The sequence below is a fragment of the Streptomyces sp. SD31 genome, from assembly GCF_052068475.1.
GTDB lineage: Bacteria > Actinomycetota > Actinomycetes > Streptomycetales > Streptomycetaceae > Streptomyces.
In genome coordinates this window covers 57,672-113,202 of sequence record NZ_JBQHCX010000008.1, presented here as the reverse complement: position 1 = coordinate 113,202, position 55,531 = coordinate 57,672, and the positions used below count along the sequence as shown (strand labels likewise).

Sequence of the window (55,531 nt, the reverse complement as noted above, 5' to 3'; positions counted from 1 at the left end):
GCGCTCGGCCAGGGCCTGCCACTCCTGGGCGTCGGGCCGCCCCGAGGTGTCCACCTCGGCGTGCCGCTCGATACCCGCGAATCCGCCCGTGCGCCGTACCTGAATACGCATGGGTTCCTGTCTAGTACGGACTCAGAGGATCCGCACCCCGACCTGCTCCCATGCCTTCGCCACGGCCTGGAACTCGTCCCCGCCGTCGCCGAAGCGCTCCCGCGCGGCCTTGACGGTGAGCCCCGCGAAGTCGGTGAACAGGGCGCGGTCGCTCAGCTCGCCGCCGGTCAGGACGTCGTACCAGATCTGCCCCGCCTTCTCCCAGGCGTGGCCGCCGAGGGCGGTGGCGGCCAGGTAGAAGGCGTGGTTGGGGATGCCGGAGTTGATGTGGACGCCGCCGTTGTCGCGGCCGGTGCGGACGTAGTCGTCCATGGTCGCGGGCTGCGGGTCCTTGCCGAGGACGTCGTCGTCGTAGGCGGTGCCCGGCTCCTTCATGGAGCGCAGGGCCTTGCCGGAGACGCTGGGGGCGAGGAGCCCCGCGCCGATCAGCCAGTCGGCCTCGGCGGTGGTCTGGCCGAGCGTGTACTGCTTGATGAGGGCACCGAAGACGTCCGACATCGACTCGTTCAGGGCGCCGGGCTGGCCGTAGTACGTGAGGTTCGCCGTGTACTGGGTGACGCCGTGGGTGAGCTCGTGGCCGATGACGTCGATCGGGATGGTGAAGTCGACGAAGATCTCGCCGTCACCGTCGCCGAACACCATCTGCTCGCCGTTCCAGAAGGCGTTGTTGTAGTTCTCGTCGTAGTGGACGGTGGCGTCCAGGGGCAGGCCGTCGCCGTCGATGGAGTGGCGGGCGTAGGCCTTGAGGAAGAGGTCGAAGGTGGCTCCGAGGCCGGCGTAGGCGCGGTTGACCGTGGCGTCCTGGCCGGGGTCGGTGCCCTCGCCGCGGACCTTGGTGCCGGGCAGTGCGGTGCCGTGCTCGGCGTCGTAGATGGTGCGCAGCGGCTGGTCCGACGGTGCCTTTGCCTGCGGCGCCTGGGCGAGGGCGAACTCGGTGGTCACCCGGCGCTTGCCGCGCAGCTCGCTGTCGCGCATGAGGGTCCGGCGGGCCGGGCCGGAGAGTGCGGGGTCGTCGTTGCGGGCCAGCTTGTCCAGGACGTGTGGCGGAACGACGGTGCAGAAGACGGGCTCGAAGCCCCCGTGTGTCGTCATGCCGGGCACCATCGCACTGCGTGAGGTCGGTGTCACTAGGGGCAACCATGATTGGTGAAATATGCGGACAGCAAGCTGCACTCTCCGTGACGAAGTGATATGGCGCACCTTTTGCCCCATTTGTTCGGCGGGTCCCGCATACTGATACGGCACCCCGCATCCGGAAGGGGCTCGGCTAGCATGCTGCGCATCATGCGTTTCGGGCTGCTTCTTCTTAGCTGCCGCGGCGAGGGCCTGTAGTCCAGGTCGACTCCCTCCCCGCGGAGCTTCGCGTTGCGTGTCGGCCGTCCATTCGGACACCAAGAGGAGCCCCGCAATCATGGCGAACCGCCAGCAGCCCAGCCGCATGCCGATCCACAAGTACGGTCAGTACGAGCAGGTCGACATCCCCGACCGCACCTGGCCGAACAACCGGATCACCGCCGCCCCCCGCTGGCTCTCCACCGACCTGCGCGACGGCAACCAGGCCCTGATCGACCCGATGTCGCCCGAGCGCAAGCGCCGGATGTTCGATCAGCTGGTCAAGATGGGCTACAAGGAGATCGAGGTCGGCTTCCCGGCGTCGGGGCAGACGGACTTCGACTTCGTACGGTCGATCATCGAAGAGCCGGGCGCGATCCCCGATGACGTCACCATCTCCGTACTGACCCAGGCCCGCGAGGACCTGATCGAGCGCACGGTGGAGTCCCTGAAGGGCGCCAAGCGCGCGACCGTGCACCTGTACAACGCCACGGCCCCCGTCTTCCGCCGGGTGGTCTTCCGCGGCTCCAAGGACGACATCAAGCAGATCGCCGTCGACGGCACCCGCCTGGTGATGGAGTACGCCGAGAAGCTGCTGGGTCCGGAGACGGAGTTCGGCTACCAGTACAGCCCCGAGATCTTCACCGACACCGAGCTGGACTTCGCGCTGGAGGTCTGCGAGGCGGTCATGGACGTCTACCAGCCGGGTCCGGGCCGCGAGATCATCCTCAACCTGCCCGCCACCGTGGAGCGTTCGACGCCGTCCACGCACGCGGACCGCTTCGAGTGGATGAGCCGCAACCTGTCGCGCCGCGAGTACGTCTGCGTCTCCGTCCACCCGCACAACGACCGCGGTACCGCCGTCGCCGCCGCCGAGCTGGCGCTGATGGCCGGCGCCGACCGCGTCGAGGGCTGTCTGTTCGGGCAGGGCGAGCGCACCGGCAACGTCGACCTGGTCACCCTGGGCATGAACCTGTTCTCCCAGGGTGTCGACCCGCAGATCGACTTCTCCGACATCGACGAGATCCGTCGCACGTGGGAGTACTGCAACCAGATGGAGGTCCACCCGCGTCACCCGTACGTGGGCGACCTGGTCTACACGTCCTTCTCCGGCTCCCACCAGGACGCCATCAAGAAGGGCTTCGACGCCATGGAGGCCGACGCGGCCGCGAAGGGTGTCACGGTCGACGACATCGAGTGGGCCGTGCCCTACCTGCCGATCGACCCGAAGGACGTCGGGCGGTCGTACGAGGCGGTCATTCGCGTCAACTCGCAGTCCGGCAAGGGCGGTATCGCCTACGTCCTGAAGAACGACCACAAGCTGGACCTGCCGCGCCGGATGCAGATCGAGTTCTCCAAGCTCATCCAGGCGAAGACGGACGCCGAGGGCGGCGAGGTCACCGGCTCCGACATCTGGTCGGTCTTCCAGGACGAGTACCTGCCGAACCCGGAGAACCCCTGGGGTCGTATCCAGGTCAAGAACAACCAGTCGACCACCGACACCGACGGCGTGGACACGCTGAAGGTGGAGGCCACGGTGGATGGTCAGGACACCGTCCTGACCGGCTCCGGCAACGGTCCGATCTCGGCCTTTTTCGACGCGCTGCAGGCCATCGGGATCGACGTACGGCTGCTGGACTACCAGGAGCACACGATGAGCGAGGGCGCGTCCGCGCAGGCCGCGTCGTATATCGAGTGTGCGATCGACGGCAAGGTTCTGTGGGGGATCGGTATCGATGCGAACACGACGCGGGCTTCGCTGAAGGCGGTCGTCTCCGCCGTCAACCGGGCGGCTCGTTGACGGTCAGCTCTCGCCGTAGGTCCACTGGAGAGTGGGTGCGTGCGGGTTCGTCGTGGCTTGTCGCGCCCATGCGGCGGAGCCCCATATGTCACCGCCCCGCGCCCCTTTAGGGCGTTGTCGTGCCCCGTGTTCAGACGCCCCGTCCGCCGTATCTCGGCGGGCGGGGTCCGTCTGTTTCCGGCCATTGGACTGTGCAGGTCACGGGAAGGTCTCGTCCAGGGTGCTGACTCCGCGTCCGTGATGTGGCTAACATCACGCAAGCGCGGCGATGTTGCCGCGGCGTTACGGAGGTGCGACGTGCTGCCAGGACGGGGACGAGACGGCCGTGCCGCCAGGCTTGCGCGCATCCTGGGCACCCGCACCGCGTGGTCGGCCGTCGGGGACGGCGAGTTCTTCTGCCCGGGGTGCGGGGGCGACCGCAACTACCAGCGGCTGAGCGGGCATCGCCGCTTCACCTTCCTCGGCGTGCCGGTCCTGCCGCGCGGCGAGACCGGTCCCGTCGTGGAGTGCGCGGCCTGCCGCCGTCACTTCGGCACCGACGTCCTGGACCACCCGACCACCACCCGCTTCTCCGCGATGCTCCGCGACGCCGTCCACACCGTCGCCCTCGCGGTACTGGCGGCGGGCGGCACCTGCGCCCGTCCCTCCCTGGAGGCCGCGGCGGCCACGGTGCGCGCGGCCGGCTTCGACGACTGCACGGAGGAACAGCTGGGCGCCCTGGTCGAGGCGCTGGCGGCCGACACCGGGCGGGTCTTCTCCGAGCCCTGCGGTGCCGGGCTGGCCATAGAGCTCCACGAGGCGCTGGACCCGCTGGCCCCGCACCTCGCACCGGCCGGGCGGGAATCGATCCTGCTCCAAGGGGCGCGTATCGCCCTGGCCGACGGCCCCTACACACCCGCCGAACGGGATGTCCTGTCGACGGTCGGCACGGCCCTCACCATCTGCGGCGAGGACGTGACCCGGCTGCTGGCGGCGGCGGCACGCACACCGTCGTAGGCCTGGGCAGCGCGCTCGGCGTCGAACCGCGTGCCGATGACGGCGAGGACCACCACGGCCATGCCGACGAGCACCCGCAGGCAGGCGCTGACGACGGCACGCAGGCGGTACGGCAGCGCGGCGGTCAGCAGCACGAGGCGGCCGGCGATGCCCACGCCCGAGCAGGAAGGCCGCGACGACCCCGACGACATCGGCGACGAGCAGCCCGACGGCCAGGGCGATGTCCCCGGCGACGGGCAGCCACCGGCGTTCGGTCCGCGGTACTCCCGGGGGAGTAATCCCGTCGTTCCGTCGCCCTGGGCGGTACTCCCGAACTCGCCCTCCCGCCCGACGATCCGGCCCCTGTCCGCCGGGAGTCTGGAGACCGACCCAGACACCCGATCCGGAGGGGGGCCCGTCTCATGGGGGCCGCAAGGACAAGTGCACGGCGACGACGGGCCGTGCCCTGGCTCGTGCTCGGGCTGTGGATCGCGGTGCTCGCGATCGCGTCGCCGTTCGCGTCGAAGCTGGCGGACGTCCAGCGCGACCGTGCCGTCGACTACCTGCCGGCGAGCGCCGATTCCACGCAAGTGGCCAGGATCCAGGACCGGTTGCCCGGGGGTGAGGCCACCGAGATGGTCGTCGTCTACCACCGGGACGGCGGGCTGACCGCCGCCGACAGGGCGACGGCGGCCGAGCAGATCGACCGAATCGCCGGCCGGCACCAGCTGACCGGCGCACCGCAGAGCATCCCGTCGAAGGACGGCACCACCCTGATGTACCCGGTGGCCAGCACCGAGCCCGGCCAGGACGAGGACAAGCGCGACGCCCTCGTCAACGACGTCCGGGAGGTGGCCAAGGGCGGCGACGGGCTCAGCGTCGACGTCGGCGGCGAGGGCGCGCTCGCCACCGACGCGAGCGAGGTCTACAACTCGCTCGACGGACCGCTGCTGTACACCACCGCCGCCGTGGTCGCGCTGCTGCTGATCCTCATCTACCGCAGCCCCTTCCTGTGGCTCGTGCCGCTCGCCGTCGCGGGCATCGCCGACTACCTGTCGATGGGCGTCGCCTACGGCCTCAACCAGGGGTTCGGGACATCCGTCTCGGGCCAGAGCTCCGGCATCATGACGATCCTCGTGTTCGGCGCGGGCACCGACTACGCCCTGCTGCTCGTCTCCCGCTACCGCGAGGAGCTACGACGCATCGAGCGGCCGTACGACGCCATGGCCGCCGCGCTCAAGGGCTGCGGGCCCGCCGTCCTCGCCTCCTCCGGCACCGTCGCCGCGGGGCTGCTGTGCCTGCTCGCCGCCGACCTCAACTCCAGCCGGGGCATGGGCCCGCTCGGCACGGTCGGCGTGCTGTGCGCGCTCGTCGCCATGCTGACGCTGCTGCCCGCGATCCTCGTCCTGCTCGGGCGGCGCGTGTTCTGGCCGCTCGTCCCCCGCTACGGCAGCACGCCCAAGGCCCGCCGGTCCCTGTTCACCGCGATGGGCAGCTCCGCCGGCCGCCGGCCGCTGACCGTCCTCGCGGGCGGCGCCGTCCTGCTCGGTGCGCTGGCCCTCGGTGCCCTGAACCTGCCCGGCAGCCTCAAGCAGCAGGATTCCTTCACCAGTAAGCCCGACGCGGTCGCCGCCATGGAGACGCTCGCCGCGGCCTACCCCGAGCGCGGCACCCAGCCCATCACCGTCCTCGCGCCGCAAGGCCGTGCCGACGAGGCCCTCGCGTCGATCCGCGGCACCCGGGGCGTCGACAGCGCGAGGGAAGGCCGTACCGGAGACGGCTGGACCGAGATCTCCGTCCTCGCCACCTCCCCGCCCCAGTCCGCCGGGGAGACCGCCACCATTGAGGCCCTGCGCGACAAGCTCGACGGCTCCTATGTCGGCGGGCCGAGCGCCGAGCAGCTCGACCTGAAGGACACCAACGCCCGGGACCGTCTGGTCGTCGTACCGATCGTGCTGCTGTCCGTGCTGCTGATCCTCGTCGCCCTGCTGCGCTCGCTCGTCGCGCCGCTGATCCTGGTGGCGGCCGTGGTCGCGGTGTGGGGCGCGGCGCTCGGCATCGGCGGACTGGTCTTCGGGCCGGTCTTCGGCTTCGAGGGCACGGATCCGGGGCTGGGGCTGCTCTCCTTCGTGTTCCTGGTGGCGCTCGGCGTCGACTACGGCATCTTCCTGATGCACCGGATGCGCGAGGAGTGCCTCAACGGTGCCGAACCGGCGTCGGCCGCACTGACCGCGCTGCGGACCACGGGCGGTGTCATCGCCTCCGCCGGGCTCGTCCTCGCCGCCACCTTCGCGGTGCTCACCAACATGCCGCTGGTGCCCCTCGTCGAGCTGGGCTTCGTCATCGCGGTGGGCGTGCTGCTGGACACCTTCCTCGTCCGCACCTACCTGGTCACCAGCGCGAGCGTGGCGCTGGGGCGCAGGGTGTGGTGGCCGGGCCGGCTCTCCCGCGAACCCGACGGGTCCCGGCCGCCCGTACCGCCGAAGGAACCGGAGCCCGTGCCCGTCTCCGTCTCCTGACCGACCGGCGCCCCTCCCTCCCGGAGGGGCGCCCCCGTCCCGGAAGATGAACCCCGTGCAGCCGACCACCACAGCGCCGCGACCCCGCATCGGCGAGCGGGTCATGGCCGCGATCAACCGCGACCCCCTGACCGCGCCGCACCGCACACGCAACGACGCCCTGCTGGCCGTGGCATGGGCTGCCGTGGCCACGGTCATGGCCCTGTTGGGCGACCAGGGGATGCGGCCCGACGCGCTGGGCTGGATCCTGCTGCTCGCTGCCCATGTGCCCCTGGTGTGGCGGCGTCACCGCCCGCTGCCGGCCCTGCTCGTGGTGATGGTCTGCATCACCCCGTACCACGCCCTGGAGAACAACCACGCCGCGCCCATCCTCGCCACCCTGGTGGTGCTGTACACGGTCGCGGCGACCGGCACGGTGCGCCGCACGCTGCTCACCGGCGCCGGCGTCCTCGGCGTGACACTGCTCCTCAACGCCCTCACCAACCCCGACGGGACCATGGAGATCCTGCGGATCTCCGGCTGGGTCGTCGCGTTCCTCTTCTGCGGCATCGACGTCCGCTACTACCGCCAGTACGTCGCCTCCATCGTCGAACGCGCCGAGCGCGCCGAGCGCACCCGTGAGGAGGAGGCCCGCCGCCGGGTCGCGGAGGAGCGCCTGCGGATCGCCCGCGACCTGCACGACCTGCTCGCCCACAGCATCACGCTCATCGGGGTCCAGACCTCCGTCGCCGCGCACGTCCTGGCCGCCGACCCCGAGCGGCTGGATCGCCGGACGATCGCGAAGGCCCTCGACGACATCGCCGACACCTGCCGCACGGCCCGCGGTGAGGTACGCACGACGCTGGAGCTGCTGCGCGAACAGGGCGTGGCGGGCGAGGCCCGCGGCCCGCTGCCCGGCCTCGACGGGGTGGCGGACCTGGTGGAGACGGCGCGGCTGGCGGGGGCGCGGGTCGAGTCGGCGGTACGGGTACGGCAGGCGCCGCCCGCCGTGGGCGCGGCCGCCTACCGCATCGTCCAGGAGGCGCTGACGAACGTGGTCCGGCACGCGGGGCCCGACCCGGCCGTACGCGTCGAGCTGTACGAGGAGCAGGGCGCCCTGCGTGTGTCGGTCACCGACGACGGCGCCTGCCCCGCCGCCACCCCGCACCACCCCGGCTACGGCCTCGTCGGCATGCGGGAGCGGGCCCGCAGCGTGGGTGGCACACTCGACGCCGGACCGGGCGACGAGGGGGGTTTCCAGGTGAGGGCCGTACTGCCGATCGGGAACGAGCGGGGAGGAGAGCGATGATCCGCGTCCTGCTCGCGGACGACCAGACGCTCGTGCGGGAGGCGTTCGCCATGCTGGTCGAGTCCGCTCCCGACATGGAGGTCGTCGGCCAGGCGGCCACCGGCCGGGAGGCCGCGGAACTGGCCTGCGGCTCGCGCCCCGACCTCGTCGTGATGGACATCCGCATGCCCGACCTCGACGGCATCGAGGCGACCCGCCTGATCGCGGCGGACGAGGACCTGGCCGGCGTACGGGTACTGGTCCTCACCACCTACGACACCGACGAGAACATCGTGGACGCGCTGCGCGCCGGCGCCTCCGGATTCCTCGTCAAGGACACCCGCCCGGCCGAACTCCTGGACGCCATCCGCACGGTGGCGGCAGGCGAGTCCCTGCTGTCGCCGGGCCCGACGGCACGGCTGATCGAGCGGTTCCTGCGCAGTCCGTCCCCACCCACGGCAGGCGGGCCCGAATGCCTGTCCGAACGCGAGCGCGAGGTGCTGACGCTGGTCGCGCGCGGGCTCAACAACACGGAAATCGCCGATGCGTTGGGGCTGAGCCCGCTCACGGCGAAGACCCACGTCAGCCGCATCATGGGGAAGCTGGGGGCGCGGGACCGGGCGCAGTTGGTCATCGTGGCGTACGAGTCGGGGATGGTGGCTCCGGGAACCCTGTGACGGACAGGTCAATGTCTGACACTCCGTCAAGGGAGCTCGATGACCCTCCTGAGCCGCACACTCATTCTCACCACGGTCCTCCTGGCCGCCCCACTCACGACGACCGGCACCGCCTCGGCGGACACCGGCTGCACGTCCTCCGTCCCGTACGTCTCGGGCGAGGGCGGCTACGACACGTACCGCATCCCCGCGACGATCACGACCCCGCGCGGCACGGTCCTGGCCTTCGCCGAGGGCCGGCACGACGGTGCGGGCGACACCGGCGACATCGATGTCGTCCTCAGACGGTCCCGCGACGGCGGCTGCACCTGGGGGCCGGTGACGGTGGTCGCCGCCGGGGAGGGGGACACGCGGGGCAATCCGGCGCCGGTGGTGGATCCGGTCACCGGTGCGGTGGTGCTGGTCACGTCCTACAACAGCGGGGATGTGACGGAGGCGCAGATAATGCGCGGCGAGGCGACGCCGGCGGAGAGCCGCCGGGTGTTCGTCCAGCGGAGCCTGGACGACGGGCGCCGCTTCACGGCTCCGCGCGACATCACGACGCAGGTGAAGCCGGCGAACTGGCGCTGGTACGCGACGGGGCCGGGCCACGCGGTCGCGCTCCGGCGAGGGCCGCACGCGGGGCGGCTGGTGGTGCCGTCGAACCACTCGGTGGCGCCTGCGCCCGGGTCCGCCGACACCGGGCAGGAGCCGAAGTACTACGGCGCCCACGCCATCTACAGTGACGACGGCGGGCGGACCTGGCAGCTGGGGTTCGTGGACGACTCGTACGACGGTGTCAGCAATGCCAACGAGTCCACGGCCGCCGAACTCGCCGACGGGAGGCTGTACTTCAACTCCCGTGACCAGCACGGTACGAGTACGGGCAACCGTCTCGACAGCCACTCCGGCGACGGCGGGGAGACCCTGGAGCGTCCGTACACCGTCCAGCCCACTCTGAACTCCGTCCCGGTGGTGGAGGGCAGTGTCCTCCAACTCCCCGGCGCGGGCGCCCCGTTGCTCTTCTCGGGCCCGTCCGTTCCGACCGCCCGCCAGTCGATGGCCGTGTGGCGCAGTACGGACGGGGGAGCGACCTTCACGAAGGCGCTGACGCTGTCTCGGCGGTGGGCGGCGTATTCCGATCTGGTGCGGGTCGGGCGGGGGACGGTCGGGATCCTGTACGAGACGGGGGAGTCGGGGCCGTACGAGACGATCGAGTTCCGGCGGCTGCCGGTGGCTGACCTGACCTAGTTCCTCGCCCCCGCCGCCCCTACCCGTCCCATCCCAGGGGGCTCTGCCCCCTGGACCCCCGCTCCTCAAACGCCGGAGGGGCTGGATTCAGCCCGTCCGGCGTTTGAGGACGAGGCCCGTTCAGGGCCGAAGCGGGGGTCTGGGGGCGGCAGCCCCCAGGGGACGGGAATGGGTAGGGGCGGCGGGGGCGAAGAACCCTCTACAGCAACCCGGCCCCCGCCAAGAACTTCCCCACCCGCTCCACCTCCTCCGCCGACAACGGCACCTGAGGCTCCGCCGTCGCCGCGCAGTCGATGACCCCCCGCAGCTGCAGCGCCGCCTTGAACGCACCCAGTGCCGACGAACTCCCGCCCATCCGCCCCGGATCCCCGACGGTCACCATGCCGAAGAGAGCACACAGACGTTCCTGCTCGACCCGGGCCCGCTCCCAGTCCCCGGCCCGGCACAGGCGGTCGAGACGGACGTAGCCGTGAGGATCGACGTTGGCCAGCCCCGGCACCGCCCCGTCCGCCCCGACCGAGAGCGCCGCATCGAGGATGAGCTCCGAGCCCGTGAGCACGCTGAAGCCCGTGACGTCGGGGCGGGTGCGGGCGCCGATCACGACCTCGCGGAATCCGGCGAGGTCACCGCTGGAGTCCTTCAGACCGGCCAGCGTGCCCTCGGCGGCGAGGTCCAGGATCACGTCGGCGGGGAGTTTGGTGTGGACGGCGGACGGGAGGTCGTAGGCGACGACCGGGACCGGGCACGCCGCCGCGATCAGGCGGTAGTGGCGGGCGATCTCGGCGGGGTGGGTGCGGGCGTAGAAGGGGGCCGTCGCCACCACCGCGTCCGCCCCCGCCTCCGTGACCTCCCGGACGTGGTCCAACACCCTCGGCGTCGTCATGTCGATCACACCCGCCAGCACGGGCAGCCGGCCCTCCACATGCCCGGTCACCGCTTCCACCACCAGCCGCCGCTGCCGGTCCGTCAGATACGCCGCCTCCGACGTCGAACCGAGCACGAACAGGCCGTGCACCCCGCCCTCCATCAGGTGGTCGACCAGCCTGAGCAGTGACGGGACGTCCACCTCGCGGTCCGGTGTCAGGGGCGTGCAGACGGGCGGGACGACACCGGTGAGCGGGGTGGGGATGGTCATCAAGGCTCCTTGGCAAGGTTGCTCTGTCGTACGAGGTCGCGGGTGGCCTCGCCCTCCTCCACCGGATGGTGGCACCTGTAACGGTGCTCCGGGCTCGACGCGGCCGAGAAGTCCGGCATCACCTCGCCGCACACCCCGTCCGCCTTCCAGCACCGCGTCCGGAAGGGGCACCCGCTCGGCGGCCGTGTCGCCGACGGCACCGGGCCGACCAGCGGGATCGGTTCGATGGGGTCCAGCAGACCGGGCGTCGCGGAGAAGAGGGCGCGGGTGTACGGGTGCCGGGAGCCGTCGGTGACGTCGGCCGCCGGGGACTCCTCGACGATCCGGCCCAGGTACATCGTGATCACGCGGTCACTCATCCGCCGTACCGTCTGGATGTCGTGGGAGACGAAGACCAGGGCCAGGCCCAGCCGCTCCTTCAGGTCCAGCAGGAGGTTCAGGATCTGGGCCCGGACCGACACGTCCAGCGCGCTCGTCGGCTCGTCCGCCACCACCAGGTCGGGGTCCAGGGCCAACGCCCGGGCGATCGCGACGCGTTGGCGCTGACCGCCCGACAGCTGGCCGGGCAGGGCGTCGGTGAGGGCGCGGGGCAGGCCCACGAGGGACATCAACTCCCTCACCCTCTCCTCGCGTTGACGTTTCGTCCCCCGGTCGTGCACGTCCAGTGGGTCCCGCAGGATCTGCCGGACCGTCAGGCGACGGTTCAACGCGGTCGACGGGTCCTGGAAGATCATGCCCGTGCCCGCGCCGACCGTTGTCCTGCGCTCGGCCGGCGACATCGCCCACAGGTCCCGGCCCCGCAAGGCCACCGTTCCCGACGTCGGCCGCTGCACCCCGACCAGCACCTTCGCCAGCGTCGACTTGCCGCACCCCGACTCACCGACCACGCCCACCGTCTCACCGGGCGCGATGGTGAGATCGGCGCCGGTCAAGGCGTACACCTTGTCCCGCGTGAACAGCCCGCCGCTGCGCGCCCTGTGCACGACGTGCGCGTCCGACAGCTCCATCAGCGCGTTCACCGGACCACCCCGCCTGTTCACTGGACGACCCCGCTTTCCGGGCGATCCGTCGGTGCCGGCACCACCGCCGGGTGATGGCAGGCCGCCGTGTGCGTCACCGTGCCCACCAGATCCGGCGCCGTCGTCCGGCACACCTCGCTCGCCAGCGGGCACCGGTCCGCGAAACGGCAGCCCGCCGGGAAGTCGGCGGGGGAGGGGACCACGCCCTTGATCTGCGTCATCCGCTCCTGGGCCGACTCCAGCGAGAGCACACTCCCGAGCAGGCCGCGCGTGTAGTGGTGCGCCGGGGCCTCCACCAGGTCGGCCGTCACTCCCGTCTCGACGATCTGCCCGCCGTACATCACGACCACCCGGTCGGTGACGTCCGCGACCAGCGCCAGGTCGTGCGAGACCAGGATCAGGGCGAAGCCCAGCTCCTCCCGCAGCCTCAGCAGCAGCTCTATGACCTGCGCCTGCACGGTGACGTCCAGCGCGGTCGTCGGCTCGTCGGCGACGATCAGCTTCGGGTCGCGGGACAGGGCCATGGCGATCAGGACGCGCTGGCGCTGGCCGCCGGAGAGTTCGTGCGGGTAGCTGCGCAGGGTGCGGTCCGGGTCCAGGCCGACCATCGTCAGCAGGTCGTGGGGGCTACGGCGGCCTCCGCGGCGTACGACCTGCTTGAGCTGGGCGCGGATCGTCATCGCCGGGTTCAGGGACGACAGGGCGTCCTGGTAGATCATCGCCATCTCGTGGCCCAGGAGCCGTCGCCGTACGCGCATCGGCTCGCCCACCAACTGCCGCTGGTTGAAACGGACATGGCCGCGGACCCGGGCACCCTTGGGCTCCAGGCCCATCACCGCGAGTGCGGTGAGCGACTTGCCGCAGCCCGACTCGCCGACCAGGCCGAGCACCTCACCGGGCTGCACCTCGAAGCTGATGCCGTCGACGATGTCCACGCCGGCATGACGACCCTCGAAGCCGATCGCCAGGTTCTCCACGGCCAGTACCGGTTGCCGCCCCTGGGGCAAGGGGCGGGCACGTGACCGCAGGCGCGCCGCCGCCTCCTCCAGCCCCGGCAGCTGGAGCACCTCACCGCTGCCCGGCTCCGGTGCCTCAAGGTGGTCGTCGGTGTCCCGTACGTCGACCTCGCGCGCCGACGGTGCCGCCCAGGCGTCCGACACGCCCTCGGAGAGGATGTTCAGCGAGAGCACCGTCAGCAGCATCAGCAGGCCGGGGAAGACGGTCGCCCACCAGCCGCCGGTCAGCACCATGTTCTTGCCGTCCGCGATGACACTGCCCCAGGAGGGGTCCGGCGGTCGTACGCCCGCGCCGATGAAGGACAGCGACGCCTCGAAGACGATCGCCTCCGCCACCTGCACCGTGCAGAACACCAGCACCGGGGCAGCGCAGTTGATCGCCACGTGCTTGATGACGATGTGCGCGGTGCGGGCGCCGATGACCCGTTCCGCCGTCACGTAGTCCTCGCCGTACTGGTCCAGGACGTTCGCCCGGACGACCCTGGCCACCGGCGGCGTGAACAGGAACGCGATCGCGCAGATCAGGACCGTGATTCCGCCGCCGAAGACCGCGACGAGCACGGCGGCCAGCGCGATGCCCGGGAACGCCATCACCACGTCCAGGCAGCGCATCAGCGTCTCGTCGACCGCCTTGCGGGAGGTCGCCGCGACAGCCCCGATCAGGGCGCCGACGACGAGCGCGAGCCCGGTCGCGCCGAGCCCGATCGCCAGCGACCAGCGGGCGCCGTACATCAGCCGGCTGAGGATGTCCCGGCCGAGGCTGTCCTGGCCCATCCAGTGGCCGGCGGACGGATGGCCGGTGCCGTCGATCGGTGGCTGCTGGTCGAGCGGGTCGTGCGGTGCGAGGACCGGGGCGAGCAGCGCCATCAGGACCACGACCGCGAGGAAGCAGACGGCGACCTTCGACAGCAGCGGCAGCCGGCGCCAGCCGCGCAGCCGGATGCCGGGCCGGGACAGCGCCTCGGCGAGGCGCTTGCGATTGAACGTCATGTCGCCTCCCGCAGGCGCGGGTTGACCAGCAGATACAGGATGTCGATGACGAGGTTGACGACCACGAAGCCGGTGGCTGTCGTGAGGACGACGCCCTGGACGACCGCCGGGTCACCGTTCTTCACGGCGTCGATCATCAGCTTCCCCATCCCCGGGAGGGAGAAGATCGTCTCGATGACGACCGCGCCGCCGAGCAGATAGCCGACGCGCAGGCCGAGGACGGTCAACGGGTTGATGAGGGCGTTGCGCAGGACGTTCCGCCCGACCACGACCACCGGCGGCAGGCCGCTGCCGATCGCTGTCCGGACGTAGTCCTTGTCGAGCTCCTCCACCACCGCCGTCCGCACGATCCGCGTCAGCTGTGCCGCCACCGGCAGCGACAGCGCGAAGGCAGGCAGGGTCATCGTCTTCAGCCAGCCGGTGAGGGAGTCCGCCGGGTTGATGTAGCCGCCGGTCGGGAACCAGCCGAGGTCGACGGCGAGGTACTGGATCATCAGCAGCGCCAGCCAGAAGCCGGGCGCGGCCACACCCGTGAGGGACACGACCCGGATGATCTGGTCGGGGAGACGGTCGCGGTAGATGGCCGCCGTCACGCCGCCGAGCAGCGACAGTACGACCGCGATGCCGAGGCCCAGGAAGGTGAGCTGGAGGGTGAGCGGCAGCGCGGTCATGACCTGGTCGACGACCGGCGCCCGGGTCAGGGCGCTGGTGCCCATGTCGCCGTGGAGCAGGTCGCCGATGAAGGCGACGTAGCGGACGGGGAGGGGATCGAGCAGGCCGTTCTCCTCGCGGAAGTCGTGCAGCTGCTGGGCGGTGGGGTTGGCGCCCTGGAAGAACGCGGACGCCGGGTCGACGTCCGAGAACCGCATGACCAGGAACACGAACAGCACGATGCCGAGCATCAGCGGCACGAGCAGGGCGACGCGGCGGGCCAGGATCCTGACGACGGTGATCACGGCCGGACTCCCGTCGTGACTAGGCCCACTTGGCCTGGAGGAGGTTGATGCCGGGGTACGGCTGTGCCCTTATGCCGGTGAGCTGCTTCGGGTTCCAGGCCGTCATCAGCTCGTTGTGGACGACCGGGTAGAGCACGGCCTGTTCGGCGACGACGTCGATGTAGTCCTGGATCATCGTCTTCTTCTTCTCGGCGTCCGACTCCTGGGTCGCCCGGTCCATGTCCTTGAACAGCGCCTTGGCGACGGAGTTGTCGGCCCACCGCGTGTACTGCATCCACAGGTTCTCGGGGCCGTAGTTGTAATGCATGATCAGGTCGGCGTCGAGGCCGAACTGGTTGGGGTTCGAGGCGGCGGCGACCACCTGGTAGTCCTGCTTCTGGTCCATCTTGGTGAAGACGGCCGTCGTCTCCTGCGGGGAGAGGGTGGTCTTGACGCCGATCGCGTCCCAGGACGCCTTGATGGTCGGCAGACAGTCCACGATCCAGCTCACGTTGACGGCCAGGATCTCGATCTCCAGCCCGCTGACCCCGGCCTCCTCCAGCAGCGCCTTCGCCTTGTCGGGGTCGTGGTCGTAGACGGTCTTGGCGCGCCGGTAGCTGGGGTTGGCCTCGTTGAGGAAGGAGGACGAGGGCTTCCCGTGCCCCTTCAGCGCCACCTCGATCATCTTCTCGGTGTCGATGGCGTAGTGCAGGGCCTGGCGGACGCGTACGTCGTCGAAGGGCTTGTGCCGGGTGTTGAACATCAGGAACAAGTTGTTCATCCCGGCGCCGCCCGCGACCGTCAGCCCGCCGCTCTCCAGCTGCTGGATGTTGGCGTACGGGATGTTGTCCGCGATCTGCGCACCGGCGCTGGCGCCCGAGATCCTGGCCACGCGTGGCGCGGCGTCCACGATCGTCAGCCAGTTCATCTTTTTGAAGGCGGGCTTGCGCGGGCCGTTGTAGTCGGCGAACGCCTCGAAGGTGGTGTTGGACTTCGGGTGGTGCGCGGCCTGCCGGTACGGCCCCGAGCCGATCGCCTTGCCCTTGATGGCGTCCTCCCAGGCGCCCGGCCGGGAGAACACGTGCTTCGGCATGATCTTGGCGAGGGTGAGCCGCGAAATCCCGTCCGGGAACGGGAACTTGAGCACCAGCTCGACGTTCTGCGCGTCGACCTTCCGCACTTCCTTCAGCCAGCTCGCGAAGAACCCCTTGGCGAGGGTCTGCGTCTTCGGGTCGAGGATCCGGTCGAAGACGAAGACCACGTCGTCGGCGGTGACCGGCTTGCCGTCGTGGAACTTCGCGCCCGCGCGCAGCGTGAACTTCCAGGTCGTGGCGTTCGGGTCGGCCGGCACCTGGGTGGCGAGGGCGGCGTACGGCTCCCGGGAGATCGGGTCGGTGTCGAGGAGCCCCTCGTAGATGTGGTTGTTGGCGGCCATGCAGAAGGCGGATGCCGTCTGGGTCGGGTCCCAGCTGCCGTCGTTGCCGTAGCCGATGACCGCGGTGAGCGTCCGGTCCTGGCCGCCGCCCCCGCCGGTCTCGTTCGTGGACTCCGGCCCCGACGAACAGGCCGACAGCGACGCGGAGACGGCGGTGGCCGCGCCCAGCGCGCCGGTGTACTTCAGGAACGACCGGCGGTGCAGCGCCGGCACGTCGTGGGTCACGTCGTGGGTCACGTCGCGCACGGGTCCTCCAGCGGTGGGTGGTGTGCTCCGGCGATGGGGGCGATGGGGCGAGGAGAAGCGAGGGATGCGTGCCCCGGTGAGGAGATACGACGTCCTACGTCCTCCCGGTCAGCGCGACCATAGGTGGGGTGGTGGGGGCGGTCAAGGGATCTCACACGAATGGCGCATCTGCCACAGGTCGGACCAATGGCGCTGTGAAATGGCGTGAGTTGATCCCCCGTCAGGGCCGCATCCGGCGGACATGGGATGTGGGACGTCCGGTGCGCGTACCATGCGCCGCATGCCCGGGCAGCCCAGGAACAGTCGTACGTCCGAGGAGTCCAGGAACAGCCGGATCCAGCGTCAGGTCATGCAGCTGATCATCGACCGCAGGCTCCAGGCCGGCGCCCTCCTGCCCACCGAGGCCGAGCTCATGGACGACCTCGGCGTCAGCCGCAACTCCGTTCGCGAGGCGCTCAAGGCGCTTCAGGCTCTCGACATCGTGGAGATCCGGCATGGCTATGGGACGTACGTCGGCCAGGCATCTTTGACGCCGCTGATCGACGGGTTGACCTTTCGCACGCTCGCTCGGCACGACCACGACGACTCGGGTGCGCTTGCCGAGATCCTTCAGGTGCGGGAGGTGCTGGAGGAGGGGTTGATCCGGCGGGTGGCGGCGACGGTGACCGAGGCTGAGCTGGACCGGCTGGAAGCAGTGGTGTCCCGGATGGAGGTGGCGGGGCGGTCGGGGCGGGCCTTTCCCGAGCTGGACCGGGAGTTCCATGAGCTGCTGTACGCCTCGCTCGGCAACGACCTTGTGCCGCAGCTGCTGGCCGCGTTCTGGACGGTGTTCCGGCGTGTGTCCGGGGCTCGGGGGCGGCCGGACGACCCGTCTCCCGATCTCACCGCCCGCTGGCACCGGGACATCGTGACGGCTCTGCGGGCGCGGGATGTGGAGGGGGCGCAGCGGGCGATGTCGGTTCACTTCCGGGGGATCGCCACGAGGGTCGGCTGACGCGGGCTTCCCTCGCCCCCGCCGCCCCTACCCATTCCCGTCCCCTGGGGGCTGCCGCCCCCCAGACCCCCGCTTCGGCCCTGAACGGGCCTCGTCCTCAAACGCCGGACGGGCTGAGTCAGCCCCTCCGGCGTTTGAGGAGCGGGGGTCCAGGGGGCGGAGCCCTCTTGGGATGGGACGGGTAGGGGCGGCGGGGGCGAAGAACCGCGCGGGGCTGCCGGCGCACGTCAGGAATCGAGAAGCGCCGCCCCACCGCCGCCGCTAGCGTGACGGGCATGGACATCTCGATTCACGCCAGCTTTCTCCCGCATGACGACCCGGAGGCCTCCCTGGCCTTCTACCGCGACGCCCTCGGCTTCGAGGTCCGCACCGACGTCGGCCAGGGCAAGATGCGCTGGATCACGGTCGGCCCCGCCGGTCAGCCGGGTACGTCCATCCTCCTCGCGCCCCCCGCCGCCGACCCCGGCATCACCGAGGACGAGCGCCGCACGATCGCGGAGATGATGGCCAAGGGGACCTATGGATGGATCCTGCTGGCCACCGCCAACGTCGACGACACCTTCGAGAAGGTGCAGGCGAGCGGCGCCGAGGTCGTCCAGGAGCCGACCGACCAGCCGTACGGCATCCGAGACTGCGCGTTCCGCGACCCCGCGGGCAACCTGATCCGAATCCAGGAGCGGGGCTGAGCCCACGTCCGCTCTACCGCCGCTCCAGCTCCGCCCCACTCCCCCCCCGGCGTCCTCACCGGCAACGTTTCCCGACCGAGTTGCAGATGGAGATTTCACGATGACCGAGCCGCACGTTGCCGACAGCCATGATCTGATCCGGGTGCACGGCGCGCGTGAGAACAACCTCAAGGACGTCAGCATCGAGATCCCGAAGCGCCGGCTGACGGTGTTCACCGGAGTCTCCGGCTCGGGCAAGAGCTCGCTCGTCTTCGACACGATCGCCGCCGAGTCGCAGCGCCTGATCAACGAGACGTACAGCGCCTTCCTGCAAGGGTTCATGCCGAACCTGGCGCGGCCCGAGGTCGACGTACTGGACGGGCTGACCACGGCCATCACCGTCGACCAGCAGCGGATGGGGTCCGACCCGCGCTCCACCGTCGGCACCGCCACCGACGCCAACGCCATGCTCCGCATCCTCTTCAGCCGGCTCGGCAAGCCGCACATCGGCCCGCCCGGCGCGTACTCCTTCAACGTCGCCTCGGTCTCCGCGAGCGGCGGCTTCACCGTCGACCGGGGCGCCGACAAGACCAGGACCGAGAAGGTCAGCTTCAGCCGCACCGGCGGCATGTGCACCCACTGCGAGGGCCGGGGCACGGTCTCCGACATCGATCTCACCCAGCTCTTCGACGACTCGAAGTCGCTGTCCGAGGATCCGTTCACCATCCCCACCTACACCGGGGACGGGTGGGTCGTGCGGGTCATCACCGAATCCGGGTTCTTCGACAAGGAGAAGCCGATCCGTGAGTACAGCAAGAAGGAGCGGCACGACTTCCTCTACCGCGAGCCGACCAAGGTGAAGATCAACGGCATCAACCTCACCTACGAGGGGCTGATCCCGAAGATCCAGAAGACCTTCCTCGCCAAGGACCGCGAGTCGATGCAGCCGCACATCCGGGCCTTCGTGGACCGCGCGGTCACCTTCGCCGAGTGTCCCGAGTGCGACGGCACCCGGCTCAGCGAGCTGGCCCGCTCCTCGAAGATCGGCAAGGTCAACATCGCCGACGCCTGCAAGATGGAGATCCGCGACCTGGCGGAGTGGGTCCGCGGGATAGCGGAGCCGTCCGTGGCGCCACTGCTCGCCAAGCTGCAGCACAGCCTGGACTCGTTCGTGGAGATCGGCCTCGGTTATCTGTCGCTCGACCGGGCCTCCGGCACGCTCTCCGGCGGCGAGGCGCAGCGCATCAAGATGATCCGGCACCTCGGGTCGTCGCTCACGGACGTCACGTACGTCTTCGACGAGCCGACCATCGGCCTGCACCCCCATGACATCCAGCGGATGAACAACCTGCTGCTGCGCCTGCGCGACAAGGGCAACACCGTGCTGGTCGTGGAGCACAAGCCGGAGACGATCGCCATCGCCGACCACGTCGTCGACCTCGGCCCCGGCGCCGGCACGGCGGGCGGCACCGTCTGCTTCGAGGGCACCTTGGAGGGGCTGCGGGCGAGTGACACCGTCACCGGTCGTCATCTCGGTGACCGCGCCGCGCTGAAGGACACCGTCCGCAAGGCCACCGGCACGCTCCCGATCCGCGGTGCGACCGCGAACAACCTCCAGAACGTCGACGTCGACATCCCGCTCGGCGTGCTCTGCGTCGTCACCGGCGTCGCCGGCTCCGGCAAGAGCTCGCTCGTGCACGGTTCCATCCCGGCACCGGAGGGCGTGGTCTCGGTCGACCAGACCGCGATCCGCGGCTCCCGACGCAGCAACCCGGCGACGTACACCGGACTGCTCGACCCGATCCGCAAGGCGTTCGCCAAGGCCAACGGCGTGAAGCCGGCCCTGTTCAGCGCCAACTCCGAGGGCGCCTGCCCCACCTGCAACGGCGCCGGCGTCATCTACACCGACCTGGCGATCATGCAGAGCGTCGCCACCACCTGCGAGGAGTGCGAGGGCAAGCGGTTCGACGCCTCGGTGCTGGAGTACCACCTCGGCGGCCGCGACATCAGCGAGGTGCTCGCGATGTCGGTGACCGAGGCCGAGGAGTTCTTCCGCGCGGGCGAGGCGCGGATCCCGGCCGCGCACAAGATCGTCGAGCGGATGGCGGACGTCGGGCTCGGCTACCTCACCCTCGGCCAGCCGCTGACCACGCTGTCCGGCGGTGAGCGGCAGCGGCTGAAGCTGGCCGTGCACATGGGCGACAAGGGCGGGGTGTACGTCCTCGACGAGCCGACGACCGGTCTCCATCTCGCCGACGTCGAGCAGCTGCTCGGCCTGCTGGACCGGCTGGTCGACTCCGGCAAGTCGGTCATCGTCATCGAGCACCACCAGGCCGTCATGGCGCACGCCGACTGGATCATCGACCTCGGCCCCGGCGCCGGCCACGACGGTGGCCGGATCGTCTTCGAGGGCACCCCCGCCGACCTCGTCGCCGAGCGCTCCACCCTCACCGGTGAGCACCTCGCGGCGTACGTCGCCGGCTGACCGGGATGTGTATCGCCTCGGCACCGGTGATGGCCCTTCTCGCCTCCCGCTCGCGTCGGACGCGGGAGTGGACGGGGTGGGAGGCGGCCCGTGAAGATGTGGGGGTGCGATCCAGCCACTCGACGCCTCAGGAACAGCGCCTGCGCACCCTCGTCGCGCTGCGCCGCGTCCGCGACCGGATGGACCGGGAGTACGCGCGGCCGCTGGACGTCGAGGCGCTCGCGCGCGGCGTGCACATGTCGGCCGGGCACCTCAGCCGCGAGTTCAAGATCGCCTACGGCGAGTCGCCGTACGGCTACCTGATGACGCGGCGCATCGAGCGCGCGATGGCGCTGCTGCGCCGGGGCGACCTCAGTGTCACCGAGGTCTGCTTCGAGGTCGGCTGCTCCTCGCTGGGCACCTTCAGTACGCGCTTCACCGAGCTGGTCGGCATGTCGCCCAGCGCGTACCGGCGCCAGGTGACGGACGCGACGGCCGGGATGCCGTCGTGCGTGGCGAAACAGGTGACCCGGCCGATGAGGAACCGGCCGGCGCCGTTCAGCCTGGCGGCCGCGGTGAACGGCGTGGTGCCGGGCGGCGAGCCGCAGCCGTCGTAGCGGCGGGCCGGGGGCGCCGTCCCCTGTGCGGCGCCCCCGGCCCGGTCCGTGCCGCGGATCCCTGTCGTGGCTCGGTGACAGGGCCTGAGCGGCCTCGCGCCCCGTAAGGGGCGCGGGGAACTGCGCGACCAGCCCCCACCGGCCCGCAGCGTCATCACCGCACTTCCGGCGGAGCGCTCAGGGCAGGGTCCGCTGGTAGTACTTGTCCTCGTCGGAGTCGTAGATCAGCTTGCCGTCGGCGTCGTAGCCCTTGATATGCGGCGCGAGGGTGACCTGCTCGTTCAGCACGCCGGACGCCACGAACCAGCCGTGGTCGAAGACGGCTTCGGCACTGCTGTCGCCGTAGGAGACGGTGACCTTGGCCACCGATGGCTTGACCGTGCCGATCAGACCCCAGCGGAAGGGCAGTTTCCAGTTGCCGCGGTCGATGACCGACTGCTGGTAGAGCTTGCCGTTGTTCGGGTCGACGAACACCGGGCCCTCGTCCGGGATGACGTCGGCGTCGTTGCCGGAGCTGGTGTTGAGGCCCACGGCCTCGCCGTCCGAGATCCGGCAGATCAGCCTGGTCTGCTGCGGCTTCCCCTGCACCGCGACGACGTACATGCCGTCGCCCGGAGCGTTGGAGTCACCGGTGCTGTTCATCGCCAGGATGATCCGGTAACTGTCGGCCGTGCCCAGGTCGTTGTCGAACTCGGGTGGGCGCGAGTGCGACTGGTCGTAGGCGAGGCACTTCTCCAGCCCCTCGACGGCCTGCTCGAAGGTGATGCCGTCGAGCAACTGCCCCTTCGTGGCCGGCCGCGCGGGCCCACTCGGTGTCGGAGACGGCGACGGAGCCCGCGTGGCACTCACCGAGGGCGTCGGGGTGGTCGCCACGCCCCTGCCCGCACCCCCACCGTTCAGCGCGTACGCCCCCACCGGCATCGCCGCCAGCGTCACCAGCACCGCCCCGGCCGCCGCCACCCGGCGCCGCCGTTCGACCACACCCCGGCGCCGGATCGCCGGATACGGCGCCGGTGACGGGCGGATCGTGTAGGCGTCCTCGGCGAGCAGCTCCCGCAACTGCTCCTCGAAATCCGGCTCGCTGCGCGCTCCCTCTCGCCGCTCGTCGTCGTTCACCTGCTGCCTCCTTGCCCGGACGGCGTCATCCGGGCGAGCCCCGGATACGTACGCAACTTCGCCAGCCCCTTCGACGCCTGGCTCTTGACCGTGCCGAGGGAGCAGCCGAGCGCGTCGGCCACCTCCGCCTCGGACAGGTCCTCCCAATAGCGCATGACGACCACCGCCCGCTGTTTGGGCGGCAGTTGGGCGAGCGCGCCGAGCAGCGCACCCCGCTCGTCCACACCCGCGTAGCCCGCCTCGCTCCCCGGCGTCTCCGGCGGCGCGGCGGTCAGTGACTCGGCGACGCGCCGCTTGCGGAACCGGTCGCTGTTGCAGCTGACCAGCATCCGCCGGACATACGCCTCCGGATGGTCGGCGCGTGCCACCCGCCGCCATGACCGGTACGCCTTCGCCAGCGCCGTCTGCGTCAGGTCCTCGGCATGGTGCGCATCGCCGGTGAGCAGATACGCGGTCCGCACCAGGTGGGACCACCGCGCCCGCACGAATTCCTGGAACTGGGCCTCTAGTTCGGCCTGCATCAAGCACCCTCCCTCGCCCTCCAGACCACCGGTGCGGCGGATTCGGTTGCCCGGCGCGCGGGGCCGGGTTCGAATAGGCGTGTGGAGAGTGTGGCGGACAGCGAGAAACGCTGGGACGAGCAGGCACCGGGCGTGCTCCGGCTGCCCTCCGGGCGCCTGGTCCGGGGCCGGGGCCTGCGCCGCCCCCTCGAACCGGGGGCCCCGACCCCGTCGTACGGCGTCTACCTCCTCGGCAAGCCACCCCCCGAAGTCCCCTGGGAATCCCACTGGATCCGCTGGCCCGACTTCCGCCTGCCGTCCGACCCTGCGGCCGCCCGCGCAGCCCTCACCGACGCCTGGGAGCGGGCCGCCGACGCACACGAACGTGTCGAGATCGCGTGCGGCGGGGGTCGCGGTCGTACGGGGACGGCGCTGGCGTGTCTGGCGGTGCTGGACGGCGTACCGGCCGAGGAGGCCGTGGCCTTCGTGCGGCGGGGCTACGACCGGCACGCCGTGGAGACGCCTTGGCAGCGGCGGTACGTACGGCGCTTCAGGTGAGGGCTTCCGCCAGGAGCGCGGCGGTCTCGACGATCAGGGCGTGGTCCGGCGCCGCGTCCTGTTCCGGCTTCGTCGTCTGGACCGCCAGGACGAGCGGGGTGCCGTCCTCGGTCCAGGCGATGCCCACGTTGTTGTTGGTGCCGTAGAGGCCGCCGCCGGTCTTGTCGGCGATCGTCCAGGTCTTGGGCAGACCGGCGCGGAAGCGGTTGGCGCTGGTGGTGTTGTTCAGCAGCCAGTGGGTGAGGAGGTCGCGGTCGGGGCGGTTCAGGGCGTTGCCGAGGACGAGGCGGGCGTACGTCCGGCCGATCGCGCGCGGGCTCGTGGTGTCCGTGACGCGCCACGGCTCCGCCGAGTTCAGCTCCGTCTCCCAGCGGTCGAGGCGGGTCACCGGGTCGCCGAGGGAGCGGGCGAACCGGGTGATGGCGGTGGGGCCGCCGAGTTCGCGCAGGAGGAGGTTTCCGGCCGTGTTGTCGCTGAAGCGGATGGCCGCGTCGGCGAGTTCGGCGACGGTCATGCCGGTGGCCAGGTGCTTCTCGGTCTCGGTGGAGTCCGCCACCAGGTCCGCCGCCGTGTAGTGGATGCGCTTGGCGAGGACCTCGCCGTCCCGGTCCAGGTCGCGCAGTACGGCCGCGGCCGCCAGGGTCTTGAAGAGGGAGCAGATCGGGAACCGTTCGTCGGCGCGGTGGCGGACGGTCTGCTTCGTGGCGAGGTTGTGCGCGAACACGCCCAGGCGGGCGCCGTGTTGTTCCTCCAGCGCGCGGAGGCGGGCGGTGACGCCGTCGTCGCCGGGGGTGGCGTGGGCGGGGGCGCCCGTGAACAGGGCGGCCGCGGTGGCGGCGGTGCCGGCTGTCAGCAGCGTGCGTCGGGTCAGCGGGGGCTTGGGGGTGGAAGCGGCGCTTAAGATCTTGCTCTCCTTCGCTAGTGAGCCTTCGACGATCTCTTCAGTGATCGACGCCCTGTCTCATCCCTTGGTTGCGGTGCCGTAGACCTTCGGCGGACGGTGCTGCGGCGCCGCGCTCGCCACAGTGGCCGTATGGAGAAGACCAAGGGGATCAGCAGGGCACGGTTTCTCGCGGGGGCGGCGGCCCTCGGGCTTGCGGGGGCGGTGCTGCCCGCGGGGCAGGCCGTGGCGACCGGGCGAGAGCCGGAACGCCGGGGACTGAAGCACAGGGGTGTCGTCTACACCGTCGGGGCGGGTGAGACGCCCGGCACCGCCTGGAGTGCCGCCCGGATGCGCGAGGACGTCCGGGCGATCCGCGACGAGCTGCACGCCGACACCCTCGACGTCACCGGCGACGGTGTCGAGCGCCTGACCGCCACGGCCGCCGAGGCCGCCGAACGCGGGCTGCACGTCTGGCTCCAGCCGACCCTGGGAGATGTACCGGAGCGGGACATCCTGGAGAGCATCGCCGAGTGCGGCCGGTTCGCGGAGCGGCTGCGGCGGCAGGGCGCGAGCGTCGACTTCAGCGTGGGCTGCGAGTTCTGGCTGTTCGTGCCGGGGATCGTGCCGGGGGAGACGGTCCTGGACCGGGTCGAGAACCTCCTGAAGGGCACGGTCGACATGGAGAAGATGCAGCGCCGCCTCGCTCGCTTCACAGCCAAGGCGGCGACCGTCGGCCGCTCCGTCTTCCACGGCCGCCTCAGCTACGCCGCCGCGCAGGACGAGGAGTTCGAACCGGTCGACTGGAACCTCTTCGACATCGTCGGTATCGACTACTACTCGTCCCATCGCCAACCCGCCGACTACATCCGGGAGTTGCGGCACTACCTGCGCTGGGGCAAGCCCCTGGCCATCACCGAGTTCGGCACGTGCGCGTACGTCGGTGCCCCCGAGGCCGGCGGCATGGGCTGGAACATCGTCGACTACACCAAGGAGCCCAACGAGATCAAGGGCGACCTGGTGCGCAGCGAGCGCACACAGGCCGCCTACATGGTCGATCTGCTGGAGGTCTTCGAGTCGATGGGCCTGTACGCGGCGATGGCGTTCGAGTTCGTCACCCCGGACGCCCCCCACCGCCCCGACAGCCCGCGCTACGACCTCGATCTGGCGAGCTACAGCATCACCAAGACCATCAAGGACCGCCCCGACGATCCGGCCTCGGACTGGCACTGGGAACCGAAGGAGGCCTTCCACGCGCTGGCCCGCCAGTACCGCAGGTGTGCTCAGTCGCAGTAGAGATCCCGGGCCGGCCGTTCCCCGGTCGCCAGGAAGCGGGACACGGTGGCGTCACCGCACGCGTTGCCGTTTTCCAGGTAGGCGCCATGGCCGGTGGAGTTCACGGTGACCATGACGGCCCGCCTGCCGAGGTCTTCGCGCAGCTTCAGGGCGCCGCTCAGCGGCGTGGCCACGTCCCGCTCGTTCTGGACGAGGAGGACGTTGGACGGGCCGTGCTCGGTGGCCCGCACCGGCGCCTCCTTCGGCTGCCACGGCCAGGCGGCGCACATCATCGCGTTCCTCGGCATGCCCGCGGTCAGCGGATACTTCGCCCGGCTCTCGGCGACGCCCTTCTCGTACTCGGCCGCCGACCTGGGCCAGGCACCGTCGTTGCAGATGGTGGCCGAGCCGACCGCGGCGCCGTTCTGCAGCGCGGGCAACGGCGGCAGCTGGGGCGCGGGCGGCACCTCGCCCTTCTGCGCGGCCAGCATCAGCTCGGCCAGGACCGGGTAGTCGTCGGGGTCGTAGAGGCTGTCCAGCATGGTCTGGCGCAGTACGTTGCCGTTCAGCTCCGCCGGGTTGGCGTCGGGCCAGGGGATCGGCTCGCGGTCCAGGCGGGCGGCGAGGCGGAGAAAGAGCGGGCGCACCTCGGCGGCGGTGTGGGCGAGCCGGTACCGGTTGCCGGGCGCCGACGCCCACTTGGCGAACTCGGGGAAGTTGTCCTCGACGCCCACCTCGAACGCCTGCAGCCAGGCGCGCTCCGCCCGCACCGGGTCGGCGTCGCCGTTGCTGTCCAGCACGATGCGGTCGGTGCGGTGCGGGAACAGCTCGAGGTACGCCGCGCCGACGTACGTGCCGTACGAGTCGCCCCACGCCGACAGCTTGCGTTCGCCGAGCGCGGCCCGGATGCGGTCGATGTCGCGGGCGTTGTTCTTGGTGCTGATGTGCTTCATCAGCTCGCCGCCATTGCGGGCGCAGGCGTCCGAGACGCGCCGGGCATAGGCCATGTTCTCGGTGACGGACCCGTCGGGGGCGGGCCACGGGCGCCCCTTCGTCAGGGCGAGGTCGCCCTCCTGGAGGTCGCAACTGACCGGAGCCGAAGGCGCGTTGCCGCGCGGGGCGAACCCGATCACGTCGTAGGCGTCCCGTACCTCCTGCGGCAGCCGCTGCCCCTTGTCCGAGGGGTCGCCGAGGCTCGTCCCCCCGGGCCCACCCGCGATGATCAGCAGCGCGCCCCGGCGGGCCGACGGCTTCTCACTGGGGATACGGGAGACGGCGAGATCGATCTTCGGGCCGGTGGGGTCGGCGTAGTTCATCGGTACGGATACGGTCGCGCACTCCTGCCGTGGATCCAGGCCACCGCCCTCGCACTTGGTCCACTTCAGCGGCGCGGGCACGCCGGTGGCGGACGCGGTGAGGGGGGTGACGAGACCGAAGACGACTCCGGAGGCGGCGGCGATCAGGGCGGTGCTCCTGGTGATCTGCTTCATGCCCAGCAGCCTGCCGGTGATTGACGGAACGTCATATCCTGGTAACTCCCGGGTCTTTGCCGGGGATTGCCTCCCGGGCCTTGCTGGGGATTACCCCCCACCCGCCCCCAGGCCCGTCCCCATCCCCGCTCCCATCCCCAGCCCCAATGTCATGATCAGCCGGTCCTCCCCGGGGCCCAGGTAATCCCCGTGCACTCCTCCCTCGGTCGAGAACCCCAGCGACCGGTACAGCTGGATCGCCGCCGCGTTCGTCGGCTCCACGGTCAGCCGCACCTCATGGACCCGCTCCCGGCGCAGCTGCCGCAGCACTTCCAGCATCAGCCGCTTGCCCAGCCCGCGGCCCCGCTGGTCGGCGCTGACGGCCAGGCTCAGGACCCAACACACGTAGCCGTCCGACGAGTTGACGAAGAGGACATAGCCGTGCAGGCACTCGCCGTCGTCGAGGACGAGGAAGCGGTCGCCGTGCGCGTCGAAGTGCTGGCGCAGCACGAAGTACGGGTACGGCTCCTCGGGGAAGACCTCCCGGTCCACGCGGAGGAGCTCGGGCAGATCCGCCTCGGTGACGCCCCTCATGGTCAGCGGCCGGTCACTGATGTCGGCGAAGAAGGCCTGGTCAGTGGTGCCGCCCGAAAAAGGGAAACGTTCCTCCGGTACAGCCATCAGCCGCCCCCTGTGTGATGGAATGGAGTCACTCGTGTGGGTGAGTACCTGCTGCCTGCCGTTTCAGGTGCTCAGCCGAGGTCCGCCCATCTTGAGGAGCGCGGTCCGGGTCTTCAAGACTGCCCTGCTGGTTATGCCTCGACGCGCTCCCGATGCGCCTGTTTTTGGTACCGTTGGTGGAATGACCCAGAGATCGTCGGGGGGCGTCCAGGTGAAGAATGCCGATGTGCCATGGGACGAGGCATTCGACTCGATCGCCTACCTTGATCACAATTACCGCGACTTACAGGAAGAGGACGCGGAGATCCTGCAGATCATCCGGGATCATTTCGGCGATCATTTCCGGAAGCGGGGCGTCGGGCCGGTTTCCGGTATCGATGTGGGTGCCGGCGTCAATCTCTATCCCGCACTGGCCATGCTGCCGTGGTGCGACGAGATCACCCTCTTCGAGCGCTCCTCCTCGAATGTGGAGTACCTGGACGGCCAGGTCGACTCCTACGGGGAGAACTGGGACAAGTTCTGGACCGCGCTGTGCCGGAAGAAGGCCTACCGCTCCCTTGATGTGGACCCGCGTGAGAAGTTCCGCAAGGTCGTCAAGGTCGAGCAGGGTGACATCTTCGAACTCGAGCGGTACGAGGGGCGGTGGTCCGTGGGGACCATGTTCTTCGTCGCCGAGTCGATGACGACCTCTCCCAGCGAGTTCGCGCTGGGCGTGGAGCGTTTCATGCGGTGCCTCGCCCCCGGTGCCCCGTTCGCCGCCGCTTTCATGGCGCATTCACAGGGTTATCACGCGGGTGAGCATTTCTTCCCCGCGTGTGACGTGGGAGAGTCTGACGTGTACGCGAGCCTGGAGCGGTTTGCGAGGGACTTCAAGGTCAGGCCGCTCAAATCCTCGGCGCGGGTACGCGAGGGGTACAAGGGAATGCTTGTCGCCCACGGTTGGCGGCGTAATTCGGATGTGGACATTCCGGTCAACTGATCGGCGAATCTTCACAAGAGAACAGTGAATTGCTCAACTGATGGCAGGGCGGCCTGTGTGAGGGGCATGGGATGCAGATCAAGCCACGTCAGCATCTGCTGGACATCTGGCAGGCGATCGCTCGGCACTCTTTCGCCGGGGGGGAGTGGGAGTGGGGCGAATGGGGCGGAGTGAGCAGCGTCGCCGACGCCGAGCGGCTGCTCTGCCTGCTGTACCCGGCCACGGAGATCCCCGCGTTCCGGCTGGACGACCCTGACACCACACAGGACGACGTCCAGCAGGCCCTGAAGAAGGCGGGCGGGCGGCTGGACCTCCCGGCCAACATCGTCACGGCCGCGGCCGAGTTCATGCGGACCCACACCGGCGAGGACAAGAGGCCCACCTTCGCCGGGGGTTACTACTTCGGCTCCCGGGACAAGACCAAGGAGCTCACCGAGGAGCAGCGCCAACTCGGCGTGACCGACTCGTTCTCCATGTCGATCACCCTGTGCCTCGCCACGCTCGGCTTCCTCAAGGTCTACGAGACCAGGACCCGGCGCAGCGACATCAAGGAGACGATCGCCGAGCTGCGCCAGGCCACCAGCAACCGGCTCACCGCCGCCATGGTCAGCCTGCTGCGCTCCTTCGTCGTCAACGTCTTCGACACCGACGCCCCCCAGGGCCGTACCCTCTGCGAACTCCTCGGCCAGGGACGGATGTCGCAGCGGCAGGTGCTGAACAAGTTCCAGAACCGCTTCCGTCCGCTGCGCGCGGCGCTCGTCGAGAGCGTCTACCTCGGTATCGACGTCCAGGAAGGCCTCAAGGACGAGAACCAGCTGTTCGAGTGCGGCTGGGCGTGGAGCATGGTCAAGGACGCCCCCGAGGTCGAGACCAGCGAACCCATCGGGCCGCAGCCCGCGGGCGTCGCCAACGCGGTGCCGTATCTGTACTTCACCGTGGTCGCGCTCGACGGTATCCAGGACCTGTTCTCCGACCGCACGCTCACCCTGGGCCTGCTCAACACCGAGCAGCAAAAGCTCGCCGAGGCGCTGCGGCTGCGCTGGGAGCTCACCCAGCAGTACTGGTCCGGCATCGCCCGCTTCGACGCCGACAGCTGGCCCCTGGAGGACATCCCCTGGCGTACGACGGGACAGCGGCTGGAGTCCGAGTACTTCTCCCTCTCCGTCGCCGCCATCCTCGTGCACGACCTGATGCGGCGCCGGGCCACCGACGACGACCTGACCCGCACCGTCGGCGTCATGGAACGCCTCGCCGAACGCGGCCGCATCACCAGCCGGATGACAGTCGACGACCCGATGGTCCACCAGCTGCACAACGTGGGCGTCGCCCTGCCCCTGCAGGGCAGTGAGCGGATCGGCCCGCCCATGACGTGGTCCATGACCGACTTCTCGGCACAGCTGCTGAAGCGGACCGTCCAGCTGTGCACGCTGTCGCGCAACCTCGCCTCGCACGACCGACTGCTCAGACTCGCCGAGGACATCTTCGACCACATGTGGCGGCGCCGCATCCGCGACGGCGAGGGCGTCGGCCTGTGGGACAACATCCACGCCGCCTATCCCGACGCGGAGATCCACAAGCGGCGCGTCCCGGTGTCCTGGAGCATCACCGAGCGGGTCACCGAGGTGATGGTCCAGGCCCACGAGATGTACCGGCAGCCACCGATCCGCAGCCTCGAACTCACCGAGCTGGCAAGGGCGTTGCTCAGCGAGTCCGCCCACCTGCTGGGCAACGAGCAGATGGAACCCGCGCCCACGGACGTCGGCCGGCACGGAATGGAACTCAGGAACATCGAGGTCAAGTTGCGCCGCGCCCGCAGCCTCGTGGACGAACAGCCGGGTACGGCCTACGCGTTGACGCTCGACGTGCTGGGACAGCTCGACTCGCTCGCCCGTGCCCGCGAAGCCGCGGACCGGGGAGTGTGAACCGTGCTGATCTTCGCCGCCTCCGACAAGGGAGGCACGGGCCGCTCCGTGACCAGTGCCAACCTCGCCTACCACCGGGCGCTGGCCGGGGACGACGTCTGCTACCTGGACTTCGACTTCGGCTCGCCCACCGCGGTGGCCGTCTTCGACGTGGCCGACGCCCGTGAGGACACCGAGGACCGCGGCCTGCACGCCTATCTGATAGGCGAGGTCAGCGAGCCGGAGCGGATCGACGTCTGGGCCAAGACCGAGCACCAGGTGCTGCGCGACCCGCCGGCCGGCTGCGGCCGGCTGGTGCTGATGCCCGGCGACGTCAGCGGCGGCGAGTTCGCCACCACCGACGACAACCTGCGCCGGTGCGTCGACCTGCTCATGAAGCTGTACTACGAGTTCGACCTGGTCATCGTCGACCTCAGCGCCGGCCGCTCCTACGCCGTCGACATGGCCCTGGAGGCCACCGCACAGCCCGAGATGAGCGAGGTCACCGCCCGCTGGCTGGTCTTCCACCGCTGGACCCGCCAGCATGTGGCGGCCGCCGCGAGCCTGGTCTTCGGCAGGCGCGGCATCGTCGCCGGCGGCGTCGACCGCGGCCACGACGAGGATGCGCTGCGGGGTGCCATCCGTTTCGTACGGAGCGCCGTACCCGACCCCGAGTCGGCGCTGTGGTCCCAGGTCTCGCCCACCCAGTCGGCGTGGATGCGCAAGACCGACGGCGACCTCAAGCAGCTCGCCTCCACCGCCGGTATCGGCTACAGCCAGCTCCTCGGCTCCGTACCCCTCGAACCGGTCCTGCAGTGGCGGGAGCAGCTCATCACGGACGTGGACGTGCTCGACAGCAAGATCGCCAACCAGGAGACCTGGACGGCGCTGAGCCGGCTCGCCGCACGGCTGACGGACGACGAGGCCTGGGAGGAGGCATGACCGAAACCGTCTTCCGGGAGACCACCGCCGAGCCCGTCACCAAGTCCGTGCCGCTGTCCCATCTCTCCCTGGAGCTGGGCCACCTCTACATGGAGGACTTCGAGGCCGGGCCCGACCGGCTGCGCGAGCACTTCGCCGAGGTGCGGATCTGGGTGGACGCGGTGCGCGCCTCCGCCGCCCGCCGCAGCAAGCGCCCGCGCATCAGCACCTGCTTCCTCATCGACGACTACTTCACCCGCTTTTCCACCCCGGCCGAGCTGATCCCGATGGTGCTGAAGGAGGCCGAGAAGGCCGGCCTCGTCATCGACTACCTCGCCCGTGAGTCGGCCTGCGCGGTCGCCGACCGCATCGAGCTCGCCGAATCGGTCATGCACCGCCTCGTCGAGTCGCCGCCGCCGGGCAGCTACGGCTCCCGCCCGCCCGTCAGTCAGACCGGCTGGCTCGCCAACGGCCAGCGCACGCCCACGATGTCCCGCAGCGCCCTGGGCGAGGTCAAGGGCTGGCAGCCGCCCCAGGAGACCGCGGCCCGCAACCACTCCGTCTTCATGGACGTGGAGCTGTGGTCCGAGAAGGACGGCAAGCGCCTGTGGTCCTGCCCTTTCCTGGCCGCCGTATGGCAACTGGCCCGGCTGGGGCTGTTACGGCACCTCGGTGAGCCCGTGCTGGAGCCGCAGGCCTGGACGGGCGAGGAGTTCCCGCACGACTGGGACCGGCTGCCACCGCTGATCAAGCTCACCGACACGACAGCGGCCTTCAGTGCCTACCGCACCTGCACGCTCATGCCGAACCGGTTCCTCGCCGTCGAGGACGCCGTGCGGCTCATCCTGGACCAGATAGACGTCGACGCCGGGGCGCTGAAACAGGTCGCCGACCGGTCCGGCGGCGAGGGGATGGCGGTACCGGCCGCCGTCGCACAGCGCGCCACCTACGTCTTCTACGAGGAGCCCGGCGACTCCTCCGAGGCTGAGGGGACCTGAGATGACGGCGGCCCGGGGACAGTCGGCGCGTTCCGTCCTCGCCTGCGGTGAGGTGCGTACCTGTCTGCTGCCGTCCTTCCAGGCGCTGGACGGCCGGGCCGCCGCCCAGCTGCTCCGGCTGCGCGCCGACGAACCCGTCCGGGTCTCCCTGCGGCCCACCATGTACGCCCTCTCCCCGGAGGTGCTGACCGGGGTGGACTGCCGGCTGCCCACCTCCAACGGCAGCAAGGTCCGGGCCGTCGGTACGGTCGTCGCCCGGGCGGCGCTGACCGAGGGCCGGCTGTTGCAGTCGACCGCGTACTTCAGCGTCCCGGCGGCCGGCCCTGACATCCGGCGCCCCTGGGGGCAGTACCTCGTACGGCCCGGCCTGGTCGAACCGTTCGGAAAACTGCCCCAACAGGCCACCGCCGAGGGCGTGTTGCGCGGCTCCGGACGCGGCGAGCTCGACCTCGGGACGATCGCCGAAGGCCTGCTGGCCCAGCTCCGCCGCCACGCGCTGCTCGACCGCCGGGTGCCCTTCAAGTCCCGGCCCACGCACCTGCGTTGGGTGGCGCGACGGCAGCCCGCAGGCGAGCGCGCGTCCCTGACGAACTTCACCGTGGCCGAGGGCGGGCTGCGCACCATGGAGTTGCGGCTCCCGGAGGACGTCCCGGCCGCCGCCGCGGCCGACCTCTGCGAGGATCTCGCCCTGCACGACTGGCTTTTGACGACTGTTCAGCTCATGCTTGACAACAACCGGATCGGCGCGGCGGACGGGCCCTCGGTCATCGAGGCGCTCCAACCGGTCGTGGTGCACCTACTGCACCTGTGGATGCCGCGCGCACACGTGGACCCCGCGCTGGGTCACCTGTGGGACGTACTGGAAGAGAAACCGGGGTTCTCCCGCCAGTGGGAGAACCTCTGCCGGCGCATCAGAGACCGGCTGGCCCTCCAGGCCGTAGCGACGCCGCACCAGGCGCTGAGCACGCGCTGAGGGGCGGAAACCGAACCGCGTACAGACGGGGGATGAGAAATGAACGGAGCACCCTTAGGAACAGGCAGCAACGGTCACCCGCCGCGCCCGGAGCCGCGCATGCCCAAGATGTTCTGGCGGATCCTGATCACCGCATCGGCGGCGGGCGGGGCCTTCCTGCTGACCAGCATCCTGGACCAGGACGACGGCAACATCTGGCAGTGGGTGGCGTCCATCGTCATCGGCAGCGCGGCGCTGATCGTGCAGTACCTGATCGACTTCGGGGAGCGGTTCGAGAAGGTCGACACCCGCTTCAACGAGATTCTCGCCGCGACGACGCTGTTCAGCCAGGTGGACGGTTCGGTGCTCCGCTCCGACGAGGTGACCCGGCTGGTCCTCGGCTACACCAAGGTCCGTGAGCAGGGCGGCGACATCGTGCAGGCCTTCGCCGAGAAGGAACTCGGCCGCCTCGCCAAGATGATGGAAGGCCTCGGCAGCGGCAGCGCGGACTGCCCCGGCGAGAACCACGAGTGGCTGATCGACATCACCGACTGCGTCAAGATGACCCTCGACGCCACCAGCACCTCGGTGGACCGGGAGTTCTGGACCAGCGGGCCCGCCGAGCGGTACCTCGCCGCGCAGGAGAAGGCGATCAGGAGGCGGGGCGTGGAGATCCGGCGCCTGTTCGTCGTACGGGTCCCTGAGGAGGTCACGCCGGAACTCAGAGCGCTGTGCGAGGACCAGCGCCGACGGGGCATCGAGGCGCGCATCGCCGTGCGGTCACTGATGGAGTCCACCCCCAAGGTGAACGACTTCATCATCTTCGACGGCGAGATGTGCTACGAGACCAAGCCGGACCTCCAGTCCAACCCGGACGGAACCTGGCTGAGGGCGGAGCCGGATCACATCGAGGACCGCGTCAGCCAGTTCTCCGAACTGTGGGAGGAGTCGGAGCGCCAGGCCCAGCTGACGGTCACGCCTTCAGGGACGTGAGGAAGCCGCTCCAGGTGTGGGCGGGGATGAGGAGTACGGGGCTGTCGGCGGCGAGTTTGGTGTCTCGGACGGGGACGGTGCCGGGGATGCCGTCGGCTACCTCGACGCAGTCGCCGCCGTTGCCGTCGCTGTAGGTGCTCTTGCGCCAGCGGGCGTTGGTCAGGTCGTAGTCGCGCATCGTCTGTGCCCTTCGCTGCCGATGGTCACTTCAGGGACGTGAGGAAGCCGCTCCAGGCGTGGGCGGGGATGAGGAGTACGGGGCTGTCGGCGGCGAGTTTGGTGTCCCGGACGGGGACTGCGCCGGGGACTCCGTCGGCTACCTCGACGCAGTTGCCGCCGTTGCCGTCGCTGTAGGAGCTCTTGCGCCAGCTAGCGTTGCTCAGGTCGTACTCGCGCATCGTCTGAACTCCTCCGCCGCCGACTCGATCAGGGCCAGGGACGCCTCTGGCGACAGCGCGGCGGCCCTGAGCAGATCGTATGCCGCGTACGCGCGCTTCACCACAGCCGGATCGTCGAGGAGGTTCCCCGAATACACCGCTTCTGTATAGGCGGTTGGCGGGGCGTCCTCGAACTCCATGAGCTTCAGGTCGCCGGTCATCACGGCATACGCGCCTGCTGCATACGGCAGCACTTGCACCAGCAGGGTCCGCTCCCGTGCCATCGTCGCCAAGCGCTCAAGCTGCTCCGCCATGACTGCCGGGCCACCCACCGGGATGCGCAGCACGTTCTCATGCAAGACCACCCAATACACGGGCCGTGTAGCGTCCTTGAGGATGTGCTGGCGCTCCAGTCGGCCGGACACCTTGTCCTCGATGTACTCGTCCGCCGCGAACACGTTCATCGCCAGGGTCACGGCCCGCGCGTACTCGGCTGTCTGCAACAGGCCCGGCACCAGCGCGGGCGCGAACTCGCAGATCTTCGTCGCGAGCCGCTCCAGCTCCGCCGCCTTGGCGAAGTAATCGGCGTACCGCTGGTCATTGATCAGCCGTCGCCACATCCGCTCGAAAATACCGTCGGTTTGTAGCGCCTCGTCAATCCGCTGGGCGACGTCCAATTGCGGCTTTCGAATTGCCTGTTCGAACTGCCCGATGTATCCGCCGGAGACAAACACCCGGGAACCCAACTCCACCTGAGTGATCCCGGCGTTCTCCCGATGTCGCTTCAGCTCGGACCCGAAGAACTCCCACGCCGCCTGACGTGAAGCATTGGCCATGGCCAACCCCCTTGCACTTCCCCGCACTTGTAGAGCACAGACTCCTGCCGAGTGTAGGCGCCGCAGGTCAGGATGGAGATGAAATGAGTGAAACCCAAATAGGAGGGGAGTGCACGTGACGGCACGACACTCGGCGCACTGCGTCGAAGAAGCGGAGGAAGCAGTGAAGGAATTGCGGGCGGCGCTGGAGAAGGCAGGAATTACGCTTCCGACACTCCGGATCGATCCGGCGAGTCTTGCGCGTGAAGCCCCTTGCCCGCTCGTCGAATTGGGCCGGTGTTCCGTCGAGACCGCGCAGCGCCTCGCGGCGGTGTTGCGATGAAGCCGCCCATCGGGTCGTACGTCGTCGACACTCGTTCGGGGAGAATCGGCGTCGTCATGGGTCACGAGGGGCCGTACGTCCAACTCAGACCGTACGGAGGCGGCAAGGAGTGGGACGCCGAGCCGGCGTCCGTACGCACGGCCAGCCCCGCCGAGCGGCTGCGCGCGGCGACGGCGTACGCGAACGCACGCAGTCGGGGTGAGGTTCCTTGACGTAACGGCGGGCACGTAAGGTGCGGCGGCATGGCTTTGTGGAGATGGAGGAGACGAGGCGCGAAGGCGTCCCGCCGCTACCCCGTGCCGCTCACCTCGCACCAGCTGTGGATGGTGTCGCTGAGCGCGCCGGTGAGCCGGGACCGTGGCGCCTCGTGCACCACGCTGTACCCGTTCACGCGGATCGACGACGACAGCGCCCGGCGCTGGCTGGCAGAACAGTGGGAGATCACCTCGCGTGAACAGCTGGCCGACCGGCTCGACGACCTGTCCCGCAGCGGCTACCGGGCCCGGGCGTACCGGCTCACCGGTGTCTCGCCGCTCGCCTGGGACGCCGCCCTGTACGTCGACATCGCCCGCCGTGGCTTCGCCTGCGGGCTGATCGGCGAGTCCGAGGCCTGGACCGCGCTGAAGAACATCGTGCCGGCGGTGGCGGGGACGTACTGCTCCTGGCGGGAGTACGCCGCTCACTATCTGCTCGGGCGGAAGGTGTGGCGGGACGGGCTGCGGGGCACGCAGGACGCCGGTTTCGCGGCACCGCAGGCGGCGGCCGACGCGCACCTTCGCTCCCTGCTGGACCCGGAGAATCGTTCCAGCCCTTGGAACCTCGCCCCCTGGGACGCCATCAGCCACCCCGACCGCGCCCGCTGACTCTTGCCGTACGAGAGAATGACCCCATGAGTCTGTTCCGCGACGACGGCATCGTGCTGCGCACCCGGAAGCCGGGTGAGGCGGACCGTCTCATGCTGTGCTGCCCCGGGGGACACGGGGGTGCGCGATGAGTCTCTTCCGGGATGACGGCGTCGTCCTGCGGACCCAGAAGCTCGGCGAGGCGGACCGGATCATCACGCTGCTCACTCGTGGGCACGGGCGGGTGCGGGCCGTGGCCCGGGGGGTGCGGCGGACCAAGTCGAAGTTCGGGGCGCGGCTCGAACCGTTCTCCCATGTCGACGTGCAGTTCTTCGCGCGGGGGAGTGAGCTGATCGGGCGCGGGCTGCCGCTGTGCACGCAGAGCGAGACCATCGCGCCGTACGGCGGCGGGATCGTCAGCGACTACGCGCGGTACACCGCCGGGACGGCCATGCTGGAGACCGCCGAGCGGTTCACCGACCATGAGGGCGAGCCGGCCGTGCAGCAGTACCTGCTGCTGGTGGGCGCGCTGCGGACGCTGTCCCGCGGCGAGCACGCGCCGCACCTCGTTCTCGACGCCTTCCTGCTGCGGTCGCTCGCCGTCAACGGCTACGCCCCCTCCTTCAGCGACTGTGCCAAGTGCGGGATGCCGGGACCGAACCGCTTCTTCTCGGTGGCCTCCGGAGGCTCGGTCTGTGTCGACTGCCGGGTGGCCGGTAGCGTCGTACCGTCGCCGCAGACCCTGGAGCTGCTGGCCGCGCTGCTTACGGGAGACTGGGAGACCGCGGACGCCTGCGAGGCGCGGTACGTCCGGGAGGGCAGCGGGCTGGTGTCCGCCTATCTGCACTGGCACCTGGAGCGCGGGCTGCGCTCACTTCGCTACGTCGAGAAGTAGAAGCAAGGGAGACGAGAAGCACATGGCCGTGAGTGGGTTCCTGGGGCGTCGGCGCCGCGAGTACAAGACGCCGGAGCCGCATCCGTCCGGTGCCCGCCCGCCGAAGCTCCCCGGCGAGCTCGTCCCCAACCATGTGGCGATCGTCATGGACGGGAACGGCCGCTGGGCGAAGGAGCGCGGGCTGCCGCGTACCGAGGGGCACAAGGTCGGTGCCGAGCGGGTGCTGGACGTTCTGCAGGGCGCGGTCGAGATGGGCGTGGGGGCGATCTCCCTGTACGCCTTCTCCACCGAGAACTGGAAGCGGTCGCCGGACGAGGTGCGCTTCCTGATGAACTTCAACCGGGACTTCATCCGTAAGACCCGTGACCAGCTGGACGAGCTGGGGATCCGGGTGCGGTGGGTCGGCCGGATGCCCAAGCTGTGGAAGTCGGTCGCCAAGGAGCTCCAGGTCGCCCAGGAGCAGACCAAGGGCAACGACAGGCTGACGCTGTACTTCTGCATGAACTACGGCGGGCGGGCCGAGATCGCGGATGCCGCGCAGGCCCTCGCGGAGGATGTGAAGGCCGGGCGGCTGGATCCGTCGAAGGTGAATGAGAAGACCTTCGCGAAGTACATGTACTACCCGGACATGCCGGACGTGGATCTGTTCCTGCGGCCGAGCGGTGAGCAGCGCACGTCCAACTACCTTCTGTGGCAGAGCGCTTACGCCGAGATGGTCTTCCAGGACGTGCTGTGGCCGGATTTCGACCGACGTGACCTGTGGCGGGCGTGCCTGGAGTTCGCCTCGCGCGACCGGCGGTTCGGTGGGGCGATCCCCAACGAGGAGCTGTTGGCGATGGAGGGCAAGCAGGATTGACGCCCCCGCCGCCCCTACCCGTCCCATCCTGAAGGGGCTCCGCCCCTTCGACCCCGTTCCCAGGGGGCTCCGCCCCCTGGACCCCCGCTCCTCAAACGCCGGAGGGGCTGATTCAGCCCGCGGAGCACTCCGCACACGTGCCGAAGATCTCCACCGTGTGCGCGACGTTGACGTAGCCGTGCTCGGCTGCGATGGCGTCCGCCCACTTCTCCACCGCCGGGCCCTCGACCTCGACGGCCTTGCCGCAGACGCGGCAGACCAGGTGGTGGTGGTGTTCGCCGGTGGAGCAGCGGCGGTACACCGACTCGCCGTCGGAGGTGCGCAGGACGTCGACCTCGCCCGCGTCGGCCAGGGACTGCAGGGTGCGGTAGACCGTGGTGAGCCCGACCGAGTCGCCCTTGTGCTTGAGCATGTCGTGGAGTTCCTGCGCACTGCGGAACTCGTCGACCTCGTCAAGGGCCGCCGCCACGGCTGCACGCTGCCGGGTGGCTCGGCCCTTCACGGGCGGTCCTGCGGTCGTCACCGGTTCCTCCTCACGTCTGCGCCTTGCCGGGCCATTGTGCCAGCCCGGACTGTCAGCGGTCAGACGCCGACCTTGCCGTCGGTCCCCCTGCTGGCCGGAATCGCGCACTCCGCGGGGTCGCCGGAGGGGTGAGCCGCGGCCAGGGCGCGGGCCCGGCGGCGGGCCAGCGGGGTCGCCAGGGCCGTCAGCGCGATGAACGCGCCGATGGTCAGCAGCACGATCGTCGCACCGGGCGGCACGTCCTGGTAGTACGAGGTCACGGTGCCGCCGATCGTCACCGTGACGCCGATGGCGACGGCGATCGCGAACGTCGCCGCGAAGCTGCGGCTCAACTGCTGGGCCGCCGCGACCGGCACCACCATCAGCGCGCTGACCAGCAGCAGGCCGACGACGCGCATCGCGACCGTCACCGTCACGGCCGCCGTGATCGCCGTCAGCAGGTTCAGGGCGCGTACCGGAAGGCCGGTGACCCTCGCGAACTCCTCGTCCTGGCTCACCGCGAACAGCTGGCGGCGCAGGCCGAGCGTGACCAGCACCACGAAGGCCGCGAGCAGACAGATCGCCGTAACGTCCGATTCCGACACCGTCGACAGTGAGCCGAAGAGGTACGACGTGAGGTTCGCGTTCGAGCCCGTCGGCGCGAGGTTGATGAACATCACGCCGCCGGCCATACCGCCGTAGAAGAGCATCGCGAGGGCGATGTCGCCGCGCGTCTTGCCGTACCAGCGGATCAGCTCCATCATGACCGCGCCGAGGACCGACACGAGCGTCGCCATCCACACCGGGGACCAGGAGAGGAGGAAGCCGAGGCCTACGCCGGTCATCGCGACATGGCCGATTCCGTCGCCCATCAGGGCCTGACGGCGCTGGACCAGGTAGATGCCGATCGCGGGGGCCGTGATGCCGACCAGGACGGCGGCGAGCAGGGCCCGCTGCATGAAGGCGTAGTTCAGGATCTCCATCAGCTCAGCAGTCCCGTCCGGATCGGTTCGGCGTCGTGAGCCGCGTGCGGGTGGACGTGGTCGTGGCCGGGCAGCGCGTGCTGGCCGACCGCCTTCGGGGGCGGGCCGTCGTGCAGGACACAGCCGTCGCGCAGGACGACCGCCCGGTCGATCAACGGCTCCAGGGGGCCGAGTTCGTGCAGGACGAGGAGGACCGTCGTACCGGCCGCGACCTGCTCCCTGAGCGTGCGGGCCAGAACCTCCTGGCTGGCCAGGTCGACGCCCGCCATCGGCTCGTCCATGATCAGCAGTTCGGGTTCGGAGGCCAGGGCGCGGGCGATCAGTACGCGCTGGTGCTGGCCGCCGGAGAGGGCGTTCACCGAGTCCTTGGCGCGGTCGGCCATCCCGACCAGCTCCAGGGCGCGACGTACGGCCGCGTGGTCGGCCTTGCGCAGGACGCCGAAGCGGGTGCGGGACAGGCGGCCCGAGGAGACGACCTCGGTGATCGTGGCCGGGACGCCGCCCGCGGCGGTCGTGCGCTGCGGGACGTACCCCACCCGCGCCCAGTCGCGGAACCGTGCCCGCGCGGTGCCGAACAGCTCGATCTCGCCGGCGGCGACCGGTACCTGGCCGATGATGCCGCGCACGGCGGTCGACTTGCCGGAGCCGTTGGCGCCGAGCAGCGCGACGACCTCACCGCGGTGCACGGTGAGGTCGATTCCGCGCAGGACGGGGCGCGAGCCCAGCTCGGCGTGTACGCCGCGCAGCGATATGACGGGCTCGGTCATGCCGTCCTCCGTACGTTGATCACTTGGCTCCCAGGGCCGTCTTCAGGGCCGTGAGGTTGGCTTCCATCACCGCGAAGTAGTCGTCGCCCTTGGACTTGTCGGTGATGCCCTCGAGCGGGTCGAGGACGTCCGTCTTCAGGCCCGCGTCGTCGGCGAGGGTCCTGGCGGTCTTGTCGGACACCAGTGTCTCGTAGAAGACGGTGGTGACGCCGTCGGCCTTGGCCTCCTGCTGGAGCTCCTTGATCCGGGCCGGGCTGGGCTCGCTCTCCGGGTCGAGTCCGGAGATGGCCTCCTGGGTCAGGCCGTAGCGCTCGGCGAGGTAGCCGAAGGCGGCGTGGTTGGTGAAGAACACCTTGGACTTGGTGTTCTTCAGGCCGTCCGCGAACTGGGTGTTGAGCGCGTCGAGCTTCTTGACCAGCGCGGCCGTGTTCTTCTTGTAGTCGGCCGCGTGGTCCGGGTCCGCCTTCTCGAAGGCCGCGCCGACGCCCTTGGCGACCTCGGCGTACTTCACCGGGTCGAGCCAGATGTGCGGGTCGCGGGCGTGCTCCTCCTCTTCGGAGGTGCCCTCCTCGGCGTGCGCTTCCTCGCCCTCGTGCTCGTGGCTGTCCTCGAGGTTGCCGTGGTCCTCCAGCGTCGTGAGCGCGGCGGCGTCGATCTTGGTCTTGACGCCGGATTGCGCGACGGCCTCGTCCACGGCCGGCTGCAGGCTCTTGAGGTAGAGGGCGGCGTCGGACTCCTCGATCTGCGCGCGCTGCTGGGCGCTGACCTCCAGGTCGTGCGGCTCCTGGCCGGGCTTGGTCAGGCTGCTGACCTTCACATGGTCGCCGCCTATCTGCTCGGCGAGGAAGGCCATCGGGTAGAACGACGCGACCACGTCGAACTTGTCCGTGTTGCCCGCGGCCGCGCTGTCCGAGGAGCAGGCGGAGAGCGAGCCGAGACCGAGCGCGGTCACGGCCGCGAGGGCAACCCCGGATATGTGGTGTCGTCGTACGTTCATGACAGTCATTTTCAGCAAAAGTGGAAACCATTGTCAACAAGCGTGAGCGGCCGTCCACGGAGCGCTACCGATTTGGTTGAGGGGGAGCCCCCGCCGGTACCCTGAAGCATTCGCTGTGAAGCGCCTCGCTTCGTCGCCCGTCGTCGTAATGAAGAGAGCACCGTGGCCGCCGACAAGATCGACACCATCGTCAGCCTGAGCAAGCGCCGTGGCTTCGTATTCCCGTGCAGTGAGATCTACGGCGGCCAGCGCGCCGCCTGGGACTACGGACCGCTGGGTGTCGAGCTCAAGGAGAACCTGAAGCGCCAGTGGTGGCGCTACATGGTGACGTCGCGCGAGGACGTGGTCGGCATCGACTCGTCCGTGATCCTGGCCCCCGAGGTCTGGGTCGCCTCCGGTCACGTCGCCACCTTCACGGACCCGCTGACCGAGTGCACCTCCTGCCACAAGCGGTTCCGCGCCGACCACCTGGAGGAGGCCTACGAGGCCAAGAAGGGCCACCTCCCGGAGAACGGCCTCGCGGACATCAACTGCCCGAACTGCGGCAACAAGGGCCAGTTCACCGAGCCCAAGCAGTTCTCGGGCCTGCTGTCGACCCACCTCGGCCCGACGCAGGACAGCGGCTCGATCGCCTACCTCCGCCCGGAGACCGCCCAGGGCATCTTCACCAACTTCGCCCAGGTACAGGTCGCTTCGCGCAAGAAGCCCCCGTTCGGCATCGCGCAGATGGGCAAGTCCTTCCGCAACGAGATCACGCCCGGCAACTTCATCTTCCGCACCCGCGAGTTCGAGCAGATGGAGATGGAGTTCTTCGTCAAGCCGGGCGAGGACGAGAAGTGGCAGGAGTACTGGATGGAGCAGCGCTGGAACTGGTACACCGGCCTGGGCCTGCGCGAGGAGAACATGCGGTGGTACGAGCACCCGAAGGAGAAGCTCTCCCACTACTCCAAGCGCACCGCTGACATCGAGTACCGCTTCCAGTTCGGCGGCAACGAGTGGGGCGAGCTGGAGGGTGTCGCCAACCGCACCGACTACGACCTCGGTGCCCACTCCAAGGCCTCCGGCCAGGACCTCTCCTTCTTCGACCAGGAGGCCGGCGAGCGCTGGACGCCGTACGTCATCGAGCCGGCGGCCGGTGTCGGGCGCGCGATGCTGGCGTTCCTGCTCGACGCGTACGTCGAGGACGAGGCGCCGAACGCCAAGGGCAAGATGGAGAAGCGGACCGTGCTGCGGCTGGACCACCGTCTGGCTCCGGTGAAGGTGGCTGTTCTGCCGCTGTCCCGCAACGCCGAGCTGTCGCCGAAGGCCAAGGGTCTCGCCCAGACGCTGCGCCAGAACTGGAACATCGAGTTCGACGACGCGGGTGCGATCGGGCGTCGTTACCGTCGCCAGGACGAGATCGGTACGCCGTACTGCGTGACGGTCGACTTCGACACGCTGGACGACAATGCGGTGACGGTGCGTGAGCGTGACTCGATGAAGCAGGAGCGCGTGTCGCTGGACCAGATCGAGGGGTACCTGGCGGGCCGCCTGCTGGGCTGCTAGGTGGTTGTGCGGGTCAGCGTCTGCCTGGCTCGTGTCTTTGCCCGGCTGCGGGTTCGTCGTGGCTGGTCGCGCAGTTCCCCGCGCCCCTTGGGTGGGTGCGGGGAACCGGCGTTTTACAGGGGCCCGGAATTGGTCCTCGTGGGCGGTCGGCGATTGGCCCTGTTTCCGGGGTGCCAGTGGCCGCAGGGTGGCGGCCATGAGTATCGCGTTCTTGTTGACCACCCTTGTCGTCGTCGCCACCCCCGGCACCGGAGTCGTCTACACCCTGGCCGCCGGTCTCTCCCGCGGCCGGCGTGCGAGCGTCGTCGCCGCCTTCGCGTGCACGCTCGGGATCGTGCCGCACATGCTGGCCACCATCACCGGAGTCGCCGCTCTGCTGCACGCGAGCGCGACGGCCTTCCAGATCCTCAAGTACGCCGGTGTCGCCTACCTCCTGTACATGGCGTGGGCGACGCTCAAGGAGAAGGAGGCCATCGCGGTGGACGAGGGTGCCGCGCCGCGCTCCTCGGGACGCGTGATCCTTCAGGGCGTACTGATCAACCTCCTCAACCCGAAGCTGACGATCTTCTTCTTCGCGTTCCTGCCCCAGTTCGTGGACCCGGGCGAGGCGAACGCCCTGCCGAGCATGCTGGCGCTCAGCGGGGTGTTCATGCTGGTGACCTTCGCGGTCTTCGCGGCGTACGGCGTGCTCGCGGCCTCCGTCCGCAGCCAGGTCACCTCCCGGCCCCGGGTGATGACGTGGCTGCGACGGAGCTTCGCCGGGTCGTTCGTGGCGCTGGGGGCGAAGCTGGCGGTCACGGCCCGCTAGCTTTCCTCGGTCACTGGACTTCCTCGGTCATCACTGGACCCACCGCGAACGCAGTTCGTCGCGCAGGCGTCGGGCGACCTGGCCCATGAGGGCGTCCGCGCCCGGCTGGCGGCCCGCGGCCACCCGGGACTCGGTCAGGGCGGCTATCGCGTAGCGCTGGCCGTCGGCGTGCTCCACGACGCCGACCTCGTGGCGGAGGTTGAGGAGCATGCCGGTCTTGGACGACCAGGTGGAGGCGTCGGAGTCGAAGTCCGGGGCGAGGCGGTTGCGGACGAGGTTGTTGGCCATGAAGCCGCGTACCTGGGCCGCGACGTCGGGGTGGATCGCCATCGCCGGGGGCCCGGAGTCGGGGCCGTCCTCGGTTCGGGGGCGGGCCTGCCAGAGGGCTTGCAGCAGGTCGACGAAGGCCCGTGCCGTCCCGGTGTTGGCGCGTGAGATGTCGAGCTGGGGGACCCGGTGGCCGCGCCCCGGGGTGCCGGCGTCGATCGCGAGGGCGTGCGCGAGGTGTACGTCCGCTGGGTCGAAACGCTCCACCGGGGTTTCCATCAGCTCCCGCATGGTGTGCCGTACGGCGATGCCGCGCAGCCCCAACTCGTGCAGGACCGCGCCGACTTGGTCGGGTGGCGTGAGCTCGAAGAGGGCGTCGGCGGCGCTGTTGTCGCTGATGCAGGTGCTGAGGTAGAGCAGGTCCTCGACGGCGATGTGGGCGGCGTGACGGAAGCGGCTCAGGCCGGTCGGGCCCGGCGTGGTGATCCGGCCCGGCGGCACCTCGATCACCTTGGCGCCGTCGAGCTCGCCGCGCCGGATGCGTGCCAGCGTCACCAGGGCGAGCGGGATCTTCACGAGGGACGCGACGGGAAACTCGATGTCGGGGTCGATGCCGATCTCGTCGCCGGTCTCCAGGTCCCGGACGAGGAACGAGCCGTACAGCCCGCCCTCGCGCAGGTCCCGGCGCAGATCCCCGAGCAGTCTCTCGGCGCTGGTGGTCATGCGGCTGCCTCCGAGGGCTCCGTCGCGTCGAGGCACCGGGCGATGCCGTGTGCGCATGTCCGGCGTACGAGGACCGCGTCGGCGTCCGCCTCGTCCGCCACGGCCAGACAGAACCCGCGCGCGAAGGCGGGGCCCAGTTCGCCGACGGGACGCCAGTGCAGGTGGAGTTCGCGGGCCTGCGCGGCCGAGCACAGCAGCGCGTCGCCGTGGCTGAGCACGTCCGCCGCGGCGGTGGCCACGGCCGGAGCGACGGCCAGCTGGGCCGGGCGCAGGCCGACGGCATCGCGCAGCCGGGTGAGCCGGTCCCGGACATGCGGCACGTCGTCCTCCGGCTGGAGCCAGACGCGCCGGGGCCGCCGGTCGCGGTCGGCGCGGCCGGGGCGCAGGGTGTCCAGGTAGATCGGCCCGCCACCCGGGTCGTGCGCGACCGCCAGGCCCAGCGGAACCGTCCAGGTCGCCTCCGTAGGGGCCACCGCGAGCAGCGCCGCGCGCACCTGCCGGGACGTCACGAGGTCGGCCCGCTCGGCCGGTCCGGCGGGGAACGGGTCGAGGAGGACCCCCTGCTCGTGCGCCTCCGCGATGAGGCGGGCGAGGGCGGCGGTCGGGCAGCCGGCGGGGACGGCGAGCCGCAGCGGCCGGTGCCGCGCGGCCTGCGCCTCGTGCTCCAACCGGTCGGCGAGCCGCACGAGTTGCCTCGCCGTCGGCAGCATGTCCCGGCCGAAGGGCGTCAGCGTCACCGTCCGCGAGGAGCGGTCCAACAGCCGTTCGCCGAGGCGTTGTTCCAGCGCGGCGATGCGGCGGCTCACCACCGACTGGGCCGTCCGGGCCGCCGCCGCGCCCACCGTGAAACTGCCGTGCTCGCTCACACTGACGAACGCCCGGCATGCCGCGACAAGATCCACGAGCCCCACTATGCCAAAACAGCATGGAGTCGAGCGTTCGAGTCTTGGACCTCGGCCACCTTATGGCCGGAGAGTGGCGACAGCTTCCTCTTCTCTCTTCGACTGCTTGGGGGTCCATCCCATGACGTATTCGCTTCGCACCCGCCGGAGCGCCGCCTGGGCGGCAGCAGGCTTACTGGCGCTCGCCGCGCTTCCCGCGTGCGGTCAGGAGACCGCGTCCGGGGCCGGTTCCCCCGCCGGTGCGGCACGGTCCGCGTCCGCATCGCCGACGTCGGCAACGAAGCCCGCGGCCGGTGAATTCCGGGCGCTGGAGCGGGAGTTCGACGCACGGCTCGGTGTCTACGCCCTGGACACCGGCACGGGCCGGACGGTCGGGTACCGGGCGGACGACCGGTTCGCGTACGCCTCCACGTTCAAGGCGCTGGCGGCGGGTGCCATCCTCCGCAAGTTCGGGACGGACGGCATCGACAAGGTGGTCACCGCCTCGCGCGAGGACGTGGTCGCGGACTCGCCCGTGTCCGAGAACTTCGTCGAGAAGGGCATGAGTCTGCGGGGGCTGTGCGCCGCGACCCTCTGGTACAGCGACAACACGGCCGTCAACCTGCTCCTCGACGAACTCGGCGGCCCCGACGGCCTGGAGAAGGTGCTGGAGGATCTCGGCGACGACGTCACCGAGATGGACCGGTACGAGCCGGACATGAGCGAAGGCAAGCCGGGCGACATCCGCGACACGAGCACACCACGCGCGATGGCGGGAAGCCTGCGGGCCTTCCTGCTCGGCGACGCCTTGAAGCGGGACGAACGCGAGCTGCTCCGGCGGTGGATGACGACGAACATGACGGGCGGCACGCTCATCCGGGCGGGCGTTCCGGATGGCTGGGAGGTCGCCGACAAGAGCGGCACCGCCGGATACGGGGGACGCAACAACATCGCCGTGCTGTGGCCGGACGACGGTGGCAACCCGATCGTCATGGCGGTCATGTCCACCCGCGGCAAGCAGGGCGCCGAACGTGACGACGCCCTGATCGCCAAGGCCGCCACCGTGGCGGTCGAGGGCCTCGGGCGTCAGGGCCGGTCGGGATCCTTTGTCGCGCGCCCGAGGTAGGTGACCGGGCCCGGGTCCGGGACGGCGATCTCGTGGAAGCCCAGGCGGTCGTAGAAGGCCCTGGCCGGGGTGTTGGCCGTGACCATGGAGAGGTGGACGGCCGCGACCCCCTTGTCCTGGAGGGCCCGCAACAGGGTGCGCATCAGGGTGCGGCCGTGACCTCGGCCCTGCCAGGCGGGGAGCAGGTCGATGTGCAGGTGGGCCGGGTAGGCGGCGAGCTCCGGGACGAGCATGCGCTCCGGGTGGTGCAGGAGCCGGATCATCGTCTCGTCCGGGGTGCTCGGCGGCACGGACGACCCGGATGGTTCGGACGGTCCGGATGGCTCGGGGTAGCGCTCGGCTGCCGACGGGAGCCACTTGGTGCGGAAGTCCTCGACGAAGCGGGGCGTGTCCGCAGTGCCGAGGATGTAGCCGACCGCCCGGCCCGTCCCGTCGTCCAGGACGAAGGCGAGGTCCGGTTCGAGGACGACGTAGGGGAGGGCGAAGGTCGTCGGGAAGATGCCGGGGTCCTCGTAGTGCGGCCGGCTGTCGCCGCCCTCGTGTGCCGTGCGGACGCAGATGTCCTCGACGGCGTCCCGGTCCTCGGGGCGGTACCGACGGACGCGCGTCACCGGCGTCACCCGTCCGACCGCGTCTCCGTCGGGTCAACCGTCGCCTGATGCGCCTCCGCCAGATGCTCCTCCGCCTTCAGCCACGGCAGGAACTGCGCGCCCTGGCGCCAACCGCAGGTGTCACATCTGATCGTGCGTTGCGCGCCCTTGCGCTGTACCCGTACGACGTGCTCGCGTCCGTGGTGGTCCCAGCGGCTCACCTTGCTCGTGTTGATCTCCAGCATGACGCCTCCAGCGTCCGAGGACATCGAGTCCGCGTGCGCGGCCCCGAGCGACCGTGCGCAGCAAGGAGTGTGCAGCAAGACCAACATCAACAGGGACTCCTTCCTCGCGAGTTGACCAACCTGTGGCCACACCCTCACAAGTCGATCAGCCGATCGTGCGCGGCAGACGCAGGCTGAGCAGCCCCGTCAGCGCCACCCCGGCCAACTACGCACTGACTCTCGACGCTTCGCGAATCTCCGCGGACTCCAGCTTCTCGGCCGTACGTTCAGCCGTACGCCGAGCCCACGGCCCACTCGTCACCGCGCCCACGACGAGGATCGTGAGCCCACACCCCGTGAGGATCCACCACCCGGGCACGGCGGCCGACACGAACGTGTCCTTGTACGACGACGCCCCCACCCCGGAAGCCAGCACCGCACCGACCACCGCCACGCCCAGTGTCTGCCCCAGCTGACGGCTCGTGGAGGCGACGGCGGCCGCGACGCCGGCCTGCGCTCGGGGCATCCCGGAGACCGCCGTGTTGGTGATCGGCGCGTTCACGAACCCGAACCCGATACCGAACACGGCGTAGCCGAGAACCAGCGTGACGTTGGACGTCTCCGCGTCGAAGAGGGCGAAGGTCGCCGGGCTCGTCGTCATTGCGGTGCCGGCGATCAGTAACGACAGCCGAGGCCCCCGGCTGCCGACCAACCGCCCGGACAGCGGCGCGCACAGGAATATCGGTGTCGCCATCGGCAGCATCCACAGCCCCGCGTGCAGGGCGTCCAGCCCTCGTACGTTCTGCAGATACAGCGTCGACAGGAACAGGAACCCGCCCAGCGCCGCGAACGAGCCGATCGCGATCACCGTGGCCCCGCTGAACGGCGCCGACCGGAAGAACCGCAGGTCGATGAGGGGCTCGGCGCGGCGCGGCTCGTACCAGAGGAGGCCGAGCAGGGCCGCGAGGGCGACGATCGCGAACGGGAGCACCGCTGTGAACCCGGCGTTCGGCGCCTCGATGATCGCGTACGTCAGTGAGCCGAACAGCGCGATCACCAGGAGCTGGCCCACCGGGTCGAGGCGGCGGGCCTTGGGGGCGCGGGACTCGGGGACGTAGCGGAGGGTGAGGAGGAGGGCGGCGAGTCCGACCGGCAGGTTGACCCAGAAGATCGCGCGCCAGTCCACCGCGTCGACGAGGAGGCCACCGACCAGCGGGCCCGCAGCCATCGATATGCCGACCACCGCACCCCACACGCCGATCGCCCGCGCCCGCTCGCGCGGATCCGTGAAGGTGTTGGTGATGATCGACATCGCGACCGGGTTGAGCATCGAACCGCCCACCGCCTGCACCATCCGGAAGGCGATCAGCGAGTCGAGGTCGGGTGCGACGGAGCACAGGGCCGAGCCGATGGTGAAGAGGACCAGGCCCGCCATGAAGACGCGTTTGCGGCCGACTCTGTCCGCCGTGGAACCGGCCGGCATGAGGAGGGAAGCGAGGACGAGGGTGTACGCGTCGATCGTCCATTGCAGGCCCGAGGTGCTCGCGTCGAGGTCGCGCTGCATCGCGGGCAGGGAGACGTTGAGGGCCGTGGTGTCGAGGCTCACGATCAGCAGGCTCATGCAGCAGATCGCGAGGACCAGCAGTCGGCGGCGCGGGCTGAGCTCCGGCATCCTTGGATAGTACGCCTAACTAATGAATTTCGCCGCACCCCGTCCCGTACGTGAGAATGGGTGGATGCCCATGACCGTCTCGCCCGTCGTTTCGCCCCTGCGGATCGGGCCGCACACTGTCCAGCCGCCCGTCGTCCTGGCCCCCATGGCCGGGATCACGAACGCGCCCTTCCGCACGCTGTGCCGTGAGTTCAGCGGGGGCAAGGGGCTGTTCGTCAGCGAGATGATCACGACGCGGGCGCTGGTCGAGCGCAACGAGAAGACCATGCAGCTGATCCACTTCGACGAGAGTGAGAAGCCTCGTTCGATCCAGCTGTACGGGGTTGATCCGGCCACTGTCGGCAAAGCCGTCCGCATGATCGCGGAGGAGGGGCTGGCCGATCACATCGACCTGAACTTCGGGTGTCCGGTGCCGAAGGTGACGCGGAAGGGTGGGGGGTCCGCGCTGCCGTTCAAGCGGAATCTGCTGCGGGCGATTCTGCGGGAGGCGGTGAGTGGGGCGGGGGACCTGCCGGTCACGATGAAGATGCGCAAGGGCATCGACGACGATCACATCACCTACCTCGATGCCGGGCGGATCGCCGTGGAGGAGGGCGTGACGGCCATCGCGCTGCACGGGCGTACGGCTGCTCAGCACTACGGCGGCACGGCGGACTGGGATGCCATCGCGCGGCTGAAGGAGCATGTGCCGGAGATTCCTGTGCTCGGTAACGGCGACATCTGGTCGGCCGAGGACGCGGTGCGGATGGTGCGGGAGACCGGGTGTGACGGGGTGGTCGTCGGGCGGGGGTGCCTGGGGCGGCCTTGGCTGTTCTCGGATCTGGTCGCGGCGTTCGAGGGGCGTACGGACGCCATCGCGCGTCCGGCCCTGCGTGAGGTTGCCGACGTCATGGTTCGGCATGCCACGCTGCTCGGGGAGTGGATCGGGGACGAGGCGCGTGGCGTCATCGACTTCCGTAAGCATGTGGCCTGGTATCTGAAAGGCTTCGCGGTCGGTTCGGAGATGCGCAAGCGGCTGGCGATCACGTCGTCGCTGGAGGAACTCCGCTCCGGACTGGACGAGTTGGATTTGGATCAGCCCTGGCCGGTCGGGGCCGATGGGCCGCGTGGGCGTACGTCCGGGAACAACCGGGTGGTGCTGCCGGATGGGTGGCTGAAGGATCCGTATGACTGTGCGGGTGTGAGTGAGGATGCGGAGCTGGATACCTCCGGCGGTTGAGCGGGGGATGCCCGCGGCGGCCTGTGCGGGGCGGGTGGGGGTTCGCGTAGCGCGTGTGGGTGCGTTGTGGGTCGGGGCCGCGTCGGGGGGTGTCCGTCCTCGGTCCGGTGGTGGGCGTCGGGCGAGAGGTGCCGTCTCCTGACACCGGACTCTGCGGGCGGACACCCCCCGACGCGTCCCCTTCCCGCCGTACGCGGGTGCAGCGCCGCGGGGGTGCGCCGCCGCACACCGGACTCTGCGGGCGGCCCCCCGACGCGTTCCCTTGCCGCCGTACGCGGGTGCAGCGTCGCGGGGGTGCGCCGCCACCCGGGAGCCTGTCGGGTATACGGCCACTTCGGCGTCGGCCGCGTCCTTCAGCCCGTCCCTGGCTCGCGCCCGCAGGGTGCTTCACCTCTTGAGGCCGTCCCGGGCATTTCAGCCTGTCCGGCGTTCGACGCCGAGCACGGCCATCCCCGGCCCCACCCAGCCCTAGGGGCCTTGGCCTCGGCGGCCCGGGTGTCTGGGGGTGCCCCCTCTGGAGGGGTGAGGATGAGGCCGCGCCGTCCCGAGCCCCCACCCACCCGTAGGGGCTTGGCCCCTCGGCGCCGGTCCAGGCATTTCAGCCCGTTGGGGGTGCCCCCTCTGGGGGAGTTTGAGGACGAGGCCCGTTCAGGGCTGAAGCGGGGTCTGGGGCGGCAGCCCCAGTGGGGTGGAAGGGGCGGAGCCCCTGGGGATGGGACGGGTAGGGGCGGCGGGGGCGAGGGAATCGGGGGGTTAGTTCGATGGGTGGGGAGTTGAGCCGTACGCCGTGAGGAAGCGGTCGCGGAACGAGCTCATCTTCCAGACGGGAGCCTCGGGAGCGGGCCGGAGGCCGTCCGTCCAGTTCCAGTCGGTGATCTTGTCCAGCACCTTGGGGTCCTTGGCGACTATCGAGATCGGTACGTCACGGCTGGCCTTGGCGCCGCTCACACGGGACATGGGCTGATGGTCGCCGAGATAGACGAGGACCGTGTCGTCGGTGCCGTAGCGCTCCAGCCATTGGGTGAGGCTGGTGACGGAGTACGAGATCGACTTGCCGTACTCCTGCTTGGAGCGGGTGGAGTCGGAGATGATGTCCGAGGGGTTGGTGCCGGACTTCTGGATGGGCTTGAAGAGTGAGCCGTCGCCCAGGTCTTCCCAGTCGACCATCTTCGGGATCGGCGCCCAGGGCTGGTGGCTGGAGGTCAGGATGATCTCCGCCATCAGGGGCTTGTCGCGTTTCCTGCCGTGGACCTGGCGCTGGAAGGCTTCGAGCGCGTACTGGTCGGGCATCGTCGACCAGCTGAACTTCGGTCCTTTGTAGGCGAGTTGGAAGGCGTTGTAGACCTTGTCGAGGCCGTAGTACTGCTGTTCCGGCCAGGCCTTCTGTACGCCGGGCATGACACCGACCGTGTCCCAGTCGCCGGTCTTCTGGAAGGCCTTGGTGAGGCTGAGGTGGTCGCTGGCCATGACGGTGCGGTAGCGCTGCTGGTTGTCGATCCACAGGCCGGAGAGCGTGGTGGAGTGGCCCAGCCAGCTGCTGCCGCCGAACGTCGCCGACGTCAGCCAGCCGCTCTTGGCGTGGAAGCCGGCCGCTGCGAGGGCCTGGGTGCTGGTGGCCAGGGTGCTCGTGACGCCGGAGGCGATCTGCGGGTCCTCCAGCGCGCTGCGGCCGTAGCTCTCGATGAAGGTGAACAGGACGTCCTTGCCGCGCAGGTCCGGCAGCAGTTGGTCGGGGGGCGTGTTGCCGAAGGTGTCGGACTTCGCGTCCCTCGCGAACGCCGCCTCGTCGCGGAGGGTGTCCATCGCCCGGTGCGCGTGGACCTTGATGACACCGGCGGTGTGGTCCGCGGCGAGCGGTACGCCCGCCACTTGGAGGCCGAACGCCGTGCACGTGATCCATACGGTGCCGGCGATCAGGGCGCCCTTGGACGCGGGTGTTTTGTAGCGGGCCAGGACATTGGCTGTGCGGACGGTGGCCAGCGCCACGAGGGCGATCAGGGCGATGACGAGGAGGACGACGCCGATCGTGAGGAGGAGCGTGGTCGTGCCGCCGAGAGAGTCCTTCAGGTACGACCGGGCGTCGTCGAGGAGTTCCCAGTCCAGGATGATGTTGAAGTGCCGGCCCAGGAATTCGTTGTAGCCCATGTCGAGGATGTTCAGGGCGGTCAGGGCGCCCAGGGCGGCGCCGGAAATCGCCGCGACGATCACGCGGGGGCGGCGGGGGAGGCTGAGGAGGACGGCGGCGCCGATGATGGCCTCCGCGGGGAGGCGGGTGAACTCCCTGGCCCTGAGGTTGCCGAGGGTGTTCGGCATTTGCAGGCAGACGTAGATGAGGACGGCGGCGAGGGCGGTGACCGTCCAGGGGAGGTAGGTGGTGCGCCAGGTGTGCCAGGTGCGGAGGGCTGTCGGCTTTTCGGGCTCGGCTTCGCCTTCGCCCGGGGCGTTCCCACCCGCACCACCGGTGTCACTTTCGTAGTCGGGTGCGGGCTCGGCGTTCGTGCCGGGCAGCTGACGTAGGCGTGTGAAGGCGGGCACCCGAAGGTCCTTCCGTGCGAGGCCCCTGGTGGAGTGACGTGGCGGGCCTCGCTGGGGAGGCTGGGGGCCCGCCGTCCATCCGTACGGCCGGCCCTCAGCCCGTGTTCAGCCCCACCGCCCCAGCGCTCGGCAAACGCTCGGCAAACGCCAGGCCAACTGCCCCGCAGCCACCCCTCAGCCGCCCCGCTACGCGCCTCCCACCGCCGTCAGCAGCGCCAAGGGAGTCGCCGCCGCGCGGGATTCGCGTACGCACGCGTGCGGGTACGGCACCGGTTCCGCGTGCGTGTCGCGGCCGTAGCCGGCGAGGACCTCCGGCAGGCGGTGGCCGGTTGTCGTCGCCGCGTCGACCAGGGCGTGGGCCACCGTGCGGGCCTCGTCGTGCAGGCCGTAGCGGGCCAGGCCCAGGGTGATCAGGGCGTTGTCGTGCGGCCAGACCGAGCCGCGGTGGTAGGAGAGGGGGTGGTAGGCCGGTTGGTCGGAGGCCAGGGTGCGTACGCCCCAGCCCGAGAAGAAGTCGGGTTCGAGGAGACGGCGGCCCACCAGCTTTCCGTACTCCTTGTCCAGCAGACCGGACCAGAGCAGATGCCCCGCGTCCGAGGCGAGGGCGTCCACCTGGCGGCCCCCGCCGTCCAGCGCCAGGGCGGGGAAGGAGTGCTCCGGCATCCAGAAGTCCTGCTGGAAGCGGTCGCGGAGGTCGGCCGCCGCCTGTTCCAGGAGCGCCGCGTAGGTCTCGTCCTGCCACACCGTGCGGGCCAGCCACGCCGTGCGGCGCAGGGCGTCGTACGCGTATCCCTGGGCGCCCGCCGCCATCACCGGCCCGGCGGGGCGGGTGCCGTCGGCCGAGCAGATGGCGCCGGGGGAGTCCTTCCAGTTCTGGTTGGCCAGGCCGCCCTGGTCGGCGCGGTAGACCAGGTAGCCGCGGGAGGTCAGGCCGCCGTGGTCCAGCATCCAGCCGATCGCCGCGCGGGCGTGGGGTTCGAGGCGTCGGGCCAGGGCCGGGTCGGCCGTGTGCTCGACGTACGCGCCCAGCAGGATCAGGAAGAGCGGGGTCGCGTCCACCGAGCCGTAATAGCGGCCGTACGGCACCTGGCCGAAGTGCGCCAGCTCGCCGTGCCGTACCTCGTGCACGATCTTGCCGGGCTGGGAGACGGCGTCGATGCCGGTCTCCGTCGCCTGCGTCGCGGCCAGCGCGGGCAGGGTGGCCGCGGCCAGTTGGGGGCGGTAGGGGAGGGCGAAGAGCGAGGTGAGCAGGGCGTCTCGGCCCAGGAGGGTCAGGAACCAGGGGGCGCCGGCCGCCGGGACGCGGAGTTCCTCGCCGTCGGGGCCCGTCGCCGGGACCTGGAGCGAGGCCAGGTCGGCGAGGCCGCGGGCGCAGGCGGCGGCCAGCTCGGGCCAGCCGGTCGGGAAGGCCACGCCCTCCACGAACTCGCCCTCCAGAGACAGGAGTTGGGAGGACAGGGCGGCGGGGGAGCGGGGGACGCGCAGGGGGCGTTTGTCGCCGTGCGGGCGGGCCATCACCCTCAGGGTCAGCTCCGCCGTGCCGTGCGGGTCCAGCTCCAGGGTCCAGATCAGGCGGCGGGCGCCGGTGCCCGTCTCCTCGACGGCGTCGGGGGCCGGGTCGGACGTGACGGTCGTGATGGAGCGCCATTCGCCTCGCTGGTAGGTGAACTCCACGCCGTGGTCGAGGACTTGGCGGGAGCGGGTGGCGCCGGTCTTGGCGTAGGTGCGGTGGTCGGAGCGCAGCTCGAACTGGTCGGTGAAGTCGGCGTCCGCGGTGACCGCGAGGCGGATCGTCGTCGGCACCGGGCGGTTGCTGGTCACGCGCAGGGACTCGATGAACGAGCCGTCGCCGACCGCCTGTTCGCGGAAGAGGGTGTACGCGGGTGGTTCGTTGCGGCCGCCTCGCGGGACCA

General features: G+C 70.1%; 53 protein-coding genes (2 of these 53 only partly in view). 27 read left to right on the top strand and 26 right to left on the bottom strand.

Going from position 1 to position 55,531, the window contains the following annotated elements:
• On the bottom strand, window positions 1–111 hold the 5' end (the start) of the coding sequence (locus ACTMVF_RS18635) for a protealysin inhibitor emfourin (protein WP_441272189.1). The gene continues 156 nt to the left of window position 1, outside the view; only the first 111 of its 267 coding nucleotides appear in the window; its start codon is at window positions 109–111; its stop codon lies off the left edge, out of view.
• A gap of 21 nt (window positions 112–132) precedes the next feature.
• Entirely contained in the window at window positions 133–1,203 is a 1,071-nt protein-coding gene (locus ACTMVF_RS18630) for a M4 family metallopeptidase (RefSeq protein ID WP_441272188.1), read from the bottom strand.
• A gap of 319 nt (window positions 1,204–1,522) precedes the next feature.
• Between ACTMVF_RS18630 and leuA the strand changes: the two genes are divergently transcribed.
• The 6 genes from leuA to ACTMVF_RS18600 all read left to right on the top strand — a co-directional run bounded on the left by leuA (window position 1,523) and on the right by ACTMVF_RS18600 (window position 9,912).
• Window positions 1,523–3,244 carry a 2-isopropylmalate synthase gene (leuA, locus tag ACTMVF_RS18625; RefSeq protein WP_441272187.1) on the top strand — a complete coding sequence of 574 codons (1,722 nt, stop codon included), beginning with the start codon at window positions 1,523–1,525 and terminating at the stop codon, window positions 3,242–3,244.
• Window positions 3,245–3,541: 297 nt separating this feature from the next.
• A complete protein-coding gene (locus ACTMVF_RS18620; RefSeq protein ID WP_441272186.1) occupies window positions 3,542–4,240 on the top strand; it encodes a TerB family tellurite resistance protein in 699 nt (232 codons plus the stop codon).
• A gap of 401 nt (window positions 4,241–4,641) precedes the next feature.
• The gene (locus ACTMVF_RS18615; RefSeq protein ID WP_441272185.1) at window positions 4,642–6,738 is read left to right on the top strand and encodes an MMPL family transporter; all 2,097 of its coding nucleotides are present in this window, start codon (window positions 4,642–4,644) and stop codon (window positions 6,736–6,738) included.
• Window positions 6,739–6,784: 46 nt separating this feature from the next.
• The gene (locus tag ACTMVF_RS18610) at window positions 6,785–8,026 is read left to right on the top strand and encodes a sensor histidine kinase (protein WP_441272184.1); all 1,242 of its coding nucleotides are present in this window, start codon (window positions 6,785–6,787) and stop codon (window positions 8,024–8,026) included.
• Entirely contained in the window at window positions 8,023–8,682 is a 660-nt protein-coding gene (locus tag ACTMVF_RS18605) for a response regulator (protein WP_441272183.1), read from the top strand. The genes ACTMVF_RS18610 and ACTMVF_RS18605 overlap by 4 nt, the downstream gene beginning before the upstream one ends.
• A gap of 39 nt (window positions 8,683–8,721) precedes the next feature.
• Complete coding sequence (locus ACTMVF_RS18600) at window positions 8,722–9,912, top strand: sialidase family protein (RefSeq protein ID WP_441272182.1); 1,191 nt, start codon at window positions 8,722–8,724, stop codon at window positions 9,910–9,912.
• A 199-nt stretch (window positions 9,913–10,111) separates the two neighbouring features.
• Here ACTMVF_RS18600 and ACTMVF_RS18595 read toward each other — a convergent pair whose 3' ends face one another.
• Genes ACTMVF_RS18595 through ACTMVF_RS18575 form a run of 5 tightly spaced genes read right to left on the bottom strand, consistent with a single transcriptional unit; the run spans window position 10,112 to window position 16,679 of the window.
• A complete protein-coding gene (locus ACTMVF_RS18595) occupies window positions 10,112–11,047 on the bottom strand; it encodes a dihydrodipicolinate synthase family protein (protein ID WP_441272181.1) in 936 nt (311 codons plus the stop codon).
• Entirely contained in the window at window positions 11,047–12,054 is a 1,008-nt protein-coding gene (locus ACTMVF_RS18590) for an oligopeptide/dipeptide ABC transporter ATP-binding protein (protein WP_441272446.1), read from the bottom strand. The genes ACTMVF_RS18595 and ACTMVF_RS18590 overlap by 1 nt, the downstream gene beginning before the upstream one ends.
• A 29-nt stretch (window positions 12,055–12,083) precedes the next feature.
• Window positions 12,084–14,072: a dipeptide/oligopeptide/nickel ABC transporter permease/ATP-binding protein gene (locus ACTMVF_RS18585; RefSeq protein ID WP_441272180.1), complete on the bottom strand. Its 1,989-nt coding sequence runs from the start codon at window positions 14,070–14,072 to the stop codon at window positions 12,084–12,086.
• Window positions 14,069–15,028 (bottom strand): ABC transporter permease, encoded by a 960-nt coding sequence (locus ACTMVF_RS18580; protein ID WP_441272179.1) that lies wholly within the window; start codon window positions 15,026–15,028, stop codon window positions 14,069–14,071. The genes ACTMVF_RS18585 and ACTMVF_RS18580 overlap by 4 nt, the downstream gene beginning before the upstream one ends.
• Window positions 15,029–15,047: 19 nt before the next feature.
• Window positions 15,048–16,679 carry an ABC transporter substrate-binding protein gene (locus tag ACTMVF_RS18575; protein WP_441272445.1) on the bottom strand — a complete coding sequence of 544 codons (1,632 nt, stop codon included), beginning with the start codon at window positions 16,677–16,679 and terminating at the stop codon, window positions 15,048–15,050.
• 289 nt (window positions 16,680–16,968) lie between these two features.
• Between ACTMVF_RS18575 and ACTMVF_RS18570 the strand changes: the two genes are divergently transcribed.
• From ACTMVF_RS18570 to ACTMVF_RS18555, 4 genes are all read left to right on the top strand, one after another.
• Window positions 16,969–17,682 (top strand): FadR/GntR family transcriptional regulator, encoded by a 714-nt coding sequence (locus ACTMVF_RS18570; protein ID WP_441272178.1) that lies wholly within the window; start codon window positions 16,969–16,971, stop codon window positions 17,680–17,682.
• Window positions 17,683–17,957: 275 nt separating this feature from the next.
• Complete coding sequence (locus ACTMVF_RS18565) at window positions 17,958–18,368, top strand: VOC family protein (protein WP_403339455.1); 411 nt, start codon at window positions 17,958–17,960, stop codon at window positions 18,366–18,368.
• Window positions 18,369–18,468: 100 nt separating this feature from the next.
• Window positions 18,469–20,832, top strand: coding sequence for an ATP-binding cassette domain-containing protein (locus ACTMVF_RS18560; protein ID WP_441272177.1), 2,364 nt, complete (start codon window positions 18,469–18,471; stop codon window positions 20,830–20,832).
• A gap of 179 nt (window positions 20,833–21,011) precedes the next feature.
• Window positions 21,012–21,428: a helix-turn-helix transcriptional regulator gene (locus ACTMVF_RS18555; RefSeq protein WP_441272444.1), complete on the top strand. Its 417-nt coding sequence runs from the start codon at window positions 21,012–21,014 to the stop codon at window positions 21,426–21,428.
• 177 nt (window positions 21,429–21,605) lie between these two features.
• On the opposite strand, the gene ACTMVF_RS18550 is transcribed toward ACTMVF_RS18555, so the two are convergent.
• Both ACTMVF_RS18550 and ACTMVF_RS18545 read right to left on the bottom strand, forming a co-directional pair.
• Window positions 21,606–22,544, bottom strand: a complete 939-nt coding sequence (locus ACTMVF_RS18550; RefSeq protein WP_441272176.1) for a hypothetical protein — start codon at window positions 22,542–22,544, stop codon at window positions 21,606–21,608.
• Window positions 22,541–23,065 carry a SigE family RNA polymerase sigma factor gene (locus ACTMVF_RS18545; RefSeq protein ID WP_441272175.1) on the bottom strand — a complete coding sequence of 175 codons (525 nt, stop codon included), beginning with the start codon at window positions 23,063–23,065 and terminating at the stop codon, window positions 22,541–22,543. Before ACTMVF_RS18545 ends, ACTMVF_RS18550 begins: the two co-directional genes overlap by 4 nt.
• A gap of 81 nt (window positions 23,066–23,146) precedes the next feature.
• Between ACTMVF_RS18545 and ACTMVF_RS18540 the strand changes: the two genes are divergently transcribed.
• Window positions 23,147–23,602 (top strand): protein-tyrosine phosphatase family protein, encoded by a 456-nt coding sequence (locus ACTMVF_RS18540; RefSeq protein ID WP_441272174.1) that lies wholly within the window; start codon window positions 23,147–23,149, stop codon window positions 23,600–23,602.
• On the opposite strand, the gene bla (ACTMVF_RS18535) is transcribed toward ACTMVF_RS18540, so the two are convergent.
• On the bottom strand, window positions 23,595–24,506 hold the full coding sequence (bla, locus tag ACTMVF_RS18535; protein ID WP_441272443.1) for a class A beta-lactamase: 912 nt from the start codon (window positions 24,504–24,506) through the stop codon (window positions 23,595–23,597). The genes ACTMVF_RS18540 and bla (ACTMVF_RS18535) overlap by 8 nt on opposite strands.
• A 129-nt stretch (window positions 24,507–24,635) precedes the next feature.
• Between bla (ACTMVF_RS18535) and ACTMVF_RS18530 the strand changes: the two genes are divergently transcribed.
• Window positions 24,636–25,778, top strand: a complete 1,143-nt coding sequence (locus ACTMVF_RS18530) for an abortive phage infection protein (protein WP_441272173.1) — start codon at window positions 24,636–24,638, stop codon at window positions 25,776–25,778.
• Here ACTMVF_RS18530 and ACTMVF_RS18525 read toward each other — a convergent pair.
• Together ACTMVF_RS18525 and ACTMVF_RS18520 are read right to left on the bottom strand one after the other, a co-directional pair.
• On the bottom strand, window positions 25,766–27,247 hold the full coding sequence (locus ACTMVF_RS18525; protein ID WP_441272172.1) for an alpha/beta hydrolase: 1,482 nt from the start codon (window positions 27,245–27,247) through the stop codon (window positions 25,766–25,768). The two genes, ACTMVF_RS18530 and ACTMVF_RS18525, sit on opposite strands and share 13 nt — an antisense overlap.
• A gap of 90 nt (window positions 27,248–27,337) precedes the next feature.
• Window positions 27,338–27,907 carry an N-acetyltransferase family protein gene (locus ACTMVF_RS18520; RefSeq protein WP_441272171.1) on the bottom strand — a complete coding sequence of 190 codons (570 nt, stop codon included), beginning with the start codon at window positions 27,905–27,907 and terminating at the stop codon, window positions 27,338–27,340.
• 181 nt (window positions 27,908–28,088) lie between these two features.
• On the opposite strand from ACTMVF_RS18520, the gene ACTMVF_RS18515 reads away from it, so the two are divergent.
• The 6 genes from ACTMVF_RS18515 (at window position 28,089) to ACTMVF_RS18490 (ending at window position 34,651) form a co-directional block, all read left to right on the top strand.
• Complete coding sequence (locus tag ACTMVF_RS18515) at window positions 28,089–28,886, top strand: SCO2525 family SAM-dependent methyltransferase (RefSeq protein WP_441272170.1); 798 nt, start codon at window positions 28,089–28,091, stop codon at window positions 28,884–28,886.
• Window positions 28,887–28,957: 71 nt separating this feature from the next.
• Window positions 28,958–30,808 (top strand): SCO2524 family protein, encoded by a 1,851-nt coding sequence (locus ACTMVF_RS18510; RefSeq protein WP_441272169.1) that lies wholly within the window; start codon window positions 28,958–28,960, stop codon window positions 30,806–30,808.
• A 3-nt stretch (window positions 30,809–30,811) separates the two neighbouring features.
• Window positions 30,812–31,729: an SCO2523 family variant P-loop protein gene (locus ACTMVF_RS18505; RefSeq protein ID WP_441272168.1), complete on the top strand. Its 918-nt coding sequence runs from the start codon at window positions 30,812–30,814 to the stop codon at window positions 31,727–31,729.
• A complete protein-coding gene (locus tag ACTMVF_RS18500; protein ID WP_441272167.1) occupies window positions 31,726–32,706 on the top strand; it encodes an SCO2522 family protein in 981 nt (326 codons plus the stop codon). The genes ACTMVF_RS18505 and ACTMVF_RS18500 overlap by 4 nt, the downstream gene beginning before the upstream one ends.
• A 1-nt stretch (window position 32,707) precedes the next feature.
• On the top strand, window positions 32,708–33,679 hold the full coding sequence (locus ACTMVF_RS18495; RefSeq protein WP_441272166.1) for an SCO2521 family protein: 972 nt from the start codon (window positions 32,708–32,710) through the stop codon (window positions 33,677–33,679).
• A 99-nt stretch (window positions 33,680–33,778) separates the two neighbouring features.
• Window positions 33,779–34,651 carry a DUF6879 family protein gene (locus ACTMVF_RS18490; protein WP_441272165.1) on the top strand — a complete coding sequence of 291 codons (873 nt, stop codon included), beginning with the start codon at window positions 33,779–33,781 and terminating at the stop codon, window positions 34,649–34,651.
• Here the strand turns inward: ACTMVF_RS18490 and ACTMVF_RS18485 are convergent.
• From ACTMVF_RS18485 to ACTMVF_RS18475, 3 genes are read right to left on the bottom strand one after another with little or no spacing between them, the layout of a single operon-like run.
• The gene (locus tag ACTMVF_RS18485) at window positions 34,632–34,829 is read right to left on the bottom strand and encodes a DUF397 domain-containing protein (protein WP_441272164.1); all 198 of its coding nucleotides are present in this window, start codon (window positions 34,827–34,829) and stop codon (window positions 34,632–34,634) included. The genes ACTMVF_RS18490 and ACTMVF_RS18485 overlap by 20 nt on opposite strands.
• Before the next feature lie 25 nt (window positions 34,830–34,854).
• A complete protein-coding gene (locus tag ACTMVF_RS18480) occupies window positions 34,855–35,049 on the bottom strand; it encodes a DUF397 domain-containing protein (RefSeq protein ID WP_441272163.1) in 195 nt (64 codons plus the stop codon).
• Window positions 35,031–35,864: a helix-turn-helix domain-containing protein gene (locus tag ACTMVF_RS18475; RefSeq protein ID WP_441272162.1), complete on the bottom strand. Its 834-nt coding sequence runs from the start codon at window positions 35,862–35,864 to the stop codon at window positions 35,031–35,033. The genes ACTMVF_RS18480 and ACTMVF_RS18475 overlap by 19 nt, the downstream gene beginning before the upstream one ends.
• A gap of 115 nt (window positions 35,865–35,979) precedes the next feature.
• Here ACTMVF_RS18475 and ACTMVF_RS18470 point away from each other — a divergent pair, with 115 nt between their 5' ends.
• From ACTMVF_RS18470 to ACTMVF_RS18450, 5 genes are all read left to right on the top strand, one after another.
• Window positions 35,980–36,186, top strand: coding sequence for a hypothetical protein (locus ACTMVF_RS18470; RefSeq protein WP_441272161.1), 207 nt, complete (start codon window positions 35,980–35,982; stop codon window positions 36,184–36,186).
• Window positions 36,183–36,398, top strand: a complete 216-nt coding sequence (locus tag ACTMVF_RS18465; protein WP_302000863.1) for a hypothetical protein — start codon at window positions 36,183–36,185, stop codon at window positions 36,396–36,398. Before ACTMVF_RS18470 ends, ACTMVF_RS18465 begins: the two co-directional genes overlap by 4 nt.
• 30 nt (window positions 36,399–36,428) lie before the next feature.
• Window positions 36,429–37,049 carry a DUF1266 domain-containing protein gene (locus ACTMVF_RS18460; RefSeq protein ID WP_441272160.1) on the top strand — a complete coding sequence of 207 codons (621 nt, stop codon included), beginning with the start codon at window positions 36,429–36,431 and terminating at the stop codon, window positions 37,047–37,049.
• Between the two features lie 127 nt (window positions 37,050–37,176).
• Window positions 37,177–37,923 carry a DNA repair protein RecO gene (recO, locus tag ACTMVF_RS18455; protein WP_441272159.1) on the top strand — a complete coding sequence of 249 codons (747 nt, stop codon included), beginning with the start codon at window positions 37,177–37,179 and terminating at the stop codon, window positions 37,921–37,923.
• Window positions 37,924–37,945: 22 nt separating this feature from the next.
• Window positions 37,946–38,779, top strand: a complete 834-nt coding sequence (locus tag ACTMVF_RS18450; RefSeq protein WP_441272158.1) for an isoprenyl transferase — start codon at window positions 37,946–37,948, stop codon at window positions 38,777–38,779.
• A gap of 112 nt (window positions 38,780–38,891) precedes the next feature.
• Here ACTMVF_RS18450 and ACTMVF_RS18445 read toward each other — a convergent pair whose 3' ends face one another.
• The 4 genes from ACTMVF_RS18445 to ACTMVF_RS18430 are packed head-to-tail and all read right to left on the bottom strand — an operon-like array spanning window position 38,892 to window position 42,028.
• Window positions 38,892–39,302 carry a Fur family transcriptional regulator gene (locus ACTMVF_RS18445; protein ID WP_441272157.1) on the bottom strand — a complete coding sequence of 137 codons (411 nt, stop codon included), beginning with the start codon at window positions 39,300–39,302 and terminating at the stop codon, window positions 38,892–38,894.
• 59 nt (window positions 39,303–39,361) lie between these two features.
• Window positions 39,362–40,264: a metal ABC transporter permease gene (locus ACTMVF_RS18440; RefSeq protein ID WP_441272156.1), complete on the bottom strand. Its 903-nt coding sequence runs from the start codon at window positions 40,262–40,264 to the stop codon at window positions 39,362–39,364.
• Window positions 40,264–41,031, bottom strand: coding sequence for a metal ABC transporter ATP-binding protein (locus ACTMVF_RS18435; RefSeq protein WP_441272155.1), 768 nt, complete (start codon window positions 41,029–41,031; stop codon window positions 40,264–40,266). The genes ACTMVF_RS18440 and ACTMVF_RS18435 overlap by 1 nt, the downstream gene beginning before the upstream one ends.
• 19 nt (window positions 41,032–41,050) lie before the next feature.
• The gene (locus tag ACTMVF_RS18430; RefSeq protein ID WP_441272154.1) at window positions 41,051–42,028 is read right to left on the bottom strand and encodes a metal ABC transporter substrate-binding protein; all 978 of its coding nucleotides are present in this window, start codon (window positions 42,026–42,028) and stop codon (window positions 41,051–41,053) included.
• A 162-nt stretch (window positions 42,029–42,190) separates the two neighbouring features.
• Between ACTMVF_RS18430 and ACTMVF_RS18425 the strand changes: the two genes are divergently transcribed.
• The gene (locus ACTMVF_RS18425) at window positions 42,191–43,573 is read left to right on the top strand and encodes a glycine--tRNA ligase (protein ID WP_441272153.1); all 1,383 of its coding nucleotides are present in this window, start codon (window positions 42,191–42,193) and stop codon (window positions 43,571–43,573) included.
• A gap of 196 nt (window positions 43,574–43,769) precedes the next feature.
• On the top strand, window positions 43,770–44,381 hold the full coding sequence (locus tag ACTMVF_RS18420; RefSeq protein WP_441272152.1) for a LysE family translocator: 612 nt from the start codon (window positions 43,770–43,772) through the stop codon (window positions 44,379–44,381).
• A gap of 30 nt (window positions 44,382–44,411) precedes the next feature.
• Here the strand turns inward: ACTMVF_RS18420 and ACTMVF_RS18415 are convergent, their stop codons facing one another.
• On the bottom strand, window positions 44,412–45,371 hold the full coding sequence (locus tag ACTMVF_RS18415; RefSeq protein WP_441272151.1) for a serine hydrolase: 960 nt from the start codon (window positions 45,369–45,371) through the stop codon (window positions 44,412–44,414).
• On the bottom strand, window positions 45,368–46,273 hold the full coding sequence (locus ACTMVF_RS18410; protein WP_441272150.1) for a LysR family transcriptional regulator: 906 nt from the start codon (window positions 46,271–46,273) through the stop codon (window positions 45,368–45,370). Before ACTMVF_RS18410 ends, ACTMVF_RS18415 begins: the two co-directional genes overlap by 4 nt.
• Before the next feature lie 121 nt (window positions 46,274–46,394).
• Between ACTMVF_RS18410 and bla (ACTMVF_RS18405) the strand changes: the two genes are divergently transcribed.
• Complete coding sequence (bla, locus tag ACTMVF_RS18405) at window positions 46,395–47,378, top strand: class A beta-lactamase (RefSeq protein ID WP_441272149.1); 984 nt, start codon at window positions 46,395–46,397, stop codon at window positions 47,376–47,378.
• On the opposite strand, the gene ACTMVF_RS18400 is transcribed toward bla (ACTMVF_RS18405), so the two are convergent.
• From ACTMVF_RS18400 to ACTMVF_RS18390, 3 genes are all read right to left on the bottom strand, one after another.
• The gene (locus tag ACTMVF_RS18400) at window positions 47,339–47,998 is read right to left on the bottom strand and encodes a GNAT family N-acetyltransferase (RefSeq protein WP_441272148.1); all 660 of its coding nucleotides are present in this window, start codon (window positions 47,996–47,998) and stop codon (window positions 47,339–47,341) included. The genes bla (ACTMVF_RS18405) and ACTMVF_RS18400 overlap by 40 nt on opposite strands.
• Window positions 47,995–48,213, bottom strand: a complete 219-nt coding sequence (locus ACTMVF_RS18395; protein WP_441272147.1) for a hypothetical protein — start codon at window positions 48,211–48,213, stop codon at window positions 47,995–47,997. Before ACTMVF_RS18395 ends, ACTMVF_RS18400 begins: the two co-directional genes overlap by 4 nt.
• A gap of 205 nt (window positions 48,214–48,418) precedes the next feature.
• Entirely contained in the window at window positions 48,419–49,864 is a 1,446-nt protein-coding gene (locus ACTMVF_RS18390) for an MFS transporter (RefSeq protein WP_441272146.1), read from the bottom strand.
• Window positions 49,865–49,928: 64 nt separating this feature from the next.
• On the opposite strand from ACTMVF_RS18390, the gene dusB reads away from it, so the two are divergent.
• Entirely contained in the window at window positions 49,929–51,083 is a 1,155-nt protein-coding gene (gene dusB, locus ACTMVF_RS18385) for a tRNA dihydrouridine synthase DusB (protein ID WP_441272145.1), read from the top strand.
• 753 nt (window positions 51,084–51,836) lie between these two features.
• Here dusB and ACTMVF_RS18380 read toward each other — a convergent pair.
• Together ACTMVF_RS18380 and ACTMVF_RS18375 are read right to left on the bottom strand one after the other, a co-directional pair.
• Complete coding sequence (locus tag ACTMVF_RS18380) at window positions 51,837–53,618, bottom strand: CDP-alcohol phosphatidyltransferase (RefSeq protein WP_441272144.1); 1,782 nt, start codon at window positions 53,616–53,618, stop codon at window positions 51,837–51,839.
• A gap of 186 nt (window positions 53,619–53,804) precedes the next feature.
• A protein-coding gene (locus tag ACTMVF_RS18375; protein ID WP_441272143.1) for an amylo-alpha-1,6-glucosidase crosses the window boundary here: on the bottom strand, window positions 53,805–55,531 show its 3' portion. It continues 211 nt past the right edge of the window; the window shows 1,727 of its 1,938 coding nt (coding positions 212–1,938); the start codon falls outside the window, past its right edge; it ends in the stop codon at window positions 53,805–53,807.

Excerpts from the sequence above, each read along its gene's own strand:
- ACTMVF_RS18630 (WP_441272188.1), bottom strand. The coding sequence starts at position 1,203 with ATGACGACACACGGGGGCTTCGAGCCCGTCTTCTGCACCGTCGTTCCG.
- leuA (WP_441272187.1), top strand. The coding sequence starts at position 1,523 with ATGGCGAACCGCCAGCAGCCCAGCCGCATGCCGATCCACAAGTACGGT.
- ACTMVF_RS18615 (WP_441272185.1), top strand. The coding sequence starts at position 4,642 with ATGGGGGCCGCAAGGACAAGTGCACGGCGACGACGGGCCGTGCCCTGG.
- ACTMVF_RS18610 (WP_441272184.1), top strand. The coding sequence starts at position 6,785 with ATGAACCCCGTGCAGCCGACCACCACAGCGCCGCGACCCCGCATCGGC.
- ACTMVF_RS18605 (WP_441272183.1), top strand. The coding sequence starts at position 8,023 with ATGATCCGCGTCCTGCTCGCGGACGACCAGACGCTCGTGCGGGAGGCG.
- ACTMVF_RS18600 (WP_441272182.1), top strand. The coding sequence starts at position 8,722 with ATGACCCTCCTGAGCCGCACACTCATTCTCACCACGGTCCTCCTGGCC.
- ACTMVF_RS18595 (WP_441272181.1), bottom strand. The coding sequence starts at position 11,047 with ATGACCATCCCCACCCCGCTCACCGGTGTCGTCCCGCCCGTCTGCACG.
- ACTMVF_RS18590 (WP_441272446.1), bottom strand. The coding sequence starts at position 12,054 with ATGGAGCTGTCGGACGCGCACGTCGTGCACAGGGCGCGCAGCGGCGGG.
- ACTMVF_RS18585 (WP_441272180.1), bottom strand. The coding sequence starts at position 14,072 with ATGACGTTCAATCGCAAGCGCCTCGCCGAGGCGCTGTCCCGGCCCGGC.
- ACTMVF_RS18570 (WP_441272178.1), top strand. The coding sequence starts at position 16,969 with ATGCCCGGGCAGCCCAGGAACAGTCGTACGTCCGAGGAGTCCAGGAAC.
- ACTMVF_RS18565 (WP_403339455.1), top strand. The coding sequence starts at position 17,958 with ATGGACATCTCGATTCACGCCAGCTTTCTCCCGCATGACGACCCGGAG.
- ACTMVF_RS18560 (WP_441272177.1), top strand. The coding sequence starts at position 18,469 with ATGACCGAGCCGCACGTTGCCGACAGCCATGATCTGATCCGGGTGCAC.
- ACTMVF_RS18555 (WP_441272444.1), top strand. The coding sequence starts at position 21,012 with ATGGACCGGGAGTACGCGCGGCCGCTGGACGTCGAGGCGCTCGCGCGC.
- ACTMVF_RS18545 (WP_441272175.1), bottom strand. The coding sequence starts at position 23,065 with ATGCAGGCCGAACTAGAGGCCCAGTTCCAGGAATTCGTGCGGGCGCGG.
- ACTMVF_RS18530 (WP_441272173.1), top strand. The coding sequence starts at position 24,636 with ATGGAGAAGACCAAGGGGATCAGCAGGGCACGGTTTCTCGCGGGGGCG.
- ACTMVF_RS18525 (WP_441272172.1), bottom strand. The coding sequence starts at position 27,247 with ATGAAGCAGATCACCAGGAGCACCGCCCTGATCGCCGCCGCCTCCGGA.
- ACTMVF_RS18520 (WP_441272171.1), bottom strand. The coding sequence starts at position 27,907 with ATGGCTGTACCGGAGGAACGTTTCCCTTTTTCGGGCGGCACCACTGAC.
- ACTMVF_RS18515 (WP_441272170.1), top strand. The coding sequence starts at position 28,089 with ATGACCCAGAGATCGTCGGGGGGCGTCCAGGTGAAGAATGCCGATGTG.
- ACTMVF_RS18510 (WP_441272169.1), top strand. The coding sequence starts at position 28,958 with ATGCAGATCAAGCCACGTCAGCATCTGCTGGACATCTGGCAGGCGATC.
- ACTMVF_RS18500 (WP_441272167.1), top strand. The coding sequence starts at position 31,726 with ATGACCGAAACCGTCTTCCGGGAGACCACCGCCGAGCCCGTCACCAAG.
- ACTMVF_RS18495 (WP_441272166.1), top strand. The coding sequence starts at position 32,708 with ATGACGGCGGCCCGGGGACAGTCGGCGCGTTCCGTCCTCGCCTGCGGT.
- ACTMVF_RS18490 (WP_441272165.1), top strand. The coding sequence starts at position 33,779 with ATGCCCAAGATGTTCTGGCGGATCCTGATCACCGCATCGGCGGCGGGC.
- ACTMVF_RS18485 (WP_441272164.1), bottom strand. The coding sequence starts at position 34,829 with ATGCGCGACTACGACCTGACCAACGCCCGCTGGCGCAAGAGCACCTAC.
- ACTMVF_RS18480 (WP_441272163.1), bottom strand. The coding sequence starts at position 35,049 with ATGCGCGAGTACGACCTGAGCAACGCTAGCTGGCGCAAGAGCTCCTAC.
- ACTMVF_RS18475 (WP_441272162.1), bottom strand. The coding sequence starts at position 35,864 with ATGGCCAATGCTTCACGTCAGGCGGCGTGGGAGTTCTTCGGGTCCGAG.
- ACTMVF_RS18465 (WP_302000863.1), top strand. The coding sequence starts at position 36,183 with ATGAAGCCGCCCATCGGGTCGTACGTCGTCGACACTCGTTCGGGGAGA.
- ACTMVF_RS18460 (WP_441272160.1), top strand. The coding sequence starts at position 36,429 with ATGGCTTTGTGGAGATGGAGGAGACGAGGCGCGAAGGCGTCCCGCCGC.
- recO (WP_441272159.1), top strand. The coding sequence starts at position 37,177 with ATGAGTCTCTTCCGGGATGACGGCGTCGTCCTGCGGACCCAGAAGCTC.
- ACTMVF_RS18450 (WP_441272158.1), top strand. The coding sequence starts at position 37,946 with ATGGCCGTGAGTGGGTTCCTGGGGCGTCGGCGCCGCGAGTACAAGACG.
- ACTMVF_RS18440 (WP_441272156.1), bottom strand. The coding sequence starts at position 40,264 with ATGGAGATCCTGAACTACGCCTTCATGCAGCGGGCCCTGCTCGCCGCC.
- ACTMVF_RS18435 (WP_441272155.1), bottom strand. The coding sequence starts at position 41,031 with ATGACCGAGCCCGTCATATCGCTGCGCGGCGTACACGCCGAGCTGGGC.
- ACTMVF_RS18430 (WP_441272154.1), bottom strand. The coding sequence starts at position 42,028 with ATGAACGTACGACGACACCACATATCCGGGGTTGCCCTCGCGGCCGTG.
- ACTMVF_RS18420 (WP_441272152.1), top strand. The coding sequence starts at position 43,770 with ATGAGTATCGCGTTCTTGTTGACCACCCTTGTCGTCGTCGCCACCCCC.
- ACTMVF_RS18415 (WP_441272151.1), bottom strand. The coding sequence starts at position 45,371 with ATGACCACCAGCGCCGAGAGACTGCTCGGGGATCTGCGCCGGGACCTG.
- bla (WP_441272149.1), top strand. The coding sequence starts at position 46,395 with ATGACGTATTCGCTTCGCACCCGCCGGAGCGCCGCCTGGGCGGCAGCA.
- ACTMVF_RS18395 (WP_441272147.1), bottom strand. The coding sequence starts at position 48,213 with ATGCTGGAGATCAACACGAGCAAGGTGAGCCGCTGGGACCACCACGGA.
- ACTMVF_RS18390 (WP_441272146.1), bottom strand. The coding sequence starts at position 49,864 with ATGCCGGAGCTCAGCCCGCGCCGCCGACTGCTGGTCCTCGCGATCTGC.
- dusB (WP_441272145.1), top strand. The coding sequence starts at position 49,929 with ATGCCCATGACCGTCTCGCCCGTCGTTTCGCCCCTGCGGATCGGGCCG.